Source organism: Actinoplanes sp. NPDC026670 (assembly GCF_040638175.1).
Lineage (GTDB): Bacteria > Actinomycetota > Actinomycetes > Mycobacteriales > Micromonosporaceae > Actinoplanes.
This window is the reverse complement of the sequence record NZ_JBEZXU010000090.1, coordinates 1-43,484: the sequence shown is the minus strand read 5'-3', so window position 1 is coordinate 43,484 and position 43,484 is coordinate 1. Positions and strand designations below refer to the sequence as shown.

At 70.8% G+C, this 43,484-nt stretch carries 41 protein-coding genes and 1 pseudogene; 13 read left to right on the top strand and 29 right to left on the bottom strand.

From position 1 onward, the window contains the following. A pseudogene (locus AB0E94_RS47575) lies at positions 1 to 1,313 on the bottom strand (MFS transporter); the annotation flags it as partial. Further along, the gene (locus AB0E94_RS47570; protein ID WP_360341631.1) at positions 1,310 to 1,723 is read right to left on the bottom strand and encodes a hypothetical protein; all 414 of its coding nucleotides are present in this window, start codon (positions 1,721 to 1,723) and stop codon (positions 1,310 to 1,312) included. The pseudogene AB0E94_RS47575 and the gene AB0E94_RS47570, both read right to left, overlap by 4 nt. A gap of 215 nt (positions 1,724 to 1,938) precedes the next feature. On the opposite strand from AB0E94_RS47570, the gene AB0E94_RS47565 reads away from it, so the two are divergent. Next, entirely contained in the window at positions 1,939 to 2,556 is a 618-nt protein-coding gene (locus tag AB0E94_RS47565) for a hypothetical protein (RefSeq protein WP_360341628.1), read from the top strand. A 4-nt stretch (positions 2,557 to 2,560) separates the two neighbouring features. Here AB0E94_RS47565 and pruA read toward each other — a convergent pair whose 3' ends face one another. The 14 genes from pruA to AB0E94_RS47495 form a co-directional block, all read right to left on the bottom strand. Beyond that, positions 2,561 to 4,159: an L-glutamate gamma-semialdehyde dehydrogenase gene (gene pruA / locus AB0E94_RS47560; RefSeq protein ID WP_360341625.1), complete on the bottom strand. Its 1,599-nt coding sequence runs from the start codon at positions 4,157 to 4,159 to the stop codon at positions 2,561 to 2,563. 4 nt (positions 4,160 to 4,163) lie between these two features. After that, positions 4,164 to 4,892, bottom strand: a complete 729-nt coding sequence (locus AB0E94_RS47555; protein WP_360341621.1) for an ABC transporter ATP-binding protein — start codon at positions 4,890 to 4,892, stop codon at positions 4,164 to 4,166. Further along, positions 4,889 to 5,686 carry an ABC transporter ATP-binding protein gene (locus AB0E94_RS47550; RefSeq protein ID WP_360341618.1) on the bottom strand — a complete coding sequence of 266 codons (798 nt, stop codon included), beginning with the start codon at positions 5,684 to 5,686 and terminating at the stop codon, positions 4,889 to 4,891. Before AB0E94_RS47550 ends, AB0E94_RS47555 begins: the two co-directional genes overlap by 4 nt. Further along, positions 5,676 to 6,647, bottom strand: a complete 972-nt coding sequence (locus tag AB0E94_RS47545) for a branched-chain amino acid ABC transporter permease (protein ID WP_360341615.1) — start codon at positions 6,645 to 6,647, stop codon at positions 5,676 to 5,678. Before AB0E94_RS47545 ends, AB0E94_RS47550 begins: the two co-directional genes overlap by 11 nt. Before the next feature lie 8 nt (positions 6,648 to 6,655). Further along, the gene (locus AB0E94_RS47540; RefSeq protein ID WP_360341612.1) at positions 6,656 to 7,921 is read right to left on the bottom strand and encodes a branched-chain amino acid ABC transporter permease; all 1,266 of its coding nucleotides are present in this window, start codon (positions 7,919 to 7,921) and stop codon (positions 6,656 to 6,658) included. 63 nt (positions 7,922 to 7,984) lie between these two features. Next, complete coding sequence (locus AB0E94_RS47535; protein WP_360341609.1) at positions 7,985 to 9,196, bottom strand: ABC transporter substrate-binding protein; 1,212 nt, start codon at positions 9,194 to 9,196, stop codon at positions 7,985 to 7,987. Between the two features lie 110 nt (positions 9,197 to 9,306). Then, positions 9,307 to 9,975 carry a GntR family transcriptional regulator gene (locus AB0E94_RS47530; protein WP_360341606.1) on the bottom strand — a complete coding sequence of 223 codons (669 nt, stop codon included), beginning with the start codon at positions 9,973 to 9,975 and terminating at the stop codon, positions 9,307 to 9,309. 75 nt (positions 9,976 to 10,050) lie between these two features. Then, a complete protein-coding gene (locus tag AB0E94_RS47525) occupies positions 10,051 to 11,292 on the bottom strand; it encodes a hypothetical protein (RefSeq protein WP_360341603.1) in 1,242 nt (413 codons plus the stop codon). A 123-nt stretch (positions 11,293 to 11,415) separates the two neighbouring features. Beyond that, positions 11,416 to 12,066 carry a hypothetical protein gene (locus AB0E94_RS47520; RefSeq protein WP_360341600.1) on the bottom strand — a complete coding sequence of 217 codons (651 nt, stop codon included), beginning with the start codon at positions 12,064 to 12,066 and terminating at the stop codon, positions 11,416 to 11,418. Positions 12,067 to 12,195: 129 nt separating this feature from the next. Further along, on the bottom strand, positions 12,196 to 13,509 hold the full coding sequence (locus tag AB0E94_RS47515) for a pectate lyase (RefSeq protein ID WP_360341597.1): 1,314 nt from the start codon (positions 13,507 to 13,509) through the stop codon (positions 12,196 to 12,198). Between the two features lie 215 nt (positions 13,510 to 13,724). Further along, complete coding sequence (locus tag AB0E94_RS47510; protein WP_360341594.1) at positions 13,725 to 14,849, bottom strand: Gfo/Idh/MocA family oxidoreductase; 1,125 nt, start codon at positions 14,847 to 14,849, stop codon at positions 13,725 to 13,727. After that, positions 14,846 to 16,309 carry a mannitol dehydrogenase family protein gene (locus tag AB0E94_RS47505; protein WP_360341591.1) on the bottom strand — a complete coding sequence of 488 codons (1,464 nt, stop codon included), beginning with the start codon at positions 16,307 to 16,309 and terminating at the stop codon, positions 14,846 to 14,848. Before AB0E94_RS47505 ends, AB0E94_RS47510 begins: the two co-directional genes overlap by 4 nt. Next, entirely contained in the window at positions 16,306 to 17,727 is a 1,422-nt protein-coding gene (gene uxaC / locus AB0E94_RS47500; protein WP_360341588.1) for a glucuronate isomerase, read from the bottom strand. The genes AB0E94_RS47505 and uxaC overlap by 4 nt, the downstream gene beginning before the upstream one ends. Continuing rightward, positions 17,724 to 19,043: a Gfo/Idh/MocA family oxidoreductase gene (locus AB0E94_RS47495; protein ID WP_360341585.1), complete on the bottom strand. Its 1,320-nt coding sequence runs from the start codon at positions 19,041 to 19,043 to the stop codon at positions 17,724 to 17,726. The genes uxaC and AB0E94_RS47495 overlap by 4 nt, the downstream gene beginning before the upstream one ends. A 217-nt stretch (positions 19,044 to 19,260) precedes the next feature. Between AB0E94_RS47495 and AB0E94_RS47490 the strand changes: the two genes are divergently transcribed. From AB0E94_RS47490 to AB0E94_RS47470, 5 genes are read left to right on the top strand one after another with little or no spacing between them, the layout of a single operon-like run. Beyond that, positions 19,261 to 20,286: a LacI family DNA-binding transcriptional regulator gene (locus tag AB0E94_RS47490; RefSeq protein ID WP_360341582.1), complete on the top strand. Its 1,026-nt coding sequence runs from the start codon at positions 19,261 to 19,263 to the stop codon at positions 20,284 to 20,286. Between the two features lie 9 nt (positions 20,287 to 20,295). Then, complete coding sequence (locus AB0E94_RS47485) at positions 20,296 to 21,594, top strand: extracellular solute-binding protein (protein WP_360341579.1); 1,299 nt, start codon at positions 20,296 to 20,298, stop codon at positions 21,592 to 21,594. A 5-nt stretch (positions 21,595 to 21,599) separates the two neighbouring features. Beyond that, positions 21,600 to 22,577: a sugar ABC transporter permease gene (locus AB0E94_RS47480; RefSeq protein WP_360341576.1), complete on the top strand. Its 978-nt coding sequence runs from the start codon at positions 21,600 to 21,602 to the stop codon at positions 22,575 to 22,577. Then, positions 22,577 to 23,413 (top strand): carbohydrate ABC transporter permease, encoded by an 837-nt coding sequence (locus AB0E94_RS47475; protein ID WP_360341573.1) that lies wholly within the window; start codon positions 22,577 to 22,579, stop codon positions 23,411 to 23,413. The genes AB0E94_RS47480 and AB0E94_RS47475 overlap by 1 nt, the downstream gene beginning before the upstream one ends. Further along, positions 23,410 to 24,177: a hypothetical protein gene (locus AB0E94_RS47470; RefSeq protein ID WP_360341570.1), complete on the top strand. Its 768-nt coding sequence runs from the start codon at positions 23,410 to 23,412 to the stop codon at positions 24,175 to 24,177. Before AB0E94_RS47475 ends, AB0E94_RS47470 begins: the two co-directional genes overlap by 4 nt. Positions 24,178 to 24,571: 394 nt before the next feature. On the opposite strand, the gene AB0E94_RS47465 is transcribed toward AB0E94_RS47470, so the two are convergent. Further along, a complete protein-coding gene (locus AB0E94_RS47465) occupies positions 24,572 to 25,780 on the bottom strand; it encodes a hypothetical protein (protein ID WP_360341567.1) in 1,209 nt (402 codons plus the stop codon). A gap of 199 nt (positions 25,781 to 25,979) precedes the next feature. On the opposite strand from AB0E94_RS47465, the gene AB0E94_RS47460 reads away from it, so the two are divergent. Next, positions 25,980 to 26,447 (top strand): GNAT family N-acetyltransferase, encoded by a 468-nt coding sequence (locus tag AB0E94_RS47460; protein WP_360341564.1) that lies wholly within the window; start codon positions 25,980 to 25,982, stop codon positions 26,445 to 26,447. A gap of 15 nt (positions 26,448 to 26,462) precedes the next feature. On the opposite strand, the gene AB0E94_RS47455 is transcribed toward AB0E94_RS47460, so the two are convergent. Then, positions 26,463 to 26,936 carry an Lrp/AsnC family transcriptional regulator gene (locus tag AB0E94_RS47455; protein ID WP_360341561.1) on the bottom strand — a complete coding sequence of 158 codons (474 nt, stop codon included), beginning with the start codon at positions 26,934 to 26,936 and terminating at the stop codon, positions 26,463 to 26,465. 127 nt (positions 26,937 to 27,063) lie between these two features. Here AB0E94_RS47455 and ald point away from each other — a divergent pair, with 127 nt between their 5' ends. Continuing rightward, positions 27,064 to 28,179: an alanine dehydrogenase gene (gene ald / locus AB0E94_RS47450; protein WP_360341558.1), complete on the top strand. Its 1,116-nt coding sequence runs from the start codon at positions 27,064 to 27,066 to the stop codon at positions 28,177 to 28,179. Between the two features lie 178 nt (positions 28,180 to 28,357). After that, complete coding sequence (locus AB0E94_RS47445; protein WP_360341555.1) at positions 28,358 to 29,050, top strand: lytic polysaccharide monooxygenase; 693 nt, start codon at positions 28,358 to 28,360, stop codon at positions 29,048 to 29,050. Between the two features lie 136 nt (positions 29,051 to 29,186). Here the strand turns inward: AB0E94_RS47445 and AB0E94_RS47440 are convergent, their stop codons facing one another. The 4 genes from AB0E94_RS47440 to AB0E94_RS47425 form a co-directional block, all read right to left on the bottom strand. Next, positions 29,187 to 30,017 carry a response regulator transcription factor gene (locus tag AB0E94_RS47440; RefSeq protein WP_360341552.1) on the bottom strand — a complete coding sequence of 277 codons (831 nt, stop codon included), beginning with the start codon at positions 30,015 to 30,017 and terminating at the stop codon, positions 29,187 to 29,189. Next, the gene (locus tag AB0E94_RS47435; protein WP_360341549.1) at positions 29,993 to 31,270 is read right to left on the bottom strand and encodes a histidine kinase; all 1,278 of its coding nucleotides are present in this window, start codon (positions 31,268 to 31,270) and stop codon (positions 29,993 to 29,995) included. Before AB0E94_RS47435 ends, AB0E94_RS47440 begins: the two co-directional genes overlap by 25 nt. Then, the gene (locus AB0E94_RS47430; protein WP_360341546.1) at positions 31,267 to 31,965 is read right to left on the bottom strand and encodes a hypothetical protein; all 699 of its coding nucleotides are present in this window, start codon (positions 31,963 to 31,965) and stop codon (positions 31,267 to 31,269) included. Before AB0E94_RS47430 ends, AB0E94_RS47435 begins: the two co-directional genes overlap by 4 nt. A 110-nt stretch (positions 31,966 to 32,075) precedes the next feature. Next, the gene (locus tag AB0E94_RS47425) at positions 32,076 to 33,263 is read right to left on the bottom strand and encodes a helix-turn-helix domain-containing protein (RefSeq protein ID WP_360341543.1); all 1,188 of its coding nucleotides are present in this window, start codon (positions 33,261 to 33,263) and stop codon (positions 32,076 to 32,078) included. 185 nt (positions 33,264 to 33,448) lie between these two features. Here AB0E94_RS47425 and AB0E94_RS47420 point away from each other — a divergent pair, with 185 nt between their 5' ends. Continuing rightward, positions 33,449 to 34,525, top strand: coding sequence for a ferredoxin reductase (locus tag AB0E94_RS47420; RefSeq protein ID WP_360341540.1), 1,077 nt, complete (start codon positions 33,449 to 33,451; stop codon positions 34,523 to 34,525). A gap of 99 nt (positions 34,526 to 34,624) precedes the next feature. Beyond that, positions 34,625 to 35,803, top strand: coding sequence for an acyl-CoA desaturase (locus tag AB0E94_RS47415; RefSeq protein ID WP_360341537.1), 1,179 nt, complete (start codon positions 34,625 to 34,627; stop codon positions 35,801 to 35,803). Positions 35,804 to 35,922: 119 nt separating this feature from the next. On the opposite strand, the gene AB0E94_RS47410 is transcribed toward AB0E94_RS47415, so the two are convergent. Together AB0E94_RS47410 and AB0E94_RS47405 are read right to left on the bottom strand one after the other, a co-directional pair. Then, the gene (locus tag AB0E94_RS47410) at positions 35,923 to 36,966 is read right to left on the bottom strand and encodes a PfkB family carbohydrate kinase (protein WP_360341534.1); all 1,044 of its coding nucleotides are present in this window, start codon (positions 36,964 to 36,966) and stop codon (positions 35,923 to 35,925) included. Between the two features lie 43 nt (positions 36,967 to 37,009). Next, the gene (locus AB0E94_RS47405; protein WP_360341531.1) at positions 37,010 to 37,516 is read right to left on the bottom strand and encodes a hypothetical protein; all 507 of its coding nucleotides are present in this window, start codon (positions 37,514 to 37,516) and stop codon (positions 37,010 to 37,012) included. A 72-nt stretch (positions 37,517 to 37,588) separates the two neighbouring features. On the opposite strand from AB0E94_RS47405, the gene AB0E94_RS47400 reads away from it, so the two are divergent. After that, the gene (locus AB0E94_RS47400) at positions 37,589 to 38,206 is read left to right on the top strand and encodes a DinB family protein (protein WP_360341528.1); all 618 of its coding nucleotides are present in this window, start codon (positions 37,589 to 37,591) and stop codon (positions 38,204 to 38,206) included. 5 nt (positions 38,207 to 38,211) lie between these two features. Here AB0E94_RS47400 and AB0E94_RS47395 read toward each other — a convergent pair whose 3' ends face one another. The 5 genes from AB0E94_RS47395 to AB0E94_RS47375 all read right to left on the bottom strand — a co-directional run bounded on the left by AB0E94_RS47395 (position 38,212) and on the right by AB0E94_RS47375 (position 42,085). Continuing rightward, on the bottom strand, positions 38,212 to 38,721 hold the full coding sequence (locus AB0E94_RS47395; protein WP_360341525.1) for a GAF domain-containing protein: 510 nt from the start codon (positions 38,719 to 38,721) through the stop codon (positions 38,212 to 38,214). Continuing rightward, complete coding sequence (locus AB0E94_RS47390) at positions 38,718 to 38,987, bottom strand: hypothetical protein (RefSeq protein WP_360341522.1); 270 nt, start codon at positions 38,985 to 38,987, stop codon at positions 38,718 to 38,720. The genes AB0E94_RS47395 and AB0E94_RS47390 overlap by 4 nt, the downstream gene beginning before the upstream one ends. 28 nt (positions 38,988 to 39,015) lie before the next feature. After that, positions 39,016 to 40,605 carry a methyl-accepting chemotaxis protein gene (locus AB0E94_RS47385; protein WP_360341519.1) on the bottom strand — a complete coding sequence of 530 codons (1,590 nt, stop codon included), beginning with the start codon at positions 40,603 to 40,605 and terminating at the stop codon, positions 39,016 to 39,018. Between the two features lie 94 nt (positions 40,606 to 40,699). Next, a complete protein-coding gene (locus AB0E94_RS47380) occupies positions 40,700 to 41,185 on the bottom strand; it encodes a hypothetical protein (protein ID WP_360341516.1) in 486 nt (161 codons plus the stop codon). 96 nt (positions 41,186 to 41,281) lie between these two features. Then, positions 41,282 to 42,085 (bottom strand): TIGR02452 family protein, encoded by an 804-nt coding sequence (locus AB0E94_RS47375; RefSeq protein ID WP_360341513.1) that lies wholly within the window; start codon positions 42,083 to 42,085, stop codon positions 41,282 to 41,284. Between the two features lie 97 nt (positions 42,086 to 42,182). Between AB0E94_RS47375 and AB0E94_RS47370 the strand changes: the two genes are divergently transcribed. Beyond that, positions 42,183 to 42,914 carry a hypothetical protein gene (locus AB0E94_RS47370; protein ID WP_360341510.1) on the top strand — a complete coding sequence of 244 codons (732 nt, stop codon included), beginning with the start codon at positions 42,183 to 42,185 and terminating at the stop codon, positions 42,912 to 42,914. The last annotated feature ends 570 nt before the right edge of the window (positions 42,915 to 43,484 follow it).

Below are 43,484 nucleotides of genomic sequence, written 5' to 3'. Positions count from 1 at the left end.
GCCGGCGAGACGGGCGCGTGCGCCGGGACGGGCCCGGGTCCGGGCAGGTCGTCGCGGGTCACTCCACGCTGCGCCGGAACCGGGAGCACTCCGGCGCCGGCCACGACGGCACGCTCGACGATGGTGGCCCGGCCCGGCGCGACCGGGGCGGGACTCTCGCTCACCACCGGCAGCCCGTCACCGGTGGGCCGGCCGTTCCCGGCTGCCGGAGCAGGCACCGCCGGGACCGGGGAGTCCGGAGAGTCCGGGGCAGCCGGCGAGGCCGGCGCCGGGGAACCGGAAACGGCCAGCGCAGTAGCCCCGTTGACCGGCGCCTGCGCCGGCGGAACGAACTGGACCGGCTCCACGAACTGGACGGCCTGACCGGACGGGGCTGCCGGGGCCGCGACGGCGACGTTCTCCAGCGCCGACGCCGATCCGTTGACGGACGGGGACAGCGACGGAAGGCCGGCGAGAACGGCGGGCGTCTCGGCCGGAGCGGCGACCGGGGTCTTGACCGGCACGGCGATCCGCACCGCCCCCGGCACGAGCAGATCCATCACCCGCTGGATCCGGGCGAGCTGCTCGATCACCTCGTCGACGACCGGCTCCCCCGCGGTGCGCGCGTCCTTGAGCAGCCGGTTGCGCCACCACGGCTTGGGGAACCGGCCGGCGCTGACCCGGTGGTAGTTGACGACCATCCGCCGCACCTGGCGTTCGGCACCCATCCGTACCAGATCGGGGTCGTCGTCGGGGATGAGCCATCCCCAGCGTTCGGCGAGGCGGCGGGGGCTGTAGGCGAAGCGACCGCGCCGCACCCGCTGCCCGGCGGCGGTGAGCGCCGCCCACCACATCAGGAAGATCATGCAGGGTACGGCCAGCCGCAGCAGTTTCTCGGTGAAGGTGACCGCGTTGCTGGCCACGATGACACCGGACAGCCCGGCGATGAGCGCCGCGATCCACAGCATCGGCCCCGGGTGACCCGGGGTGACGATGGTGCCGTCCGGCGCGTAGGTGGAGGTGCGCCGGTACTGCTCGGCGGCGAGCGAGGTGGCGGTGAGGAAGCAGATCTCGAAGACCGCGAACACCAGCACCGCGAAGATCGGCGGCAGTCTCAGCTGGTCGATCGCGATGACCCACATGCCCTCGGCGTTGAGCAGCAGCGCCAGGTTCATGCTGAAGGCCAGCGCGATCGGCCGCAGTGGCTTCTTCGATCGTTTGGCCCAGATCGCGAAGCTGATCAGCAGCACGACGCCGAGGAGGCCGCCGGCCAGCAGCACGAGGGCCGCGTAGTCCTGCCAGAAGTCGGCGATCAGGTCGTTGAACTGCTTCACGAGGTGACGCCTTTCAAAGGGAGGAACTCGTCGAGCGCCGCGGCGATCAGCGCGGAGCGGTTGCCGGTAGTGTGCCGTGCCGCCAGTTCGTCGATGACGGCGAGGTTGGCCGGATGCGGCCGGATCGACACCTGCACCCGGTCCTCCCGGTGCCGGCGGCGGCCGGACCGCTGGCTGACGAAGATGCCGTCGGCCTCGGGCCCGGGTTCGGCGCCGCCGACGACCTCGGCGAGCCGGGTGTGGGTGGCGTTGAGCGCGTCGAAGACCAGCTGGGTGTGGGAGCGGCCGGTGGCGGCGGCCCGCTCGCGCAGCCGGGAGCGCACACCGACGGGCAGGTAGACGACCACGCTGCCACCGGACCGGACGGCGCCGCTCTCGCCGTCGGTGATCGTGTGTGTGCTCCCTGGCACGGGCGGCCCTCCCGGTGTCGATCGGTGTCGGCGGGCTTTCTACCACGTCCGCGTTACGGACACGAACCGCCACGCGCGGGAGAGGAGGCTATCCGATATTGCTATCCGACTGCGATGTGGCAGGCGTCCCGCCGGGCGGACCCGGGTGGCGAAGATCCAAATGTCGCCCTACGGTCGGATCGATGGGGTTCGTGCGCGGGGAGGGGTAAGCAGCGATGGTCTGGACGTGGGCCGCCATCGCGGTCGCGGCCGTCATTGCGGTTCTGACGAGTGTCGCGGCGGTGGCGATCTGGCAGCGGCCGCGGGCGTCCGGCCCGGGTGAGGTCGAGCAGTTGCTGGCCGACGCCGGGGCGGTGCGGGCCGCCGCCGGGCGGGCGGCCGAGGCCGCCGAGGACGCCCGGCTGGAGGCGGAGCGGGCGGCCGGGGCGCGGGATCAGGCGGAGGACCGTTTTCTGGAGGCCCGCTGGGAGGCCCGGGTGGCGACGGCCGACGAGGCGCATCTGCTGGTGCAGCGGGCGGCGCTGGCCGCGTACCGGCGCGGGGAGTTGTCGGTGGAGCAGCTGAACGGCATCTGGCACCACGCCGGGCCGCCGGCCGAGCAGCTCGACGACGGCCGGGTCCGTGACGCGAAACGTGCCTACGAGGCGGCGGTGGCCGAGACCGTGCAGTCCCGCGAGCAGGTGCACGTGGCGTCGGTGGCCGCCGAGGTGCTGGTCGAGGAGGCCCGCAACGCCGAGGTGGACGCGCTGGAGGCATGGGAGGCCCGGGAGGCGGCCCGCCCCACGCTGGACAAGCTGTTCCAGGAGGAGAACGCGTCACAGGTGGGGCGGTGACCGGTCAGCCCATGTGCGGGTAGGTGTGGTCGACCGGCGGGACGAACGTCTCCTTGATGGTTCGCGGGGACGTCCAGCGGACCAGGTTGTGCCAGGAGCCGGCCTTGTCGTTGGTGCCGGAGGCGCGTCCGCCGCCGAAGGGCTGCTGGCCGACGACGGCGCCGGTCGGCTTGTCGTTGTAGTAGACGTTGCCGGCGGCGAACCGCAGCCGCTTCGAGGTGGCCTCCAGCACGGCCCGGTCCTGCGCGAAGATCGCCCCGGTCAGCGCGTAGGGGCTGGCCGTGTCGACGAGGCCGACCACGCTGTCGAAGTCGTCGTAGACGTGCACGGCGAGGATCGGGCCGAAGTATTCGGTGGTGAACACCTCGTCGGCCGGGTCGTCGCATTCGATGACCGTGGGCCGGACGAACCAGCCGATGCTGTCGTCGCAGGTCCCACCGGCGATGATCGAGCCGGCGGCCCGTTCGAGGGCGGCCGCGTGCCGGGCGTGGGCGCGGGCGTCGATGACCGCGCCACCGAAGTTGCCGAAATCGGTGACGTCACCGTAGGTGAGCGATTCGGTCACCGCGACCAGCCGGTCACGGACCCCGTTTTCCCAAAGAGACCTCGGGAGGTACGCCCGTGAGGCGGCCGAACATTTCTGGCCCTGATACTCGAACGCGCCCCGCACGAGTGCCGTGACCAGCGCGGCCGGGTCAGCGGACGGGTGGGCGAGCACGAAGTCCTTGCCCCCGGTCTCCCCCACCAGCCGTGGGTAGGCGCGGTACCCGGAGACGTTCGCGCCGACCGTCCGCCACAGGTGCTGGAACGTCGCCGTCGACCCGGTGAAGTGGATCCCGGCCAGATCGGGATGGGTGAGCGCGACGTCGGAGACCGCCAGCCCGTCCCCGGTGACCATGTTGATCACCCCGGGCGGCAGTCCGGCCTCCTCGAACAGCGCCATCGTGTGATGCGCCGCGAGCTGCTGGGTGATCGACGGTTTCCAGAGCACGCTGTTGCCCATCAGCGCGGGCGCGGACGGCAGGTTCCCGGCGATGGCGGTGAAGTTGAACGGCGTGATCGCGTAGACGAACCCTTCCAGCGGCCGGTGGTCGAGCCGGTTCCACACGCCGGCTGACGAGATCGGCTGTTCGGCGAGGATCCGCCGGGCGAAGTGGACGTTGAACCGGAGGAAGTCGACCAGTTCGCAGGCGGCGTCGATCTCGGCCTGCTGGACGGTCTTCGACTGGCCGAGCATGGTGGCCGCGTTGAGAGTGTCCCGCCACGGCCCGGCGGCCAGGTCGGCGGCCTTGAGGAAGACCGCGGCCCGGGCCTCGAACGGCAGGTCGCGCCAGCCCCGGTCGAAGGTGAGCGCGGCCCGCGCGTCGGCGTGGGTGGCGTTGCGGGTGACGCCCAGCCGGGAGGCGTGGTTGTGCGGTTCGACGACCCAGTGCTCGTCGCCGCCGCCCATCCGGCGCTTCCCGCCGATGGTCATGGTCAGCTCGATCGGGGCGCCGGCCAGTTCGGCCAGCTTCTTCTGCAGGTTCGCGCGTTCCGGCGAGCCCGGCGCATATCCGCGGACCGGCTCGTTGACGGGTGCCGGCACGTTCGCCACGGCATCCATGGTGTTACTCCTTCGTGGTGTCTGTTGCGAGGGTGCCGAGGTAGAGCTCGATCACCTTCGGGTCGTGCAGGAGCTCCTCGCCGGTGCCGGTGTGCGCGTTGCGGCCCTGGTCGAGAACGTAGGCGCGGTCGCAGATCTGGAGGCAGCGCCGGGCGTTCTGCTCGACCATGACCACCGCGACGCCGGACTTCTTGATCCGGTGGGCGTGCAGGAAGACCTCGTCCTGCCGTTGCGGGGAGAGTCCCGCGGACGGCTCGTCGAGCAGCAGCACCGACGGGTCGGTCATCAGCGCCCGTCCCATCGCCAGTGTCTGCCGCTGGCCGCCGGAGAGCGAGCCGGCTTTCTGCCGGAGCCGGTCCCGCAGGTCGGGGAAGAGCGCGCAGACCGCGTCGAGGCGGGTGCGGAACTCCTTCGGCCGCTGGAAGATGCCGATCTCCAGGTTCTCCCGGATGGTGAGGTCGGTGAAGACGTTGTTGTTCTGCGGCACGAAGGCGACGCCGAGGGCGACCAGCCGGTCGGCGCGCAGCCCGGTGACGTCCGCGCCGTCGAGCAGCACCTGGCCGAACCGGATCCGTACCATCCCGAAGATCGCCTTGAGCAGGGTCGACTTGCCGGCGCCGTTGGGCCCGAGGATGCCGACCAGCTCACCGGCCGACGCGGTCAGGTCGCAGCCGTTGAGGATGTCGATCCCGGGCAGGTAGCCGCCGGCGAGGTTCTTCACTTCGACTGTCACTTGGCGTCCATTTCCGCGATGAGCGACCGCAGGTCGGTGTCGTGGTGCGCGCCGAGGTAGGCGTCGACGACCGCGGCCGAGGAGAGCACGCTGGCCGGGGCGCCCTCGGCGATGACCCGGCCCTCGGCCATCACGATCACCCAGTCCGCGACGAACCGGACCATGTGCATGTCGTGCTCGACGAACAGCACGGTCATGCCCTGGGCTTTGAGGTCCTTGATGTGGTGCAGCAGCGACTGGGTGAGCGCCGGGTTCACCCCGGCCATCGGCTCGTCGAGCATCACCAGGCGGGGCTCGTTCATGACGGCGCGGGCCATCTCGAGGAGTTTGCGCTGGCCACCGGAGAGGCTGGCGGCGTAGTCGCCGGCCTTGGTGTCCAGTTTGAACCGGGTGAGGATCTCCATGGCCCGCACCTGGTCGTGCCGGTCCGGCCCGCGCCAGAAGGTGAGCAGCCGCTCGCCGGCCCGGTGTTTCGAGCCGAGCAGCATGTTCTCCAGCACGGTGAGCCGGCCGAGGACCTTGGTGAGCTGAAAGGTGCGGACCATGCCCCGGCGGGCCACCTGCCACGGCGCGAGCCCGTGCAGGGGGACGCCGTCGAAGGTCCACGTGCCGGTCTGCGGTTTGTCGAAGCCGGTGAGCAGGTTGAACAGGGTGGTCTTGCCGGCGCCGTTGGGGCCGATCAGCGCGGTGATCCGCCCGCGCGGGATCTCCAGGTGCTCGACGTCGACGGCGGTCACCCCGGCGAAGTGCCGGTGCACATTGTCCGCGACGAGGATCGGGGTGTCATCTCGCATCGAAGGTCAGCTCCGTCCGGTTACCGAGGATGCCCTGCGGGCGGAACACGACGAGCAGCACGAGGGCCACGCCGACCAGCACGAACCGGAGCTGGCTGCCCTGCGTGACGTTGTCGAAGAGGCCGGCCTGGACCCCGAGGCCGACCAGCTCGTCGGTGAACCGCATGACCACCCAGAAGATCATCGAGCCGAGGACCGGGCCGAACACCGTGGCCGCGCCGCCCAGGATCAGCATCGTGTACATGTTGAACGTCATCCGGGTGCCGAAGTCGAACGGCTGCACCGACGTCGGCTGCACGTAGAGGATGCCGGCCAGCGCCCCGATCAGGCCGCCGATCACGAGGGCCTGGAGTTTGTAGAGGTTGACGTTCTTCCCGAGGCTGAGCATCGCGTGCTCGTCCTCCCGGATTCCCTTGAGCACCCGCCCCCACGGGCTGTTCACCAGCAGATAGATGCCGCCGGCGACCGCGGCCACGACGATCCAGTCGACCGTCGCGATCCACAGATCGTTGCTGGTGAAGGTCCAGGGACCGAGGGTCAAGGTCCCGCTGGGGTACGGGTTGGAGCTCTTCAGCCAGTCCGAGTACTCGTTGTAGAGCCCGTTGGCGCCACCGGTCCACTGCGCGAAGGCCGACGAGTTGAGCCCGAACCGGATGATCTCAGCGGCCGCGATCGTGACGATGGCCAGGTAATCGGCCCGCAGCCGCAGCGTCGGGACGCCGAGCAGCAGCGCATAACCGGCCGCGAGCAGCATCGTGACCGCGATCGCGAGCGGTGTGGAGAGCCCGAAGGTCATCACCGCGATCGCGAAGCCGTACGCGCCGACGGCGACGAACCCGGCCTGGCCGAAGTTGAGCAGCCCGGTGAACCCGAAGTGGACGTTGAGCCCGATGGCGGCCAGGGCGTACGCCGCCGTGGTCGGGGTGATGATCTCGCGCAGCGAGTTCCAGAGGATGTCCATGCCGGCCCCTAACCGATCCGCTCGCGGCGGCCGAAGATTCCCTGCGGGCGCACCAGCAGCACGATGACCAGGACGGCGAGCCCACCGACGTACTTCATGTCGGCCGGCACCCAGAGGACCAGGACCTCGGTGCACACGCCGACCACGATCGAGCCGGCCAGGGTGCCGAAGGCGGTGCCCAGGCCGCCCAGGATGACCCCGGCGAACATCAGCAGCAGCAGGTTGAAGCCCATGTCGAAGGAGACCTGGTTGAAGACGCCGAGCAGCACGCCGGAGAGCGCGGCCAGGGCCCCGGCCAGGGTCCACACGATCCGGGTGATCCGGTCGACGTCGACGCCGCTGGTCGCGGCGAGGGCGGTGTTGTTCGAGATGGCGCGGGTGGCCTTGCCGATCCGGCTCCGGGTGAGCCACAACCCGACGGCGACGAGCACCACGACGCTGATCGCCATGCCGGCGTAGCTGGTGGCCGGCAGCACCACCGGGCCGAGGGTGATCGTGCCCCAGGTCTCGGTGGTCATCCCGCGGGCCGCGTTGCCGAAGAGGAACTGCATCAGGCTGCGGATCGCCATGCTGATGCCGATGCTCGCGATCATCAGGGTGATCAGCGAGACGCCCCGCCGGCGCAGCGGCCGCCAGAACACCACGTCCTGGCTCCAGCCGAACGCGGCGCCGAGCACGGTGGCGATCGCCGCCGCGGCGAGCAGCGGCAGGCCGGCCAGGTGCGCCAGGACGAAGCCCATCAGGCCGCCGAAGGTGACGCTCTCGCCGTGCGCGAAGTTGGTGAACCGGCTGGTGCCGAACACCAGCGACAGGCCGATCGCGGCGATCGCGATGAGCAGGCCGAGGTTGAGGCCGGAGACCGCGCGCTGGGCCAGCCGGTCGCCGAACGAGGCGACCGGCGCGCTGCTCTCGGTGGTGGAGACGACGACGTTCAGCACCGGCAGCGTGGTCGGCGACTCGACCAGCTCCTTCTCCACCTGGTACGAGTCACCGGCGAAGTGGCCGGTGGCCGTCGTGGTGTCGATGGCGATCGTGTACGTGCCGGGCCCGTCGACCGGGATGATCTCCCAGCGGCCCTTCTCGTCGGTGGTGTCGGTGCCGACGGTGGTGCCGCCGTCCCGGATCTCGACGACCGCGCCGCTGACCGGCTGTCGTTCGCCGTCGCGGAGCAGTCCGCGGAAGCCCCATTCGTCGCCGGGGGCGGCGGACGCGGGCGACGGCAGCAGGATCACGGTCAGGAGCGCCAGTAACGCCAGCGCTTTGCGAGCTATCACTAGGGGTTTGTCCTTGCCTTCACGGGAGGAGACCCCGGCGACGGCGCCGGGGTCACCCGGCGATCACTTGGCGACTGAGTACTTTCCGGCGTTGTCGTAGGCGTAGAGCTGGTACGCGGTCTCGGTGACGTCGTTGTTGGACGCGAACTTCAGCCCGCCGCTGAGACCGTCGTAGTCGATCGCCTTGCCCTGCCCGATCAGGCCGATGCACTCCTGGTAGGTGGTGCACTTGGCAGCGCCCTCGGCGACCCCGGAGACCGCGCCGAGCTTCTTGGCGATCTCCTTGCCGTCGGCCGACCCGGCGGCCGCCGCGGCCAGGGCGCTGACGATCACGGCGTCGTAGGTGGAGCCCGCGTAGGCGAACGACTTCAGGTTCGGGTTCTTGGCGAGCAGCTTCTTCTCGAACTCGGCCTCGACCGCCGGGTCCGGCCCGGCCAGGAACCCGCGCAGGCCGGTGAGCAGCTCCGGCTTGATGGTGTACTTGCCCAGCGTCGAGTTGGACAGGTAGAGGTTCTTCGCGGTGAAGCCGTGCGTGCCGACCAGCGACTCGATCATGCTGCCCGAGTAGGAGGCGTAGGAGAGCAGCACGACCGACTCGGGTTTGGCCGCCACCACCGCGTCGATCTGCGCGCTGTAGTCGGTGTCGGTGGTGTTGAACTGCTGCTGCGCCTTGACCTCGACGCCGGCCGCCTCGAACGACTCGGCCATCGACTTCTGGAAGGCCTGCCCCCAGGCGTCGTTCTGGGCGATGATCGCGGCCGACGCGTGCCCGTCCTGGACGATCAGGTCGGCGAGCTTGGCGGCTTCCAGGGCGTCGGTCGGCGCGGTCCGGAAGTACTGCGGGTTGATGCCGGTCAGGCTGGACGAGGTGTTCGAGCCGGAGATCTGCACCGCCCCGGACTCGGTGATCTTGCCGACGATCGCGCCGCTCATGCCCGAGCCGTACGCGCCGACCACCACGTCGGCGCCCCAGGTGACCAGGCTGTCGACGGCCTGGACGGCGGTGTCGTTGTTGTCGGTCGAGTCGGCCTGCTTGAGCTCGGCCTTGGCGCCGAGCACCCCGCCGGCGGCGTTGATGTCGTCGATCGCCACGCCCACCGCGCTGACCAGGGCCTCACCGGCGCCGGCGTAGGCGGTGTGCGGCAGGATCGCGCCGATCCTGAGCGGGCCGCCGGTGGCGGCCGGTTGTTCCTCGGGGGTCGACGAGCACGCGGCCAGGGACACCACGAGCCCGGCCGCGACGACGGTTATGAGTCCACGACTGACAGCAGTCATGCTGCACTCCTTAGTGAATGCCGTTCGGTGCACGAGAGTCTGCACGATCTTGTATCCGCTTCTGTATACAGAGATGGTCACAAGACTGTAACGGCTGTTCCGGAAGCGTCTTAAGCTGGGGAAATAGCGCTCAGGAGGATCGCCTGAGTACGCCCGATGTGCACCCGCACGAGATTTTCGACAGCCACGCCGTCGCGATCCTTGAGCGCTTCGATCATCTGCCGGTGCTCGGCGTTGACCTCGGCGGCGTCCCGCGCGGACATCAGCCAGGTGGCGCTGAGCGACCAGTGGCTGATGTTGGTGCGCTGGGCGAACTGCACCAGCAGCGGGTTGCCGCAGGCGGCCGTGATCAGGCCGTGGAACTGCCGGTTCAGCCGGTTCAGCTCCTTGACCGTCGCGCCGGGCCGGTCGATCGCGTCGGCGATGCCGGCCAGCTGGTCGAGATCGGCGGTGGTGATGTGCTCGGCGGCCAGCCGGGCGGCGGCGCTCTCCACCGCCGAGCGGGCCTCGACGATGCGCAGCGCCTCCTCCGGCGAGTGGTCCCGGACCACCCAGCCCCGGATCCGGGTGACCAGGCCCTCCTGCGCCAGCCGGAGCAGCGCCTCCCGGACCGGGGTGCGGCTCACCTCGAGCTGGGCGGCCAGCTCCTCCTCGACCAGGCGGCGGTTGGGCGCGATGTCGCCGTCCAGGATCGCGTCCCGCAACTGCTGGTAGGCCTTGTCCGCGGCGAACTCGACGGCCGACGCAGCGGTGGGGTGCAGGCTCTTCGGGAGTACCACGGGCGCAAGTGTAGGGGCACGAAAAGGCCCGGCCACTCGTGCGGCCGGGCCCCTTGTTCGATCAGGTGGAACCTGTCACTTGTTCAGGTTGCAGGCGGACAGGCCCTCGGCGTTCAGGTTCGGCTTGGCGGCGTTGCGGCCGATCGCGGTCTCGATCCGGTTGATCGTCGCGAACCGCTTGTCCTCCAGCGGGCCGAGGATCGCGTTGTTGATGAAGTTCACGCCACCCTGGAAGGCCGTGCTCTTGATCCGGGCGTTGGCCTCGTTGATCTGGGTCTGGAGCAGAGCCAGGTTCTGGTTGACCTCGTTCGCGGCCTGCGCCGGGATCGCCACGTTGATCACGACGGCCGGGCAGTCCACCTGCGCGGTGCCGTCGTTGATGCCGACGTTGCCGGTGTTCCGGCTGGCCGCGGCCTGGTTGTTGCCCGCGTTGCCGTTGTTCGCCGGAGCGGCCGTGGTCGGTGCCGCGGTCGGGGTCGCCGCGGCCTCCCCGCCACCGGCGGCGGCGCCACCCGCGGCGTTGAGCGAGCAGGTCGACAGGCCCTCGGCGTTCAGGTTCGGCTTGGCCGCGTTACGGCCGATCGCCGTCTCCATCCGGTTGATGGTGGCGAAGCGCTTGTCCTTCAGCGGGCCGAGGATCGCGTTCTGCACGAAGTTCGCGCCACCCTGGCCGACCGAGCTCTTGAGCCGGGCGTTCGCCTCGTTGATCTGGGTCTGGAGCAGAGCCAGGTTCCGGTCGATCTCGGCCTGCGCCTGCGCCGGGATCGCCACGTTGATCACGACGTCCGGGCAGACGATGCTGCCGACGTTCGCGACCGCGGCCGCGCCGGCCGACACCGCGGCGGCCGGGACGCTGGCCGGCTCCGGCGCGGCGTTGCCGCCGCCGTTGGCGTTCAGCGTGCAGGTCGACAGGCCCTCGGCGTTCAGGTTCGGCTTCGCCAGGACCCGGCCGATCGCCGTCTCCATCCGGTTGATGGTGGCGAAGCGCTTGTCCTTCAGCGGGCCGAGGATCGCGTTCTGGATGAAGTTGGCGCCACCCTGACCCTGCGTGTTGGCGATCCGGGTGTTCGCCTCCTGGATCTGGGTGTTCAGCAGCTGGAGGTTGCGGGCGATCTCCGCCTGCGCCTGGGCCGGCACGGCGCCCAGCTTGTCCGCGACCGTCGGGCAGTTCACTGTGGGAACGCCGTTCTCGGCCGCGGCCGCCACACCCAGTCCGACGCTTACCACGGCCACCGCGACACCCGCCACACCGGCCACACGCCAGCGTCGGATGTTGGATCCCCCGGCGTTGCTCCGGTAGCTCTGGTACCGCTTCATCTGCGTGCCTTCCTCTTGGACCACCTTCTCGCCGGTCCATACGGGAACGCTCCCAAGCGCGGTTCACCCTTGATCGAAATAAAGAAAAACTTAAGGTTCAGGGTCTTCCTCTTTAAAGGAACCTCACCATGCGAACGTCTCCTCGGCGCTCACACTCGTGGCCCGGGCACGCAGTACGCCGTACAACTTGCCGGTGAACGTGGTCTCCGCGGCGACCCAGCGACGGGTGTCCTTCGTGTAGAACGAGAACTGCCCGCCGGGTGCGCTGTTGGAGTAGAAGCGCTCCCAGCCGCCGACCTTCTCCGCCTGCGCGCGCAACATGCCGTAGCGCGCGCCGGCGTAGTCCAGTTCCGCGGAGACGTACTCGTTGTTGGCCTGCGCGCGGATCCGGGTGACCCCGGTGTCGGCGTCCCGGCAGACGATGAACTTCTCCCACTTGCCGGCCGCCGCCGCCCGCGCCCGCAGCGCGCCGTAGTCTCCGCCGTCCCAGCCGATCTCGGCCGAGACGAAGCGCCCGTTCGCGGTGGACTTGATCGTGAGGTCGCGCCAGCACGGCACCTCGGTCGCGCCGGTGGTGGCGGCGAGGTCGCGGCGCATCTGCTCCAGCGCGGCCGAGCCGGCCCCGGGCGGAGTGAGAACCGCGGTGGAGCCGGCGCCCGGAGAAGCGAGAACAGCGGCCGAGCCGGCGCCGGATGCGCCGGCCGGCACGGCGGGGCCGGCGAGGAGGAGGATTCCGACGGGGACCGCCGCCAGGCGGCGGACAGCTGATTTCATGAGAACCACTCCGCAAATACGGAAATGTCGGGAATAGGCGTCAGCGTAGTCGAGGTGAACTCCGGACGTTCCCGATTCCGTGCGGAAACCGATTCCCGGCCCGTCACCGACGGGCCGGGAATCAGCGACTCAGCACCGGCCCGCGCCGGCGCCCTTGTTGACCAGCGCCGGAACAGCGGCGGTCGGGGTGACCGGCCCGGCCCGCAGCACGGGCGTCCAGCCCGCGTCGGTGCCCAGGTCCGGGTCGTGGGTGGCGTTGTACTCGCCGACCAGGTTCACCGCCTGCACCGGCCCGGTGCCGACCCTGGCCAGCGTGCCGATCTCGGTGATCACCGTGCCGCCCCAGTCGTAGACGGGCTCGTCGAGGGCGATGTCCGCACTGCGCAGCAGGAAGTTGTTCTCGGCGTAGATCGCCGAGTAGACACCCACCCCCCACGAGTACGAATAGGTGTCCTCATCGGTCTGGTAGTAGTAGTTGTTGTACACGTCGACCTGACCGAAACGCACCCGCGGAACCCGCTGGCCCACATTGGCGAATTTGTTGTGGTGCAGGGTGACGCGCAGTTTCCCGACATCCGCGCCGACCGTGTTGCTCGATCCGATCAGCATCGTCTTGTCGTGTTCCTGGAAAACATTCCAGGAGGCGGTGACGTAATCGGACGCCCGGATGATGTCGAGCGCGCCGTCGTGCACCTGATAGGGCCGCCCGAGATACAGCGGCTGGTTCTCGTCGACGTTGTCGCCGTCGCTGAACGTGTTGTGATCCGCCCACACGTGCGTCGCCCCGGTCAGGGTCACCAGGTCGTAGGCGGAATTCCAGTTGCCGAGCGATCCGTCGGTCGGATCCCAGACCGGGAAACAGTCGGCCGCGTCCTCGAACCGCACGTTGCGCACGATCACGTTGTCCACGTTCTGGATCAGCAGGTTGCCGCCGATCAGCCGGGCGTTGGGCAGCCCGTAGACGGTGGTGTTCGCGCCGACCTTGAGCTGGACCCGGGCCGCCTGGTTGCGCTGCGACCGGACCCGGGCCTCCTCGAGGGGCCCGCTCGGCCGGGTGGCCCGGCCCCAGACCGCGGGATCGTAGGCCGCCAGATAACCGTCCAGGGTGTAGGCCGGATCGGCGTAATCGGCACACGTCAGCGGATTGCCGGCGTCATCCTCGTTGGCGTGGATGGTGCCTTTGATCAGCACGATCCGGGGTGTCGGATCAGTGCCGCCGGCGAGCGCGGCCGCCAATTCGGCGCGATTGCTCACGACGAACACGTGCGCGTCGTCGGCCGCGGAGCCACCTGTGGTTCCGGTGGTGGAGGCGGCCCACCCGTCATTCGCGGGAAGGACCTCCCGCGCGCCGGCCGGCGTTTTCACCGGCGCGGCGAAGGCGGGGACAGAGGCGACACCGGCGGCGAGGACGAGGCCGATGGTCGCGGCGAGAGCGGTACGCACGGCCTACCCGGCCGTTTCCCGGCCCGACATGACATTCACTTCATCAAACCCTTTCTCTGAATGGCGAAAACCCTTTTCCGGTACGGGTGGGAAAGCCCGCGAACGCAGGCCCGCCCGTCCGTGGCTCCCCCGCGGCGCCGGCGGCACACCGGACCGAACCGCGGCCGCCGGGCTGATCCGGTTGTTCGGCCCGCAACCGCGCGGCCCGAGCGCCGTCAGCCGGCGGGCAGTGCGCCGAGCGCGACCCGGTGGCCGGGCCGCGCCCACGGCACGCCGGTCTCGGACGGCAGCCGCCCCGTATCGGCCACCTCCCGGACCAGCGAGTCGATGCCCGCGACGACCGAGCCGCTCCCGTCCGGGTGCGGCGTCAGCCATTCCGGGCCGATCACCTCCGGCGGGGGCGAGGCCACGATCGCCTCGGCCACCGCCGTGAACCCGGCGGTCCGCCCGAGCGGCGCCAGCAGCGGCACGGCCGGGTCCCGCCGGTGGTCGAGCAGGTTCTCCAGCAGCCCGGCCCGCCCCGGGACGTGCCGGAAGCCGGACTCCCCGGGCAGCCGGAGACGGTCGGTCGGGTATTCCAGGACGGCGTCGCCGACCCGGATCTCCCCGGCGATGAAGACCGGCGAGGCGAGGGTCACCGCCGCGGTGATCCGGCGCCCGTCCTCGCCGATCACCCGCAGGAACGTGGTGTCGTCGGTCTCGATCGCCCGGGTCCGGTAACGCTCCAGCTCCAGCGTCACCGGCCGGAACTCCGGCCCACCGGCGCCGGCGACGACAAGCGCCTGCATGAGCGCGTGCGCGAACGGGTTGACCAGCGCCCCGTCCAGCACCGGCCGCCCGTCGACCAGCCGTTTCCCGGCCCACGGCGCCCGCTGGTAGTAGGTGTCCGGCCGCCACCAGGCCCCGGTGACCCCGATCTCCCCGGACGGCTCGGAGGCACACAGCTCGGCGAGCGCCACCGAACCCAGCGCCTGAAACCCGATCTGCAGGATCCGCCCGCCGCACGACGAGGCCAGTTTCTCGTGCTCGGCCAGCGACATCACCGGCGGCTTCTCCAGCAGCAGATCCGCCCCGGCCGCGAACACGTCGAGCGCGAGCGCGAGATGCGTGTGCGGCGGCGTGCAGATGATCACGACGTCGGGCCGCGTGACCGACAGCAGTTCGGTGTGATCGCTGAAGAACGGCACCCCGTCCAGCGGCGCGTCCGGATGGGGCGCCACCGGCTGCCGGTCGCAGAGCCCGGCCACCTCGATCCGCCCCTCGCCGGCGAGCCGTTGCAGCGTCCGCCGGTGCGACAGCCCGTGCCCGCCGGCCCCGATCAGCGCGACCCTGGTTGTCATCGCGCGAGACCTCCGATGGTCGCCTCGACGCCGTGCCGTTCCAGTTCGCCGTACCAGCGGATGAGTTCGGTGCGCAGCACCTCGTCGCCGGCCAGGTGCGGTGGGAAGACCTCGGGCAGGGCGAGCAGCGCGCCGACCACGCCCGGTGCGGTGTCCGGCACGGCGGCGAGCGCCTCCCGGATCCGGTTCGCCAGGGGGTCGTCCAGGTGCAGTGGGGCGCCGCTGTCGGCGTACCCCCTCGCGAAGCGCATCCATGCGGCCAGGACGAGGATCGCCCAACCGGGAGTCTCGCCGGTTTTCCGCCGGTCGGCGATGGTGCCGAGCAGGCGGTGCGGGAGTTTCTGGGTGCCGTCCATCGCGACCTGGAGGTTGCGGTGGCCGAGCTCGCGGTTGGCGAACCGGCCGAGGGCGGTCTCGCCGTAACCGGCAACGGTGACGCCGGGTGGTGGTTCGACGGTGGGCGCGATGTCCTCGGCGATGAACCGGCGCAGCACCGCCGGCAGTCCGGGGATCTCCAGGGAGTCGGCGATCAGCTCGCGGCCCGCCAGTGCCCCGAGATAAGCGCATGCCGAGTGGACCGCGTTGAGGGCCCGCAGTTTCAGCTTCTCCCACGAGGTGACGTCGTCGGTCATGATCGCGCCGACCCGGTCCCAGTCCGGCCGCCCACCGGGGAAGTCGTCCTCGATCACCCACTGGGTGAACTGTTCGGCGACCACCGGCACGGCGTCGTCGGCGCCGAGGGCGACGGCGGCCCGGCGGATGTGCCCGGCGCTGGTGGCCGGCACGATCCGGTCGACCATGGTGGCCGGGAACGCCACCCCACCCGGCAGTTGCGCGCCGGCGACGTCGAGCGCCTGCTCGACCAGACCGCGGATCCGCGGGCCGTTGCCCATCAGGTTGTCGCAGCAGAGCACGGTCAGCGGTCCGCCACCGGCGGCCTGCCGCCGCAGCAGACCACGGACGAGCAGCGCGGGTACGGTCGTCGGCGGCGCGTGCCCGGTCAGCTGGGCCCGCAGCTCGTCGTCGAGCAGCAGCCGCCCGCCCGGGTCGAGCCGGTACGCCTTCTCGGTCACGGTCATCGACACGATCCGCACCGCGGGGTCGGCGATCGCCGCGACCACCCCGTAGGGATCACCGGCGGCGTGCCCGAACCCGGCCAGGATGCCTACCGCCTTGGCCCGGTCCGCCCCGTCGCCGACGGTCAGGACGCTGTACAGCCCGTCCTGGGCACGCAGCTTGTCGAGGATGTCGCGGGAGCGCGGCGCGACCCCGATGATGCCCCAGTCGCCACCCGACGCGGCGACCGCGGACTCGGTGAAGACGGCCTGGTGGGCCCGGTGGAACGCGCCGAGTCCGAGGTGGACCACGCCGGGCCGCACCGACCCGGGGACGACGGCCGGCCGGGACGCCTCGGGCAGCGACGTGAGCGCCCCGCGGTCGAGGCGGTAGGTGACCGTCATGGTTTCCCGTCCAGCCGGAAGACCCGCTTCGGCAGGTGGTAGGCCAGGTCGGCGATGGTCTCGGCGGCCTCGTCGAGCGGCAGCGTGCCCTCGGCGACCAGCTTGGCGAGGTATCCGGCGTCGACCCGGCGGGCCACGTCGTGCCGGGCCGGGATGGAGCAGAACGCCCGGGTGTCGTCGACGAAGCCGGAGGTGTTGTAGAAGCCGGCCGTCTCGGTGACCGTTTCCCGGAACCGGCGCAGTGCGTTCGGGCTGTCCAGGAACCACCACGGCGCGCCGAGGTAGAGCGACGGGTAGCCGCCGGCGAGTGGGGCGAGCTCCCGGCTGAACGCGGTCTCGTCCAGGGTGTAGAGCACCACCCGCAGCCGGGGGTCGGTGCCGTGCGCGTCGAGCAGCGGCCGCAGCGCGTGCACGTAGTCGGTGGCCGACGGGATGTCGCCGCCGGTGTCCCGGCCGTGCCGTTCGTAGAGGTCCCGGTTGTGGTTGCGGACCGAGCCCGGGTGCAGCTGCATGACCAGGCCGTCGTCGAGCGACATGCGGGCGAACTCGACGAGCATGTGCCCCCGGAACGTCTCGGCGTCGGCCTCGCTCGCACCGCCACCGAGGGCCTTGCGGTAGAGGACGGCGGCCTCGGCGTCGTCCAGGACCACGGTCCGCGCGGTGAGGTGGCCGTGGTCCGAGCTGGTCGCGCCGGCCTCGATGAACGCCTGGCGGCGGCTGCGCAGCGCGGCCAGGAACCCGGCGTAGGTGCCGACGTCCAGGCCGGTCAGCGCGCCGAGCTCGGCGACCCGTCCGGCCCAGCCCGGCCAGTCCGGGTCGACCAGGTTGTCCGGGCGGAAGGTGGTGATCACCCGTCCGCCGGGGCCGCCCCAGCCGTCGGCGGCGAGTTTGGCGTGTGCCTGCAACTCGTCCAGAGGGCTCTCGGTGGTGGCCAGGACCTCGATGTTGAACTTCGTGAACAGCGCGCGCGGCCGGTACTCGGGCTCGGCCAGGCGGGCGGACAGCTCGTCGTAGATCTCGTCGGCGGTGTCGGCGCCCAGCCGGGCCGAGATGCCGAAGACGCCGGCGAGGACCTTCTCGGTCCAGAGCCGCGACGGGGTGCCCCGGAAGAGTCGCCAGTTCTCCGCCAGCAGCCGCCAGATCGCCCGGCCGTCGGTCTCCACCGCCGAGCCGTCCACACTGGGCACGCCGAGGCGGGCCGGCGGGATGCCCTGGCTGGCCAGCATCCGGGTGACGTAGTGGTCGGGGACCACGAAGAGCCGGGCCGGGTCGGGAAAGGGCTGGTCGTCGGCGAGCAGCACCGGGTCGACGTGCCCGTGCGGGCTGATCAGGGGCAGATCCTTCGCGTGCTGGTACAGCTCGCGGGCGATCTGCCGCTGGGCCGGCTCGGCGGGGAGGAGGTGGTTCTCGTCGGTCACCTGTTGTCCTTGAGATCGAGGAGGTCTTGCACGCGGATGGCCTGGCCCTGGACCAGGGACTCGTTGGCGGCGAGGCCGGTGAGCAGGGCGCGGGCGCCGTCGACGGCACCGGCGGTACGGCCGAGCGGATCCGCGGGGGCGTCCGGGCGGATCAGGTCGGCGAGCATCCGCACGTCCGCTCCGCCGTGCCCGTGCCGGGACAGCCCGTCCACCGCGATCTCCCGCGGCGGCGCCCAGAACGGCCGTACCAGCAGCCGTTTGAAGCCTTTCTCGGCGTCCGACTCGGCGCCCGGCTCGCCCTTGACGCCGGCGGCGGCGCCCGGCGCGACGTGGTCGCTCTCCACCACCTCCAGCTCGAGGCGGCCGCGGCTGCCGTTGAACATCACCCGGTAGCCCTCCCACGGGGCGTACGCGGTGAGGTGGTAGCTCATCGACGCGCCGCCGGCGTAGCGGACCAGCACTGCCATGTCGTCCTCGATGGTCACGCCGGGGGCGAACACGTTGCGGTCGCGGTGGTAGCCGTCGTGGCCCTCGGCGTCGAGATAGAGCTCCTTCATCGCCGGCTCGTCGGTCATCCGCAGCGCGAACGGGTCGCCGTCGGCGTCGGCCGCGCCGTGCGCCCGGTCGTAGTCGCGGGCGTACCCGTGCCTGCGTCCCTGATCGCCGTAGAAGAACAGCCGGCCGGCCGCGAACACCTGATCCGGGCTGTCGTCGAGCCACCAGTTGACCAGGTCGAAGTGGTGGCCGGCCTTGTGCACGAGCAGGCCACCGGAGTTCTGCTTGTCGCGGTGCCAGCGGCGGAAGTAGTCGGCGCCGTGCCGCACGTCGAGCAGCCACTCGAAGTGGACCGAGCCGATCTCGCCGATCTCGCCGGAGGAGACGACCCGCTTCACCGCCTCGTGCAACGGGTTGTAGCGGTAGTTGAAGGTGACCCGGACGTCGCGCCCGGTGCGCTGCTGCGCGTCCAGGATGCGGCGGCATCCGGCGGCGTCGACGGTCATCGGTTTCTCGGTGATGGCGTCGCAGCCGGCTTCGAGGGCGGCCACCACGTAGTGGTCGTGATAGCGGTCCACGGTCGCGACCAGCACCACGTCGACGCGTTCGCGCTTGAGCATCTCGGTGAAGTCGGCCGCGTCGTAGACGGGCACGGGCTTGGCGAGCCGCTTGTTGTGGGCGGCCAGCCGGGCGGGATTGGTGTCGGCCATGGCCACCAGCTCGGCCACGTCCGCGTGGTCACCGGTGATCGCCCGGACGAACATTCCAGCCCGTGCGCCGGCGCCCACGAGGGCGTACCGGCGGGGTGGGGACGGGGGCATTCCGTCGCCTCCATTCGGCAAACGTTTGCAACAGATTAGGGACGGAAGCACGAGCGAAGTCAATGCGTAACACGGATTTGTCCAGATTTGACCCAGCCAGAACACGATCTTGAAATGGAAGCGACATAGAAGGGCGTTGACACCACCGCAACCGTTTGCATTAATGGCTGTCACCAAGAGATCCGGGTCACACCGAATCGCCAGCAAGGAGGGCACCGTGGCCGTGACGATCCGGGACGTCGCCAGAGCGTCCGGAGTGCACATCTCCACGGTGTCGCGCACGTTCTCCGCACCCCATCTGGTCAACCCCGAGACGCGTTCCCGGGTCCTGGCCACCGCGGAGCAGCTCGGTTACCGCCCGAACCGGGCGGCCCGGGCGCTGATCACCGGACGTACCCACAACATCGGCCTGATCGTGGCCGATATCGCGAACCCGTTCTTCCCGCCCTTGATCAAGGCGGCCGAGACCCACGCCCGGCGGCGGGACTACCACGTCTTCGTCGCCGACACCGACGAGGATCCGATCGTCGAGCTCGACCTGGTGCAGGCCCTGGCCAAGCAGGTCGACGGGATCCTCCTGTGCAGTCCCCGGATGAGCGACGACCAGATAGAACAGGTGCGCCGTGAGGTGCCACTGGTCGTCGTCAACCGCATGATCACCGGCTTGCCCGCGGTGGTCATGGATGTGGGACACGGCGCCCGGGAAGCCGTGCGCCACCTGCTCGGCCTGGGCCACCGACACCTGGTCTACCTGGCCGGGCCACGTGGCTCATGGACCAACCGGGAGATCCGCCGGGCCGCCGGGGCCACCACCCGGGCAGCCGGCGCGGATCTGACCGTCCTCGGCCCCAACCAGCCGGTCGAGGAGACCGGCGCCGCGGCCGCCGAGGCTGTCCTGCGCACCGGTGCCACCGCGGTGCTCGCCTACAACGACCTGATGGCCATCGGCCTGCTCCAGTCGTTGCAGGACCGCGGTGTCGACGTCCCCGGGCAGGTGAGTGTCGTCGGCATCGACGACATCGCGTACAGCGGGCTGGTCCGGCCACGGCTGACAACCGTGGCGAACCCGACCGCGGCCGCCGGCCGAACCGCCGTCGACATGCTGCTCCAGCAGGGCGACGACGGGGCGACCGGGCAGGTCACGCTCCGGACCGACTTGATCATTCGCAACTCCACCGGCCCGGGGCCGTACGCCCCGGCCGTCGCGCTCAACGCTGAGGTTGCCGCAACCGTCAAGGAGTGACGAAACCCCATGACCGCATACCACCCCCTTCCCCGCCGCCGCGTGCTCAGCGGTGTCGTGGCCGCCATGCTGGCCCTTCCCCTGGCCCTCGGCGCCTGTAGCAGCGACGACAGTGCCGCCGACGACGGCAAGGTCGAGCTGAGCTTCTTCTGGTGGGGAGGCGAGGCCCGTGCCCAGCTCACCGAGCAGGCGCTCGCCCTCTACACGCAGAAGCACCCGGAGGTCACGTTCAAGAAGACGTGGCAGGCCAACCAGGGCTACTTCGACAAGCTGGCCACCCTGACGGCCGGCAACGACGCCCCGGACATCTTCCAGATCGACGACAACTACCTGGCCGAGTACGCGACCCGCAACGTCACGGCCGACCTGTCGGAGTACACCAAGTCTGGGAAGATCGACACGGCCAAGTTCCAGAAGGGCCTGATCGACTACGGCACCGTCGACGGGAAGCTGGCCGGCCTCGCGCCCGGCGAGAACACCCAGGGCCTGGTCTACAACAAGGCCAAGCTGGACGCCGCCGGGGTCGCCGTGCCCACCACCGGGCAGACCTGGGAGGAGCACATCGCCTGGGCCAAGGACGCCGCCACCAAGACCAAGGTGGCCGGCACCATGGACCCGAGCGCCGACTACAAGGCGTTCTGGCTGTGGCTGCGCCAGCAGGGCAAGGAGCTGTACAAGGGCAGCGAGCTCGGCTTCACCCAGGCCGACGTGCAGGCCTGGTTCGAGCTGTGGAAGGGCGCCCGCGACGGCCAGTCCACGCCGACCCCGGACGTGATCCACGAGGGCAACGCCACCGACGTCACCAAGCAGCTGGTCGTCACCAACAAGGCGCTCACCTCCTGGGTGTGGGCCAACCAGCTGCCCGAGCTGCAGAAGAACACCAAGGACGACCTGGCCGTGATCGCCTACCCGGGTGACGCGACCAAGCAGTGGGCCCGCGCCTCGATGTACTTCTCGGTCTACCGCGGCAGCAAGCACAAGGACGTCGCCGCCGACGTGCTCAACTTCCTGGTCAACGACCCGGAGGCGGGCAAGATCCTGGGCACCGACCGTGGCCTGCCGGCCAACCTCGACATCCGCACCCAGGTCGCCGCGTCGACGGACAACGCGGCGATGAAGGAGACCATCGCGGTCATGGACGAGCTGGGCAAGAACTTCGGCCCGGCGCCGACGGTTCCGCCGAAGGGCCACAGCACGGTGCGCTCCGAGCTGATCAAGGCCGCTGAGGAGGCCCAGTACGGCCGCGCCACCCCCGCCCAGGCAGCCGAGCAGTTCTTCGCCGCCAGCCAGGCCGCGATCAAGCGGTGAGTCCCATGGCAACAACAACGGCCCGGCCCTCGTCGACCCGGCCGCCGGCCGGCCCCGCCGCTGCTCAGCGGCGGGGCCGCCCCGCCAAGCACCGGACCGACGGCGTCGCCGGCTACCTCTTCCTCTCCCCCTGGCTGCTCGGGCTGCTGACCATCACGGCCGTCCCGATGCTGATGTCGCTGTACCTCAGCTTCACCAACTACGACGTCCTCTCCGACTGGGAGTCGATGAAGTGGGTGGGGCTGGACAACTACCGCACGATGTTCACCGAGGACCCGTCGTTCTGGCACGCGGTCCAGACCACTCTGGTGTTCGCCCTGGTGGCGACGCCGCTGAAGCTGGCCGCCGCGCTCGGCGTGGCGCTCCTGCTGAACCGTTCGTTCAAGGCCGCCGGCCTGTTCCGTGGCCTGTTCTACCTGCCGTCGCTGCTCGGTGGCAGCGTGGCGCTGGCCATCGTCTGGGTCAACATGTTCAACCGGGACGGCGCGTTCAACTCGTTCCTGAGCTGGTTCGGCATCGAGGGCAAGGCCTGGGTCAACGACCCGGACTTCGCGCTGGGCACGCTGATCCTGCTGGCCGTCTGGCAGTTCGGCGCCCCGATGGTGATCTTCCTGGCCGGCCTGAAGCAGGTGCCGGTCGAGCTCTACGAGGCGGCGTCGGTGGACGGCGCGAGCACAGTGCGCAAGTTCTTCAACATCACGCTGCCGATGCTGTCCCCGGTGATCTTCTTCAACCTGGTGCTCGAGACGATCAACGGCTTCCAGGGCTTCACCTCGGCGTTCGTGCTCTCCAACGGCACCGGTGGCCCGGTCGACTCGACCCTCATGTACACCCTGCACCTCTACATCAAGGGCTGGAACGAGTACCAGATGGGCTACGCGTCCGCGATGGCCTGGGTGTTCCTGCTCGCGATCGGCCTGGTCACCGCCGTCGTCTTCCGGACCGGCAGGTTCTGGGTGCACTACTCGGACGGAGAAGACTGATGACCCTCCAGCGCCTGGCCCGGCCTCTCACGCTGGTCCTGCTCTCGGCGGTGGTGCTCTACCCGCTGGTGTGGATGCTCGGCAGCTCGTTCAAGAGCCAGGAGGAGGTCCTCAACAACATGGGGATCCTCCCGAACGTGTGGACACCCGGCAACTACAGCGCGGGCTGGACCAACTTCGACGTCAGCTTCGGGCGGTTCTTCGTCAACAGTGCGCTCGTCGCGGGGCTGACCGTGGTCGCCAACTGCGTCTCCTGCCTGCTGGCGGCGTACGCCTTCGCCCGGCTCAAGTTCAAGCTGCGCGGCTTCTGGTTCGCCATCATGATCGGGACGCTGCTGCTGCCCGGGCACGTGCTGATCGTCCCGCAGTTCGTGATGTTCAAGACGTTCGGCTGGGTGGGCGGCGACTGGCCGTACGCGCCGCTGATCGTCCCGCAGCTGCTGGCCACCGAGGCGTTCTTCGTCTTCCTGATGGTCCAGTTCATGCGGGGCGTGCCCCGCGAGCTCGACGAGGCCGCGATCATCGACGGATGCACCCCGTTCGGGGTGTTCCGGCACGTCATCCTGCCGCTGTCCCGGCCGGCGCTGGTGTCGACGGCGATCTTCTCGTTCATCTGGACCTGGAACGACTTCTTCCGCCAGCTGGTCTACCTCTCCGACCTGGAGAAGTACACCGCCCCGGTGGCGCTGACGCTCTTCATCGACTCGAGCGGGCAGTCCTCGGTGGGTCCGATGTTCGCCATGTCGGTGCTGTCGCTGGCCCCGGTCTTCCTGTTCTTCGTGGCCTTCCAGCGCCTGCTGGTCGAGGGCATCAACACGTCGGGCCTCAAGGGATGACACGTTTCTTCAGCCGCCCGCTCGCCGCTTCGGCGGCGGGCGGCGCGCCCCTCCCGGTTTCCCCGGCCTTCTCCGGTACGGGTGAGGGCGCGCCCTCCTCCTCCGCGCCCTCGTCCTCCGCGGCTGGTGGAAGCGCCCCGGACTGGCCGGGCGAGGACGAGCCCGAGCCGCGCCCCGATTGGCGGGAACGGTTCGCCCTCGGCACCGACCTGGCCCTGATCGGGATCGTGGTGACCGCGGCCGCGCTGCCGTTGCTGACTCTGACCGCCGCGCTGGCCGCCGGGTCCACCGCCGTGCACCACCGCTACCGGAACGGCCGCCTGCCCGCGTTCCGCCCGCTGCTGCGCCAGTACCTCCGCTCGATCCTGCCCGGCATCCCGTTCGTGCTGGTGGCCGCGCTGCTGCTGATCGACCTGATGGCGCTGGCCCGCGGCCTGGTGCCCGGCGGCACCCCGGTCCTGCTGATCACCGGTGGTGTCGCGGGACTGCTGGCCGGGGTGGCCACGCTCGCCCTGGTGGCCGTCGGCCGTGACCCGGAGACCCCGTGGCGGGCCGCCCTGTCCTGGTCGTGGAGCCGGATGTCGGCCCGCCCGTGGGCGGCGATCGCACCCGCGCTGGCCGGGGTGCTCGCGTTCTTCCTGGCTCTGTCGGTGCCGGCGACGATCCCGCTGGTGATCGGCTTCCACCTGTTCGCGGCGCACGTAATCAGCGACCGGCTGGCGCCGCCGTCGTCGATCCGCGGCGGCCACCACCCCTCGGCGTGACCCGGGTCACAGTGGAGCAACCTCGGGGGCCGGTGCGGACACTACGGGCCGATCGGCCCGACCATCCCGCCCCCGAGGTACGCGTGCACCAGACATCCGTCTCCGCCTTCCGCGTGGCCCGGCCCGGGCCGTCGCGGCCACGCCGGCCACCGCCTCCACCCCGCCGGCCGGCGTCCCCCCAGTGCCCTTCCGGTTACCGCTAGGACCACGAGCCGTCGCCCACACGCCTTATCCACCCGCGAAAACCGATCTGAGCGACGGCCGGCGGTCTCAGCCGTCGCCCACACGCCTTATCCACCCGCGAAAACCGATCTGAGCGACGGCCGGCGGTCTCAGCCGTCGCTCACACGCCTCACCGCACCCCGATAAGCGCTCTGAGCGACGGCCGGCGGTCTCAGCTCAGCTTCGAGCCGCTCGTCACCGGGTCGCCGCTGCCCAGGTAGAAGATGCCGGGCAGCCCGTCGGTCTCGAAACCCTTGCTCACGTTGTTGCGCAGCGTCGAGTTACGGATGGTCAGCGTGCCGGTCCGGTCGTTGCTGACGAAGAAGATCGCGCCACCACCCTCGTTGGCCTTGTTCTTCTCCACCACGGTTCCGTTGAGCGTCAGCTTGTACGTGTCCCCGTCCTGGTAGATCGCGCCCCCGCTGCCACCGCCGGGTGTGCCGTCGCGGGCCGGGTTCGCGCCGTTGCCGACCGCCGAGTTGCCGGAGAAGACGCTGTTCAGGATGGTCCACGAGACGTGGATGCTGCTCAGCGCGCCACCGTTGGAGCACACGCCGCCGGTGAAGGTGCTGCCGGTCACGTACACCGGCTGGTTCCCGCCCTGAAGCCGCACCCGGATCGCGCCGCCGCCGATGTCGGGGCCGGTGCCCGCGCACCTGTTGTCGGTGAACCGTGAGTTGATCACCCGCAGGCCGCCGCCGTTGGCGAAGATCGCGCCGCCGCCGCCCAGCTCGTCGGTCGGGTCGGTGGCGTTGCCCTTGGCGAACACCAGGTTCTGCACGGTCAGGCGCGGGGTCACCTTGTCGTGGCAGTGCCCGCTGGCCGGGCTCACGCCCTGCGCGGTGTCACAGACGTTCATGTAGAGGATGCGCCGTTTCCCGCCGCCGCTCAGGGTCACCCGGCCACCGCCATCGAGGACCACCTTGGCCACCGGGTTGCGGACCTTCGCGGTCGCGGTCATCGTGATCGTCACCGGTGCCGGGCCGCAGTCGAAGGTGATGATGCCGCCGGCCGCGACCGCCTTCACCACCGCGGCGGAGGTGCAGCTCGCCGGGGTGCCGTCGCCGATCGTACGATCAGGGTCGCTTGTGTCGACCGGCTTCGCCGCCGCCGGGATGGCCGCCTTGCCCGACGCGTTGCCGGGTTTCGGAAGGGTCTTGACCGTCGCCTTCGACGGCGACGGGGTCGGCGAGCCGGACGTCGACGGCGACCCGGAGGCCGACGGCGCGTTCGCCGAAGCGACGGGCGCCGACGCCACGCCGCCCTCGGTCGCCGGTGCGGGCGTCGCGGCGACCGTGTCGGCCGCCGGCGTCTCGCCGGACTGGCAGGCGGCCAGGCTGCCGGCGACGAGCAGGGTCAGAACGATCCGTCGGAATGCCACCGGGAGATGCTACGGCGGACGGTTCGCGCCCGCTGCCCGCCGTCCGGCCACATCAGCGCCGCCCGGCCGGACCGCGCCGATCGACTCGATGTCTCCGGCCTGGCCCGGGGAGTCGCCGTCCATGAACCGGGCCGGCCGGGAATCAGTGATCTCGGCAAGACCGGTTGATCGCCGTCGCCCGGCCGGGAACAATCGCCGGGTGGACATCAGGACGGCGACCACCGGCGACATCCCCGCGATCGTCGAGATCGGACGGCTGACCTGGCCGCCCACCTACGCCTTCGCCGGGGCCGACTACATCGCGCACGGCCTGGCCAGCTGGTGGTCACCCGAGGCGGTGGCGCGCAGCCTGGACACCACGACGGTCCTCGTCGCCTCCGGCGCCTCCGGTCCGGTCGCCACCGGCAACATCGACATGCGGGGCGAGACACCGATCATCTGGAAGCTGTACGTGCTGCCCGCGGCCCAACGCTCCGGAGCGGGGTCCGCGCTGCTCGAGGCCCTGATCTCGTACGCCCCGTCGTCCCCGGTCCGGCTGTCGCACCTCGATGGGAACACTCCGGCGGCCCGGTTCTACGCCGCCCACGGTTTCACCGAGCTGCGCCGCGAGCCGGCCACCCGGCCCGGCTGGCCGGACAGTATCTGGCTGGAGCGCCCACCCACGTGACCCCAGCCCGCGTGGTCAGGAGGCGCCGCCGCGGCGGTGTTCGAAGATCAGGTAGGTCTCGGTGCCGGCGATCAGACGGGTGCCGCTCAGGCGCTCGGTGATCACGGCCCGCAGGTCGTCGACGTCGGCGCAGGCCACGTGCAGCAGGAAGTCGTAGGAGCCGGAGACGAAGTAGACGTCGCGGACGGCCGGGATGCCGGCCAGCGACTCGGCGAAGCGGCCGATCGCCTCACGGGCGTCCGAGCGCACCCGGACGGCGATCATCGCCTGGATCGGGCGGCCGATCCAGGCCGGATCGACGTCGGCGTGGAAGCCCCGGACGGCGCCCAGCTCGCGGAGCCGGCGGATCCGGGTGAGGCAGGTCGACGGGGCGATGCCGACCCGGTCGGCGAGGGCGTTGTTGGGCATCCGGCCGTCGGCCTGGAGGAGGCTCAGCAGCTCCAGATCGATGTTGTCGAGGCCTCGAACATCCTTCGGCAGATCGGTCACTTTCGGCCGCCGCTGCGAAGGATCTGCACCTGGACTGTTACGGACAGAATCTTCTTCGCTCGACTTGCCGGTCCACTGCACAACGTTCCACCCTATCGCCATCACTTGGTGACGGAAGGAAAGTCCCATGCACATCGGCGTGCCGGCAGAGGTCAAGAACCACGAGTACCGGGTGGCGATCACCCCGGCCGGCGTGGTGGAGGCGGTTCGACACGGGCACACCGTGTCGGTGCAGGCCGGCGCCGGAGTGGGATCCGCCATCACCGACGAGGACTACGTGGCCGCCGGCGCGGCCATCCTGCCGGACGCCGACGCGGTGTGGGGCGCGGCCGACATGATCCTCAAGGTCAAGGAGCCGATCGCGTCCGAGTACCACCGGCTGCGCGCCGGGCAGGTGCTCTTCACCTACCTGCACCTCGCGGCCGACGCCGAGGGCACCAAAGCGCTGATCAACAGCGGGACGACCGCGATCGCGTACGAGACGGTGCAGCTCGCCGACGGGTCGCTGCCGCTGCTCGCCCCGATGTCGGAGGTGGCCGGCCGGCTTGCTCCGCAGGTCGGCGCGTACAGCCTGATGCGCAACAGCGGCGGCCGCGGCGTGCTGCCCGGCGGGGTGCCGGGGGTCGCGCCGGCCGCGGTGACCGTCATCGGCGGTGGCGTCTCCGGCGTGAACGCGGCGACCATCGCGCTCGGTCTCGGCGCCGACGTCACCATCCTCGACCTGAGCCTGCCCCGGCTGCGGCAGATCGACGCGCAGTTCGGCGGGCGGGTGAAGACGCTGGTGTCGAACTCGTACACGATCGAGCAGTCGGTGCTGGCCGCCGACATGGTGATCGGCGCGGTGCTGGTGCCCGGCGCGAAGGCCCCGACGCTGGTCAGCAACGACCTGGTGAAGCGGATGAAGCCGGGTTCGGTGCTGGTCGACATCGCGATCGACCAGGGCGGCTGCTTCGAGGACTCGCGGGCCACCACGCACCAGGACCCGGTGTACCGGGTGCACGAGTCGGTCTTCTACTGCGTGGCCAACATGCCGGGCGCGGTGCCGAACACCTCGACGTACGCGCTGACCAACGCGACCCTCCCGTACGTGCTGCGGCTGGCCGACCTGGGCTGGCGGGACGCGCTGCGGGCCGACCCGGCGCTCGCCCTCGGACTGAACGTGCACGCCGGCGTCCTCACCAACGACCTGGTCGGATCAGCTCTCGGGCTCCCCACCGAGACCGTCAGCTCGGTTCTGGCCTGATCCGGCCACTCCCCGCGCGCCCTCCGCCTGTCTGGCCTCCGGTCATGTGACGTCCGGTCATGTGACCCCGGTCTTGTGGCGGAGGGCGCGCTTCCACAGGAGAGCGCTTTTCTATTAGGAAACCTTGCTTTATATTTTTGTCACATCCATCGATAGACGTTCATCTTTGGGGAGTGACATGCGCCGACTCATCACCCTCCTCGCGGTAGCCCTGCTGGGCGCCGCCGGATCGCTCCTGGTCGTGACGCCGGCCTCGGCTCACGGCTACGTCTCCTCACCGCCCAGCCGGCAGGCGCTCTGCGCCCAGGGCCGGGTCGCCTGCGGGCAGATCAAGTACGAGCCGCAGAGCGTCGAAGGTCCCAAGGGCCTGCGGAACTGCCACGGCAACAACTCGGTGTTCGCCGAGCTCAACGACGACAGCAAGGGCTGGCCGGCCACCAACGTCAGCAGCACGCAGACGTTCACGTGGATCAACACGGCCCGGCACGCGACCGCCAGCTGGGAGTACTTCATCGGCGGCACGCGGGTCGGCTACTTCGCGGGCAACAGCCAGCAGCCGCCGGCGACGCTCTCGCACACGGTCAACCTGAGCGGGTTCTCCGGACGGCAAAAGGTCCTCGCCGTCTGGACCATCTCCGACACGACGAACGCGTTCTACTCCTGCATCGACGTCAACATCGGCGGCGGTGGCGGCGGTCCCACGACTCCCCCGCCGTCCGGCTCGTGCACGGCGCCGGCCTGGAGCAGCGGCACGGTGTACGTCGGGGGCAACCTGGCGTCGCACAACAGCCGCACCTGGCGGGCCAAGTGGTGGACGCAGGGCGAGACGCCCGGGGTCGCCGACGTCTGGGCCGACCAGGGCGCCTGCTGAGTTCCGGGGCCGCTTTCCAGGAAGCGGCCCCGTCCTCGGAACGCCACCAGGACACCACGATCCGACCGGGTCCGCGGCTCTGCCCCCTCTGCTCCGGGCCGGGACCCGGTTCGGCTCCGGGTCGTGCTCGGAGCTGTCAGCGGGCCTCGTGGATCAGGATCGCGATCTGGACCCGGTTCGAACATCCCAGTTTGTCCAGCAGCCGGGAGACGTACGCCTTCACGGTCGGGATGCTCATGTGCAGCTCAGCGCCGATCTCCGCGTTGGACCGACCGGTGGCGACGGCCTCCGCGACGATCCGCTCGCGTCCGGACAACCGCCGCAGGGTCGCTGCCGCACGGGCACGCCGCTCGGAATCGGCCGGCGACACCCCGCCGCCATCCTGATCAACGGGCGCGTCACTCCCGGCAACGTCCCGGCCGCCGCCGCTACCGCTGCCACCGCTGCCACCGCTGCTGCCGGTGCTGCCGGTGCTGCCGCTGCTGCCGCTGCTGCCGCTGCCGCCGGTGCTGCCGCCATCGCCGCTGCCGCCGGTGGCCCGGCCGACCGCGTAGTCGATCAGGCGAGGTAGCACTGCCGGAGCCAGGATCGACTCGCCTGCGGCGGCCCGGCGTACCGCGCTCAGGATCTCAGTCGGGGCGATGTCCTTGAGCAGGAACCCGTTGGCGCCCAGCCGCAGCGCGCCGAGCAGATACTCGTCGGTGTCGAACGTGGTCAGCACGATGATCGCGGGTTCCGGCCCGTCGCGGCGCAGCGCCTCGGTGGCGGCCAGACCGTCCATCCGGGGCATCCGGACGTCCATCAGCACCACGTCGGGTTTCAGGCGGCGGGCCATGTCGACCGCCTCGGCGCCGTCGCTCGCCTCACCGATGATCTCGACCTCCGGCGCCGCGCCCAGAACCAGTGACAGGCCGACCCGGACCAGCGGGTCGTCGTCGGCGATCAGGACCCGGACGGAGTCGGCCATGGCATCCAGGCTTCCAGATCGAAGGTGAGCCCGGCCCTCGGGTCTCCGTGAACCCCGTGCCGTAACCGCCCGCCCAGCAACTCGACCCGCTCGGTCAGGCCCAGCAGCCCACTACCGGCCCCGGGAACGAGCGCGCCCCGGGCGTGGGCCGACGGCAACCGGTTGGAGAGGTGAATGTGCAGGTCACCGGTGGAGGACTGCGCCAGGAGAAGGGTCACCGGGCTGCCGGGGGCGTGTTTGCCGGCGTTGGTGAGGCCCTCCTGGACCAGGCGGTAGACCGTGCGGCTGAGCGAGGCGCTGAGCGCCGGCCCGGTCAGGTCGTTGGTCGCCGTCACGGTCATGCCCGCCGCCCGGGCGTCGCCGATCAGATCGTCGAGGTGGCTCACGCCGGGCTGCGGGCGCAGGGCGTCGCCGGGGCCGGCTCGCAGGACACCGAGGATCTCGCGCAGGTCCTCGAGGGCGTGGTGGGCACTGTCCCGGATGGTCGCGGCCGCCTTGGCCACCTCCTCCGAAGTGAGGTCGGGGCGGATCTGCAAGGCGCCGGCATGCAGGCTGACCATGGAGATCCGGTGGGCGAGGGCGTCGTGCATCTCGCGGGCGATCCGTTCGCGTTCGCGGGCGCGGGACTGCTCGGCCCGCAGGTGCGCTTCCGTCTCGGCCCGCATGGCGCGTTCCCGCAGTGACTCGATCAACTCCCGCCGGGAACGTGCGGCGATCCCGAGGGCCACCGTGGCGGCGAGGACCGCCACGGTCAGGACGAAGCTCACCACCGAGCGCTCCGCCGGCGACAACGTCGGGTCCGGGTAGATGATCGAATACGCGATCCCGCCGACCAGGTTGAGCAGGACGATCACGATCACCGGGCGGCCACGTCGTAGCGAGATCACCGTGAACAGCCCGATCAGCGCGGCGATCCCGGCGCCGTCGGCGAAGACCGACGCCACCATCAGGAAGATCGCCACGCCCATCGGATGGCTGCGCCGCCACCACAGCGCCAGCGACAGGGCGCACCCGGCCACGAAGTGCAGGAACATGGCGTCGTCGGAGAGCCCGCGGACCGTCGCGGCGTCACCGATCAGCAGCAGCCCGCCGAACCACGAGACCAGGATCGCCGCCACGTCCCAGGCCCGCCCGCTGGTCAGCCGCCCACGCCGGCCGGACGGCGCCGACGAGGGCGGGGGCGCAAGCGAGGGTGCACTGGCCGGAGCGGGTGAGGCCGCCGGCACCCCCGTGAGTGCGGGCTGAGAAGTCATGAGCGCACCAGCGGCCGCCAGAGCTGACGGTCGCCGTCGTCGCGGACCGCGTAGCCGAGTTTCTCCAGGGAGTCGCGCAGCTCGGCGGCCTCGCGCGGAGCCTTCTTGCGGAGGGCGACGGCGCGGGCGGACAGGACCGCCTCGACGGCGACCGGGAGCCGTTCCGTCCCGGGGACCCACTGCTGGTAGAGCCCGGTGAACGGATCCTCCTCGCGCCAGGGATAGCCATACGCGGTGAAGGTCCGTTTCAGTGGGCCGCTCTCGGCCTGTGGCTCGCCGTGGAACAGCTGGCGGGACTCGTGGTCGAGGATCACCAGGAAGCTACCGTCCATGAAGACGACGTCGATCTGCGGGCGGGCCAGGGACACCGCCCGGTCACCGGTCTCCAGGCGCACCTCGATCGATCCGATGGTCACCCGGGTGCTGCGGCGCACGATCTCCACGCTGGCGAGCGCGCCGAACACGGCCAGGATGAGGGCCTGGACCGCGACTTTCCACCACGTGTCGACCGACCCGGCCACCCGCCAAACCACGCCGAGCACCGGGAAGTGCACCGAGACCAGCCAGCGCGCGAGGATGGGCGCGAGGACCGCCACGAGCACACCAGCGGCCGCCGGGCCGAACAGCACCAGGGCACGGCCGACCGGGGAGAACGCGAGCACGGTCGGCTCCCGGCCCGATTTCTCGCCGCTCATCAGGGCCTCCGCTCCGCCGTACCGGATGATGGTTTGACGCTATGCCCAGCGGCGGGTGAGCGGCCAGTTGCCGAAAGTCGATGGTCCGAGACTTTGGTATGTGCCCGCGGTCACGTCTCCGGGATGGCCAGGGCGATGGTCAGCGCGAGCACCCATTGCGGATCGCGGAGCCGCTCCCCGTACAGCTCCCGCAGCCGTGCCATCCGGTAGCGGACCGTCTGCGGATGAACGAACAGCTCAGCCGCGACGTCCTCACGCCGGCCGTGATGCAGCAGCCAGCTGCGCAGCGTCTCGATCAGCTTGGCGGCGGCCGCCCCGCGCTCCCCGGCCAGCGGCGTCAGCGCCCAGGCACGCAGGTCCGCCAGGGCGCTCGGGTCGGCGGTCACCACGACGGCGGCGAGATGATCCTCGGTGTCGGTCACCGCGCCGCCGTCCGGCGGGCCGAGCCGGTACACCCGCACGGCGCGATCCAGCGAGCTGCGCGCCTCGATCCACGGCCGGGCCGGGCCGATCACCACGTTGTGGCCGGTCAGCAGCCGGTTCAGCGTCGGGCGCGAGCAGCCCTGCGGATCCGGCACGAACAAGACCGTCAGACCAGGCAGATCCGGTACGGCGTCCGCGAGCTGCAAGGTGCGGGGGTCGAGCAGGTCGATCACCCATCGTGCCGCGCGCTCGGGCAGCAGCAGCGCGGTGAGGCTCTGTGGCGGCGCCCACTCGGCCTGCTCCGCCAGCCCTTGCAGGACGTGCGCCGGCTCCCCCGCGACCAGCGCCTGGGCCAGCTCCTGAAGCCGCCGCAGCCGGATGCGGCCGGTTGCGGCGAGCTCGTCGGCGTGCCCGGCCACGCTCGCCGCCGACAGCTCGTCGATGTACGCGAAGACGAGCTCCGCGAAATCGGCGATGGTGGCGGCCGGCTGCCCCGCCTCGACACTGATCGCCGCCAGCCCGCGCCACGCCACCCGGGCGCCCACCCGGTAGGCCGCGAGCAGGGCGTCCAGGCTGCGACCGGAGCGGGCCTCGCCACGGCCCAGCGCGTACGCCGCCTCGATCGCCGACGACATCGGGGTGCCCGGGTCGGCGCCGGGCCGGGACACCAGGTTGAGGAAGGTGCCGAGGGCGGCCCGCACGGCGCGGGCGATCTTGTGCCCGAGCGCGCCGGAGAACGGCTCGGCGTACGCCGGCACCTCCTTGATGATCGCCGCGATGGTCTGCGAGGACACCTTGGGGAGGCCGTGCCGGAGCGGGTCGATCACCTCCGTCGGGAGACGATAGGACCGTACGTCACGTAACGGCTGTTTCACGCGGTCTCCCACCATTTCGCCCGACATACCCGGTCCAATCAACCAGGATTGTTCACGTTGCCCCGTAAGTACGGACTCTAGGAGGCCGTGAACGAGCTTCCTTGTCCCCGTCGAACAATTATGCGGCTCCGGATTCACTTCCCCTGGTCAGGACTTTGCATATCCCAGGCAGCAGGCTTGGTCACGTGGCTGTTACCCAGAAGTTGCGCGACGGCGCGTGGCGCGTAGTCGAGCTGATCACCACCCCGGTGGTGCCGGCCGACTACCTCGACGTGATCGCGCCCCTGCGCAACCCGACCGTCCTGCGCGCCCGGATCGACGCGGTGCGCCACGAGACCGCGAAGGCGGTCACCCTGGAGCTGCGCCCGGGGCGCGGCTGGCAGCCCCACAAGCCAGGACAGTATGTACGGCTCGGCGTGGACGTCGACGGGGTCCGCCTGTGGCGTGCCTACTCGGTGAGCAGCGCAGCCGGCCGTGCCGACGGCCGGTTCACGGTCACCGTCAACGCCGTCGAGAACGGCATCGTCAGCTCGTACCTGCTGGCGAACGCCCGTAAGGGCATGCTGGTCCACCTGGATCTGCCGGACGGTGACTTCCAGCTGCCGGAGCGGCGGCCCGCGAAGACGCTGTTCGTGACCGCCGGCAGCGGCATCACCCCGGTGATGGGGATGTTGCGCAGCGCCCTGCACGAGCTGAGCGACGTCGTCGTGGTCCACTCGTCGAGGACGGCCGAGGACGTCGTCTTCGGCGCCGAGCTGCGTGACCTCGCCGCCCAGGGCCGGATCCGGCTGATCGAGCGGCACACCGGCGCCGACGGGCGGCTCAAACCGGCCGGGCTCGCCGACCTGGTGCCCGACCTGTTCGAGCGGGAGACCTGGGCGTGCGGCCCCGGTGAGCTCCTCGACGACCTCCAGGAGCACTGGGCCGACGCGGGCGCCACCGAGCGGCTGCACGTCGAGCGGTTCCGGACCGTCGTGCTGGTCGCCGGGGACGGCGGCACGGTCACCTTCGAGAAGTCCGGCCTGGTCGTGGAGGCTTCCGGCGGCACCTCGATCCTCGACGCCGGTGAGGCCGCCGGGCAGCTGATGAAGTCCGGCTGCCGGATGGGCATCTGCTACAAGTGCGTGCTCCCGATGCGCGAGGGCATCGTCCGTGACCTGCGTGACGGCACCATCACCACCGCCTCCGAGGTGGACGGCGACAAGCCACTGATCCAGACCTGCATCTCGGCTGCCGCCGGCCCGTGCCGGATCGACGCCTGACCCTCTGACCGCTCTCTCTCCGAGGCCGCAACCCTCGGAGCCCCACCCGAGAGCCGCTCCCCCGGCGGGCCGGCTCCCACGAAAGAACGAGGAAGTTCCGTGACGACGCTGCAGCGCAAGGAAGTCAACCCGATCGCCCACCTCTCCCCCGAGGACATCGAGGAGATCGGCCGCGAACTCGACGCCATCCGGGACGAGGTGCTCGCCGTCCGCGGCGAGAAGGACGCGAAGTACATCCGCCGGATGATCGCCATCCAGCGGCGCCTGGAGGTGGGCAGCCGCGCGGTGCTGCTCTTCTCGGTGCTCCCGCCGGCCTGGATCCTCGGCACGATCGGCCTCTCCATCTCCAAGATCCTGGAGAACATGGAGATCGGCCACAACATCCTGCACGGCCAGTACGACTTCATGCGCGACTCGAAGATCCACTCGACCACGTGGGAGTGGGACTTCGCGGCGCCGGCCGAGCAGTGGAAGCACTCGCACAACGAGCTGCACCACAAGTACACGAACGTGGTCGGCCGGGACAACGACCTCGGTTACGGCATCATGCGCGTCGACGAGCAGCAGAAGTGGGCGCCCGCGCACCTCGGCCAGCCGCTCTACAACTTCATCAACGCCTGCCTGTTCGAGTACGGCATCGCCGCCTACGACCTGGAGCTCGGCCGCAACCTGGCCAGCAAGCGCCGCCGCAACAACCCGGACTTCCGGGCCCGGCTGCGCCAGGTCGGCCGCAAGATCCGCAACCAGATGCTGAAGGACTACGTCGCCCACCCGGCCCTGTCGGTGCCGGTCGGCCTGGCCTTCGGCAACCCGTTCGGCGCGTTCTTCGGCACCATGGCCGCCAACGTGGTCGCCAACGTGGTCCGCAACCTGTGGAGCCACTCGGTGATCATGTGCGGCCACTTCCCGAAGGGTGTGGAGACCTTCGAGCGGACCTCGATCACCGGCGAGACCCGCGGCGAGTGGTACCTGCGGCAGATGCTCGGCTCGGCGAACATCTCCGGCAGCAAGCTCATGCACATCATGACCGGCAACCTGTCCCACCAGATCGAACACCACCTCTTCCCGGACCTGCCGGCCAGCCGCTACGCGGAGATCGCGCCGAAGGTGCGGGCCCTCTTCGAGAAGTACGAGCTGAAGTACGTGACCGGGCCGTTCGTCGTGCAGGTGGCCTCGGCGTGGGCCAAGGTCTTCCGCCTGGCCCTGCCGAACCGCAAGCCGACGCGTGCCATCGACCACACGATCCCGCCGCGGCACCCGGCCGAGGCCACCGTCTGACGCCCCACCCTCTGACGCCCACCCGGGGGCGCTGATCCTCAGTCCCGCAACCTGCCCGGCCGCTCACCCGCGGCCGGGCAGCCGCGTCTCCGGAGCCCGTGCCCCCGCAGCCGCGGCGGTCAGTGGTCGGCCTGGGCGTCGGAGAGGCGGGCGATCGTGGCGGTCGCCCGGTGGACGGCGTTCCGGCTGCCCGGTGGGATCACGTCGTCGAGGAAGCCGAAGCGGGCCACCAGCCCGGGGTCGGCGGCGGCCAGACGGGTGGCCCGCCACCAGTCGGCGATGTCACCCCAGCCGGGCGCCGACAGGGAGCCGCCGAAGTGCTGGACCGAGAGGGCGCCGACCAGCGTGGCGAAGGCGACCCGGTCGGCGAGAGGCCAGCCGCCCAGGGTGCCGGTGATGAAACCGGCGGTGAAGACGTCGCCGGCGCCGGTCGGATCGAGGGCCTCCACGGGCACGCCCGGGACCGCCGCCACCTCACCCGTCGTCCCGTCGACAGCCATCGCCCCGTCGCTGCCGCACGTGACCACCACCACCGGGACCAGGCCGGACAGCTTCTCCAGCGCCTGCCGTGGATCGTCGGTGCGGGTGTAGCGCATGGCCTCCACCTGGTTCGGCAGGAAGGCGTGGCAGTCGGACAGGTCGCCCAGCACGTCGCAGGACCACTGCTCGGTCTCGTCCCACCCGACGTCGGCGAACACCATCGTGCCGGTGGCCCGGGCCCGCCGCACCCAGCCGGTGCCCTCCGGCGACAGGCTGACCGCCGCGCTGCGGGCCGCCGGCAGGCCGTTGACCAGGCCGTCCTCGTCGGTCGGGAGCGGATGGCCGTGAGTGATCATGCTGCGGTCGCGGTCGTAGGCCAGCGAGACCGTCACCGGGGAGTGCCAGTCGTCGATCTGGCGGGACGCGGACAGGTCGATGCCCTCCTGGCGGCTCAGCACCCGATGGCAGAACTCGCCGTAGGCGTCCGAGCTCAACGCGGTGCCCAGGCCGGTGTGCAGGCCGAGCCGGCTCGCGGCGACCGCGAGGTTGGCCACCCCGCCGGGGCACGAGCCCATGCCGCTCGCCCAGACCTCCTCGCCGGGCGCGGGCAGCTCACGGAGACCGGTGAAGATCACGTCGAGATAGACGACTCCCGGGACGAAGAGGTCGAGCGGTCGAGCCATCGTCCGATCTTAGCCCCGCTCCTATCGGTCAAGTCGTGATTGATCAGCTCGCCTTTCGCAGGTCGGTGTGGGCGGCACGCAGGGTGTCGACGGAACGGTCGGTGCCCGCCGGCCGGAGGTCGTCGAGCAGGCGCCAGGCCTCGTCCAAGGCTTGGGACAAATCGCCGATCCGCTGGGCGTGCTGACGGCGGACGTCCTCCCGGACCTTCTCGATCCGCCGCATCCAGCCCGCGGCGTTGACGGCCACCGGCGCGGACGAGGCAGGCGCGGACGAGGCAGGCACGGAGGAGGCAGGCGCGGAAGAGGCAGGCGGCGCGACGGCCGCGACCGGGGCGGCGGATTCGGCCGGTGGAGCGACGCCGGGTGGGGCCGGGCCGGCGCCGAGGACGTCGGAGACCGGGACGATCGCGGCGACCGGCCGGCCCCCGTCGACCACGACGGTGATCTGACCGGTCAGCCCGGTGACCCGGACCAGTTGCTGGAAACGCAGGCGAGCCTCAGCGACGGTGAGCTCGATCCGGCGGCGAATCGGAGTTGCTGGTTCTCCCATACCGCGATGATGCGCCGGGGGTATGACAAAAATGCGTGGGGCGGCGGTCACCGTACGGATAGATTCCGGCTCATGACCACCGCTGACGACGTGCGCACCGCCGTCTCTCTCGCCGCCGCCACCCTCCGGACGGCCACCGGCCGGGACTGGCATGTGCCGGCTGCCGACCTGACCTGGACCTGCTGGGAGACGGTGGAGCATGTCGCCGACGATCTTTTCGCGTACGCCGGCCAAGTCGCCTCCGAGAACACCCCGCCGGAGGGATATGTCCCCTTCGGATGGCGGCGCAGCCGGCCCGACGGGCCGGCTCTGACGATCTACGCCGAGGACACCAAGAACCCGGAGGGGCTGGTCCAGGTGCTGGAGTCGTCGGGCGGGCTGCTCGCGGCGGTGATCACCGTCGCGCCGCCGGAGCGGCGGGCGTTCCATCCCTACGGCGTCTCGGATCCGGCCGGTTTCGCGGCGATGGGCGTGGTGGAGACGCTGGCGCACCTGCACGACGTGGCGGTGACGCTCGATCTGCCGTGGACGCCGCCGGAGGATCTGTGCGACCGGGCGCTGCGCCGCCTGTTCCGGGAGGCGCCGGAGACGACCGGCCGCTGGGCGACGCTGCTGTGGGCGACCGGCCGCGGCGACCTGCCGGGCCACCCGCGCCGCACCGACTGGAAGTGGAACGGCACACCTCTTTAGGAGATCTATCGGAGGCGGTACGCGCAGAGCAGCTTCATCGCCTTCTCAGCGCCGTCGCCCAGCACCGCCAGGTCCACATCGCTGAAGATGCGCGGCCGGGCGTCGATCACGCAGTGCGCCCCGAGGGTGTGCCCGCCGGTCCCGGTCAGCGGCACCCCGAGATAGCTGCGCAGCCCGGTCATCTGGAGGAACGGGTTGTCGAGGTGCCGCGGGTCGTTCATCCCGTCGACGACGCAGTACGGCTCGCCGGTCAGGACGGTGTGGGTGCACATGGCCCATTCGGCGGGCACGCCCTGGGTCTCGGCGACCCATCCGGACACCCCGTGCGAGCCGAGGATGAACTGTGAGGTGTCGAGCACCACCGACACCAGGGCGACCGGCGCTTCGATGAGCCCGGCACTGCGCTGGGCGATCGCGTCGAGGCTGGTCCGCAGGTCGGGGTCGAAGAGGTCGTAGCCGGCGATCTCCCGGATCCGTTCCGGTACGCCGAGCCGGTCGAACAGGTCGGTGTTCACGACAACTCCTTCGCGAGAAGTGACAGCTGGGAGTGCGCGTCGAGCCGGATCGTCAGAGCGAGCGCGCACAGCCGGCTGACCGGGTCGGCCTGGCGCATGGCGGTGATCAGCCGGTCCAGCCCGTGTTCGCCGGTCCCGTCGGTGCCGGCGGCGCGCAGCAGGCCGGCCCAGACCCGCGGCCCGTCGCCGGCGTGCACCCGATGCACGGCGGCCCGCGCGTCGTCCATCGTGGGCCGGACCAGGCCGTAAGGCGTCTCCGAGAACACCTGTGTTCCCCCGATCAGCGTTCGAACGTCAGTGCCGGAATCCGCCGACCAGGTTGGTCAGGTCGCCGGCGAGGCGGGTGAGGTCGGCGGCGGCCTGCTGGGTGGCCCGGGCGCCGTCGGCGGTCGCGGAGGCGACCTCGGCGACCCCGGAGACGGTACGGGCCACGTCACCACTGCTGGTGGCGGCGTCGGCGACGGACCGGCTCATCTCGCCGGTGGTGGCGGTCTGCTCCTCGACCGCCGAGGCGATCGTGGTGGTGTAGTCGCCGATCCGCTGGATGACCTGGGTGATCTCGCCGATCGCGGTGGCCGCCGAGTTGCTGGACTCCTGGATCGCGCCGATCCGGCCGGTGATCTCCTCGGTCGCCTTGGCGGTCTGCTGGGCCAGCTCCTTGACCTCGCCGGCGACGACCGCGAAGCCCTTGCCGAGCTCACCGGCGCGGGCCGCCTCGATGGTGGCGTTGAGGGCGAGCAGGTTGGTCTGCTCGGCGATGCTGGTGATCAGCCGGACCACGTCGCTGATCTCCGCGCTGGCCGCGCCGAGCTCGGCGACCTGGTTGTTGGTGCGTTCGGCGACGGCCATGCCCTCCTGGGCGACCCGGGCGGCGTCGGCGGCGTTGGAGGCGATCTCGGTGATCGAGGCGCTCATCTCCTCGGCGCCGGCCGCGATCGACTGGACGCCGACGTTGACGGTCTCGCTGGCGGCGCTGGCCGAACCGGCCTTGTCGGCGACGTCGGCGGCGCCGGACTGGAGCTGGGCGCTGACCGTGGAGAGTTCCTCGGAGGCGCTGGCCAGGGTGACCGCGGAGCCGCCGATGGTGCTCACGGTGTCCCGGAGCCGGGTGATCGCGGCGTCCAGGGCACGGCCCATCCGGCCGGGCTCGTCGCGGCTGGTCAGTCCGGTCTGCTGGGTGAGGTCGCCGTCGGCGAGGCCCTCGCAGACGGCGGTGACCCGGCTGAGGGAACGGACGATGCCACGGGCGACGAGCGTGCCGAGGGCGAGCGCTCCGGCGATGCCGATGGTGAGCAGCAGGATCGACTGGAGGCGGCTGGACTCGTACGCGGACCGGGCAGCGGCGGCGGAGGCGGCGGCCGCGGCGTTCTCGGCGGCGTCGATCTCCGCCAGCTGTTCGCGGATCTTCGTGACGATCGGGGTGATCTGCTGGTCACGGATGTCGCCCCAGGCTGCGATGTCGTTGCGCCGGGAGGTCGGGATGAGCTTGTCGTGGGCGATGCTGACGTACTGCTGCCAGCCGTCCTTGACCGCCGCGACCTGTTCCGGGGTGGCGGCCGGGGTGCTGGCCTCGTAGGCGGCCATCGCCGCGTCGACCTCGCTGAGGTCCTTGTCGAACGCCGCCTCGTACTTCTGTTTGGTCGCCACCTCCCGGTAGATCACATGTCCGACCAGGTCGACCCGGGACTGGTTGATCCAGGCCTTGAGCTCGCCGAGAGCGGAGACGCCCACCACATTGCTGCGGTAGATCCACTGGGCGGACTCGCTGGCCGAGGAGAGGGCACGTAGTCCGAGGATGCCGATCAGCAGCGCGATCACCGCCGCCACCGTGATCGAGGTCATGATCTTGAGATTCACGCTGAGGTCGGCCCAGAACCGATTCATCCCGTCCCCCTGGTCCGGATGGCAGCCATTGCCCGCACTACTCAGGTCGGCAACCCGCCGCAACCTCTGAGACCAGGGAAAACGTCAGTCCGGTTCAGGCTGCCCGGCGCGCTGGAGCGGGACGGCGTGACCGGTTGCGATCAGGGCGGGCCGGTCGCTCCACGGGACGGATGTGCCGGACCTCGGGGGTGATCCGCATTCGGCGCAGCAGCGGGGCGAACGGGTCGCCGAACGTGCGGGCCGCCGTGTTGAGCAGCAGCGCGGCCGCCACCATGCCGACCGCGGGCATGCCCACCAGCAGGGCGATCACCGAGAGGACCAGGCCACCCCAGACCATCACCCGCAGCCCGACGTCGGCGACCGGGATGCCGCTGGGCCGCTGCCTGGTCCAGACCGGCAGAAACGACGAGGCGAGCGCCAGGGTCACCGCGCCGAGCACGGCCGCCGCGGTCAGGAACGCCTGCGGCCAGTCGTAGTGCCGGCCGAGCGCGTAGCCGCCGGAGAGCACCACCCCGAACCACACCTTGGCGAGCGCCCAGCGGCCGAAACGGATCAGCGGATCCTCGGTAGCCGTCGTCATGCGCACTCCAGCCGTACACGATCCACGGACGGGCGGTGAACAACACCCTACCTTCCGTCACCCCCGGCGCGGGAGATCAGCCCCGGGGAGCGCGAATCAGGTCAGACCGAAGGCGGCACGGAACTCGTCCCGCACCGTCTCCCGCCGGTCCAGGATCGCGAAGACCACCCGGTCGAACCACGGCGCACCGGCCAGAGCCTCGGCGAACACGGCCGCCACCTGCGCCGGATCGTTGCCGAACACCCCACATCCCCAGGCGCCGAGCACCAGCTCACGGCTTCGATGCGCGGCCGCCACCCGCAACACCCGCGCCGCCCTCCGGGCGAGCGCCCCGGGCACCTCCGGCAGAAGTCCGGGCTGGTCGCGGGCGATCATGGCACGGTTCGGGGCGGCCGCGGTCAAGATCGAGATTTGGTACGGGCGGGCGAGCATCCGCCCGCGGTCGTCACGGAACACCGGAACCGCCGGTGACCAGATGACCCGGTCGGTGTAGAGCAGACCCCGATCCGCCCGGTGGAAGGTGTAGAAGTCACCGGCGGCCCGCAGCGCCGGGTAGATCGCCGAGGCCCGGGCGATGCTCTCCTCCTGCGCCTGAGCGCCGTTGAGGAACCCGCCGCCCGGGTTGCGGGCCGACGCGAAGTTGAGGCAGGCCACTCCGTCGCGTTCGTCGGCCAGCCGTCGGGCGGCCTCGAGGCTGCTCTCCCCGGTCACCTCGACCACCGGCGGGCCGGCCACGGCGACCGGCTCGGCCAGCACGTCGTCCGGCAGGTGCAGCCGGGTGCCCTCGACCGCACGGGTCACGCCGGCGGCGATGTCGACGACACCGTCCGGGCCCGCATACCAACCGCGCTCCACGATGGAGACCGTCTCCTGGGCGATCGCCCGTAGTCTGCCGCTCACACCCACGATCATGACCCATGCGTACGACCGGCGGCGTACCCGTGAATACGACCGGGACATGACGACGCCGGAAGTCCCGGCAGAGCATGATCCGGGCATGAGAAAGCCGGTGGAGCTCTGGGCGTACGTCATCGGCCTGGTTTTGATCTTGTCCGGGATCGTGCATCTCGGGGTGTTCCTCGCCGACGACGTGCCGTGGGCCGGCCCGGTGTCGTGGCGCAAGCCGGCGACGTTCGGCCTGTCGTTCGGGCTGACCCTGATCACGGTCGCGTGGATCACCCGAGGGCTGGTCCTCGGTGACCGGGCCCGGGCCTGGCTGCTCGGCGTGTTCGCGGCCGACTGCGTGCTGGAGGTCGCCGGGATCACGTTGCAGGCGTGGCGCGGGGTGCCCTCACATTGGAACACTGAGACGCCGTTCGACACGGGCGTGGCGATGAGCCTGGCCGCCGGCGGGGCGGTGCTGGTGACGGTGCTCGGCTGGTATGCGGTGACGGCGCTGCGCGGGCGGGTCGGCGGGCCGGCCGACATGCGGCTGGCGGTCCGCACCGGCTTCGGGTTGCTGCTGGTCAGCCTGGCGAGCGGGATCGCCATGATCGCGCGCGGGACGGTCCTCTTCCGCTCGGTGAGCCCACAGGCGGCGTACACCGACGGCGGTTTCCTCAAACCGGTGCACGGGGTCGCGCTGCACGCCGTGCTGGTGCTGCCGTTGCTCGCGGTGTTCCTGCGCCGGCTGGGGCGGGGCGAGCGGGAGCGCCTGCGGGTGATGGTGGCGGCTTGTGCGCTCTACGTGGCGGCGACCGGAGCAGCCCTGATCGTCTCCTTCGGCTAGACAGCTGCCGGAGCCGAGGCCACCGCCACACCCTGACCTCTACTGCGAAGTGTGCCTACCGGGCGCTTCCATCAAGTCTCCGGAGCCTGGGCGCCCTCGCTGGGTTGTCGCTAGGCGGCGGCTTCGCACCCTCGGCGAGCATGACCGCAGCCTGTATGGGACGGCAAGCCTTCCGAACCTCAGCGCCCTGACTGGTAGTTCGTGGGACGTCGGTTTTCGGAATCTCGGCGCCCCTGACCGACCTTTCGCGGGCGGGGGCGGGCCGTTCGTGGCCTCTGGATCTTGCGCGAGTGTTCCAGATTTCTGCTATCTTGCACGATTTCTCCCGGCGGGGAGTCTTCTGCGCAGCCACCTCACCGCGAGAACGACAGCCCTCAGACGGATGACGCCTCCTCGGCCGCAACATCCCCGCCGACGACGGCTCCGCCACGCCGCCTCCGCCCCGCCGTCCCCGCCACGCCGCCTCCGCCCCGCCGTCCCCGCCACGCCGCCTCCGCCCCGCCGTCCCCGCCCCGCCGCCTCCGCCACGCCGTCCCCGCCACGCCGCCTCCGCCACGCCGCCCCCGCCAC

Coding starts and splice junctions, on each gene's coding strand:
- ald (WP_360341558.1), top strand. CDS start 27,064: ATGCACATCGGCGTGCCGGCAGAGGTCAAGAACCACGAGTACCGGGTG.
- AB0E94_RS47495 (WP_360341585.1), bottom strand. CDS start 19,043: ATGCCCCCGTCCCCACCCCGCCGGTACGCCCTCGTGGGCGCCGGCGCA.
- AB0E94_RS47535 (WP_360341609.1), bottom strand. CDS start 9,196: ATGACTGCTGTCAGTCGTGGACTCATAACCGTCGTCGCGGCCGGGCTC.
- AB0E94_RS47510 (WP_360341594.1), bottom strand. CDS start 14,849: ATGACAACCAGGGTCGCGCTGATCGGGGCCGGCGGGCACGGGCTGTCG.
- AB0E94_RS47440 (WP_360341552.1), bottom strand. CDS start 30,017: ATGGCCGACTCCGTCCGGGTCCTGATCGCCGACGACGACCCGCTGGTC.
- AB0E94_RS47480 (WP_360341576.1), top strand. CDS start 21,600: ATGGCAACAACAACGGCCCGGCCCTCGTCGACCCGGCCGCCGGCCGGC.
- AB0E94_RS47485 (WP_360341579.1), top strand. CDS start 20,296: ATGACCGCATACCACCCCCTTCCCCGCCGCCGCGTGCTCAGCGGTGTC.
- AB0E94_RS47380 (WP_360341516.1), bottom strand. CDS start 41,185: ATGACGACGGCTACCGAGGATCCGCTGATCCGTTTCGGCCGCTGGGCG.
- AB0E94_RS47400 (WP_360341528.1), top strand. CDS start 37,589: ATGACCACCGCTGACGACGTGCGCACCGCCGTCTCTCTCGCCGCCGCC.
- AB0E94_RS47470 (WP_360341570.1), top strand. CDS start 23,410: ATGACACGTTTCTTCAGCCGCCCGCTCGCCGCTTCGGCGGCGGGCGGC.
- AB0E94_RS47525 (WP_360341603.1), bottom strand. CDS start 11,292: ATGAAGCGGTACCAGAGCTACCGGAGCAACGCCGGGGGATCCAACATC.
- AB0E94_RS47520 (WP_360341600.1), bottom strand. CDS start 12,066: ATGAAATCAGCTGTCCGCCGCCTGGCGGCGGTCCCCGTCGGAATCCTC.
- AB0E94_RS47565 (WP_360341628.1), top strand. CDS start 1,939: ATGGTCTGGACGTGGGCCGCCATCGCGGTCGCGGCCGTCATTGCGGTT.
- AB0E94_RS47445 (WP_360341555.1), top strand. CDS start 28,358: ATGCGCCGACTCATCACCCTCCTCGCGGTAGCCCTGCTGGGCGCCGCC.
- AB0E94_RS47505 (WP_360341591.1), bottom strand. CDS start 16,309: ATGACGGTCACCTACCGCCTCGACCGCGGGGCGCTCACGTCGCTGCCC.
- AB0E94_RS47405 (WP_360341531.1), bottom strand. CDS start 37,516: ATGGGAGAACCAGCAACTCCGATTCGCCGCCGGATCGAGCTCACCGTC.
- AB0E94_RS47410 (WP_360341534.1), bottom strand. CDS start 36,966: ATGGCTCGACCGCTCGACCTCTTCGTCCCGGGAGTCGTCTATCTCGAC.
- AB0E94_RS47545 (WP_360341615.1), bottom strand. CDS start 6,647: ATGGACATCCTCTGGAACTCGCTGCGCGAGATCATCACCCCGACCACG.
- AB0E94_RS47475 (WP_360341573.1), top strand. CDS start 22,577: ATGACCCTCCAGCGCCTGGCCCGGCCTCTCACGCTGGTCCTGCTCTCG.
- AB0E94_RS47435 (WP_360341549.1), bottom strand. CDS start 31,270: ATGACTTCTCAGCCCGCACTCACGGGGGTGCCGGCGGCCTCACCCGCT.
- AB0E94_RS47385 (WP_360341519.1), bottom strand. CDS start 40,605: ATGAATCGGTTCTGGGCCGACCTCAGCGTGAATCTCAAGATCATGACC.
- AB0E94_RS47430 (WP_360341546.1), bottom strand. CDS start 31,965: ATGAGCGGCGAGAAATCGGGCCGGGAGCCGACCGTGCTCGCGTTCTCC.
- AB0E94_RS47550 (WP_360341618.1), bottom strand. CDS start 5,686: ATGCGAGATGACACCCCGATCCTCGTCGCGGACAATGTGCACCGGCAC.
- AB0E94_RS47370 (WP_360341510.1), top strand. CDS start 42,183: ATGAGAAAGCCGGTGGAGCTCTGGGCGTACGTCATCGGCCTGGTTTTG.
- pruA (WP_360341625.1), bottom strand. CDS start 4,159: ATGGATGCCGTGGCGAACGTGCCGGCACCCGTCAACGAGCCGGTCCGC.